Genomic DNA, 56,636 nt, shown 5'->3' with positions numbered 1-56,636 from the left:
GGCCGCACCGGCTCCGAGCCGGGGTCGGCGGGACCGGACGGGATCTCGGGGACATACGGGGTGACCGGCTTGGTCACCAACGCGGTCTCGACCGGGACGCCGGGCTCGGTGGAGGCGGGCTCGGTCGCCTCCGTCGCGGGGAGGCGCTCGCTGTAGGTGTAGCAGCCGGCGACCTCGACCAGGGAGCTCCGCGTCTGGTGGGTGCCGTTGCCCCGGGCGACGAGCTCGCCGTGGTCGGCGACCGGAGCGCCGCGCCACGACAGCCCGTCGCACGACGTGCCGTCGCTCGGCGCCAGCGGTCCGTGCAGCCACCACCGCACGGTGACCCGGTCGTCGGGGCCGAGCCCGCGCAGCCGGACCGTGTCGAGGAGCCGCTCCCCCACCAGCGCGTGCTGGTCGGAGATCACCGTGCTCACCTCGGGAGTACGACGGATCGCCAGCGCCGTCTCGGGGGCGAGACCCGGCGGGCTGTAGGCCTCGTCGGTCAGCGCGGTGGCGGGGATCCGCTGGCTGAACGTGTAGCAACCGGCGCGCCGCAGGGTCGTGCTCGGAGTGCGGTAGCTGCCGTCGCCGGGCGCCTCGAAGCTGCCGCGGGCGGCCAGCGGGGCGTTGCCCCAGCCCAGCCCGTCGCACGATCCGTCGCTCGGCGGTCGCGGACCGTGGAGCGCCCACAGGACGGTGACCGGGCTGTCCTCGATGCCGCTGACGACGACCGTGTCGTGGATCGCGTCACCGACGAAGGCGCGCTGGCGCGAGGCCGTGGTGCGCACCTCGGGTGTGAACGCGATGACCTGCGTGGTCTCCTCGACCAGGCCGCAGCGGGTCGTCACCGGCACGGTGTGGTCGTCTCCCGGGAACGACTCGACCCAGGTGTAGTAGCCGACCTGCTCCACCGGCAGCGGCGGGGTCTCGAAGGTGCCGTTGCCGTCAACGGCGAACGTGACCTGGCCGGCGCGCGTCTCGGGCGTGCAGTCGTCGGCGTCCGGCTGGGCGTCGAAGGGGCCGTAGAGCTCGGCGGCGACGGTCGCGCGGTACCCCTCGGGCAGCCCGGCCACCACGACCGTGTCGAAGATGGAGGCGCCGGGCGTCACGACCGCCTCGGAAGTCTGGGTGACGACCGACGGACGCGCCTTGCGGATCCTGGCGCTGGCCTGGACGACCGCCGTCGTGCGGCTCTCCTGCGCGATCCAGCCGCGCTGCCGGCCGGCGTTGCGCGCGGCCTGCCCGCCGTGCGGATGCCAGGACCTGGCGCGGTAGAGCAGGCCGTCGGAGGACGGGCCGGTGGCGTAGGCGCGGATCCGGTAGCGGCCGACGTCCTGCGGCTTGACCCGCAGCCTGGTCCGCTGCCGGGTGGAGGTCACGGGCCGCGGGCACCGGATCGGGCCGGTGCACACGAACCGCACCTCCACCCCGGGCACCCGCCGCCCCACCGCGGACCTGACCTCGACCCGGTAGGTGCGGGTGCGGCCCAGCCGCATGGGGCCGTGGTTGCGGCTGTCCATGACGAGCCGGTAGGGCCCGTAGTAGCGCGAGGCCCGCTGCCACATCCCCTGGGCCAGGGCCATGATCCGGCCACCGAGCCCACCGATCGGCGGTCGCACCTGCTCGCCCACCTCGAGACCGGGCGGGTAGACGACGGTGCCGCCACGGCGTACGCCGTCGCTCATCACCTCGCGGATGAGCAGCGCGATCGCGGCGTCGCGCTCGTCGCTGCCGGTCGACCCGTGCCCCGCCCACGTCGAGATGACGTAGTTGAGGGCCGCGACCTCCGGGTCGTGCACCCGCTCGCCGAGCTGGTTGACGATCCGCTCGGTCGGGACCGTCAACGCCCGACGCGGCAGCCGGGAGTCGTAGAGGAAGTCGATGCAGAAGAAGACGCGGCCGCTGGGCGCGCGGAAGGTGCCGAGCCAGGTCAGCCCCGTCCCGTGCCGGGTGCGGTAGCGAAGGCACGCGCCGTTGACGAGGTTGGGGTCGATCCGCCGGCAGGTGTCCTTGGCGACCCGGGTGGCCGCTTCGGCCGATGGCGCGGCACCGGGGGTCGCGACAGCGAGGACGAGGCCGGCGGCCAGGAGCGCGAGGACGGTGAGAAACGAAAGGGGCTTCCGAGAGGGCGACATGACCACCACCGTTGCCAGCAGTCGCCGACGTGAAAAGTCAGATTTCCGCGCCTGTGGATGGCCGCCTGAACCGGGTGTCGCTCAGCGTCGAGTCAGGTCCGAAGCCCGTCACGTTCGGCGATGATCTCTCCGCGCGCCTCACTCACGAGCAGCTCGGGCCGACCCAGGGGGATCGGGCCGGGAACCGGCCCGTGGTCCGGTAGATCCAGCATCCGACGGAAACGATGTGCGCGATCGGAGACCGACGCCACCCCGAACGTGGCCAGGAGCTCGGCTGAGGTGAGCCCGTAGGGGCTGATCGTGTCGTTGGCGCGAGCGACCATCCAGCTGACCGCCGCCGCCGACGTACGGGCCGAGGCACGACCGCGGAAGTAGCCGGGGTCGGCCAGGGCAAGGAGGCGGATCAATCGTCGGTTGGCGGTGCGGTGCTCGACATCGAGCAGGGCGTCTGCGTTGTCGTCGCAGAGCGCCACCATCTCCAGAATCTTGGGCAGAATCTCGTCCGGTACCCCGGACGGGTCGAAGGGCTCGTCGGGAAGGGGTTCGTCGTCAAGATGATCGAGCGTCTCGATGCCTCCAACGGCATCGACCAGCTCCTCGAACATCAGATCCTCGATCTGGTCGTCTGTGAGCAGCATCCGCGCCAACGCCTCGGCACCCTGGGGCCGGTCGGTCCGGATGAGCGCCTGGTACTCCGGCTCCCAGCGGTCGACCGACGCCAAGGTTGCCGTCCGGTTGTCGGCACGGATGCCCCGCTTCGCATGGGCGTAGCGGATGAACGAGCGCAGCAGTGCTGGCATCAGGGTCAGCTCTTCGACAGGCGCCACAACCTTGCGGGGGAACCAGTCGACCAGCAGGACCTCGACGTTCACCGGCGACCAGCGCAGGGGGTCGCAGGTGCCGTAGCCGGTGCCGAACCACAGGAGGCTCTCGAGCAGCTGGAGGTGCGGCTCGCTCCCGACGTACCGCTGGCCGTACGACGAGCCGAGGAAGTCGTCGATGAGCGCTGCTTGGTCCCCGTCGGACATCGGCTCCCACTCCGGGAGCTCGGCGCCGTCGGGCAGCTGCCGCACCATCCAGTCGATCAGTGCGCGCTGCCCGGGCCAGGTCTCCGTCTCGATCGGCGGGTAGGTCATCGCGCCGATCTCGACAGCCCTCACGATCTTGGCCCTGGCCAGTGCCGGGTCTATGCCGGCGATGTCGATGTCGGGCTCGATCTCCGCGAACCGGGGCCGGAGCTCCACGAACGGCAGGTCAACGGTGAACGCGTCCTTCACCACCATGCCGATGTTGTGGTCGATGTAGATCACCGCGGCCACGGCGCTCCCGTCAGGGAGCCGTACGTCGACGATGACGTTGCGGCCGTCGTCCAGCTCCTCCGACGTCTCGTGGACGCCGATCAGCTCAGTGCGTCCGAGGTCGCGGAGCCACTGCGGCATCGGTTGCTGACGCGCCCGGAGGGTGCGCCTGATCCGCGCGGTCATCAGCTCGTCGGTCGTGAGCTCGGCGATCACGTGCAGGGCCGCCGTCGTGGCCGCCAGGTCGACGTCCTCGAAGGTCCCCACCAGGTGGTCCAGGGACACCTTCGGCTCCTCGCCACGGAGACTCGGCCGCGGCATGGCCGTGGCCATCAGCCCGGACACCAGGGCGAGCAGTTCGAGGGGGTGGTCGGCGTAGAGGGCGCGCTTGAGCAGTTGCATCAGCGGCTGGAGCTCGGCGTCCGGCTCGGTTCGCGGCACTTGCCGATGTTCGATGGTGGGTCGGCGAGGCACGCGAGGATGGTCGGGACGCTTGCGTTTCTTTGCCACGGCTCCACGGTAGGGCTTGTTGCCCGAGCATAGGCGTGGCGCCGCTGATCGGTCCGTGAGAAGGTGCCGAACATGAGCGAAGGCAGGTGCGGAGAGCAGATCAGCCCCGACGGCAACTGGCGCTGGGACGGGCACACCTGGGTGCCCAACGACGACGCTCCCGGTGGCGTCGACAACCCGCTGGAGATCACCGAGGGCGAGGCCTTCGAGGTGGTCGCCCAGCTCGACTGCAGCTCCGACACCGCTGCTGTGGGGCAGGTCGTGACGCTGAGCTGCTACAGCGGCGACGAGGTGCCGGCGGCGTACGACAAGATCACGATCGCCGACAGCTACTAGCGCGGTTGGCGCCGCCGGTCACGCGGCCCGCAGCCGTCGCGGCAGGCGCACCGTGAACGTGGTCCCCTGCCCACTCCCCGACTGGACGTCGATCTCCCCGTGGTGGTGGCGCACGATCGACGAGACGATGTGGAGCCCGAGCCCGGTGCCCTGGACGGCGCGGTTGCGCGCTGTCGAGCCCCGGAAGAACATCGTGAACAGCTCGTGCTGCTCGTCCTCAGGGATCCCGATGCCGTTGTCGATCACCTCGAGGTAGACGTCTGACGGGCTGGTCGACACCCGGCACGTCACGCGGCCGTGCTCCTTGCTGAACTTGATGGCGTTGCCCACCAGGTTGAGTACGACGCGCTCGAGATGGCCGGCGTCGCCGGTCACGAGTGCCGGGTGGTCGGGCAGCTCGAAGACGAAGTCGAGCTGGTGCCCGGCTCCCAGCACCCGGATGACCTCCTGGGTGCCGGCGACGACCACGCTCAGGTCGACCGCGACGGGCTCCAGCTGCTCGACCGCGGAGCTGAAGGAGGAGACCACGAGAAGGTCGTCGGTCAGCACGGCGAGGCGGGTGGCGTTGCGAGCGATGGCATCCACGAACCTGGTCTGCTGGGTGGTGAGGCCGCCCTCGGACCGCAGCATCTCGGCGTAGCCGGCGATGCTGCTGAGAGGGGTCCGCAGCTCATGGCTCACGGTCGCGACGAACTCGCTCTTCGCGAGGGTGAGCTCGCGGAGCCGTACTGCGCTCTCCGACTCGTGGTCCAGCGCCGAGCCCAGTACGGCGTGCGCCCGCTGCTCGGTGCGGCTGCGCTGGAGCCCCCGTAGCAGCGCGTCGGCCAGGCGCGGGCCGTCGTGCTCGCCGGTCACCAGGTAGTCCTGCGCACCCTCGGCCAGCGCCCACAGCGCCAGGGTCCCGTCGCCGCGGCCGGTCAGGACCATCAGTGCCGTGTGGGGCGAGGTGACGCGCACCGCGCGGACGACGGCGCAGCCGTCGGCCTCGGGGAGGTTGAGGTTGACGAGGACCACGTCGTAGTCCGCCAGCGCGAGGCGATCGAGGGCGTGCGCAAGGCTGGTGGCGGCCTCGATGTCCCCGTTGGGGAACTCCCCCTCGAGCAGGGCCCGCACCAGCACGCAGTCGGTCGTCGCGTCCTCGATCAGCAGGACCCGCAGGTCGGTGCGGCGGTCCAACACCGTCAGCGCGGTGGTCCTGGAGGAAGGGGATCGGGTGGATCGGGATCGAGCGCTCATCGCGGCTCTGTCTAGGGTTGTCCGCCACCGAGAGGGACGAGGGCAGTCGGGAGATGCCCGGTCGACGAGGGTCAGAGCCCTCGACTGGTCACCTTGTTCCGCTACCGCGCCTTCACCGTACCGCGGGTTGCACACTCTCGCGCACCCACGCTATGCAGGTGCGAGGTCCTTGCTCCACAGCGTGTGGCCGGCCAGGTCGCGCAGGCTGACGGTCAGCAGCCCGTCGGCGTCGATCGCGGCGTGGCCGAAGAACTGGTTGCCGTGCCGCGGCGACTCGTTGGGCGTGGCCGCGTGCTTGCTGAACACGACCTCGGGCCCGAATGTCGCGTCGAGCTGGTTGGGGCCGAAGCTTCCGGCTGCGATCGGCCCGGCGACGAACTCCCAGAACGGGTCGAAGTCGGTGAAGCCGGCGCGCGTCGGGTCGTAGTGGTGGGCGGCACAGTAGTGGACGTCGGCGGTGATCCACACGACGTTGCGTACGCCGTGGCGCTTGAACGCCGACAGCACCTGGGCGATCTCGAGCTCCTTGCCCAGCGGTGCGCCCGGGTCGCGGTTGGCCAGGCTCTCCTGGTTGACCGGCCCGTCGGGCACGACCAGCCCGAGCGGCATGTCGGCCGAGATCACCTTCCACGTCGCCGTTGACCGCCGTACCTCCCGGATCAGCCAGTCGACCTGCTCCTCCCCGAGGATGTGCGTCTTGTCCTGCTCGAGGCCGGGGGTGTTGGGGTCCTTGAAGGTGCGCATGTCGAGGCAGAAGACGTCGAGCTGCGGCCCGCGCTCGATCTTGCGGTAGATCCGCGCGGGGGCGAAGCCGCGGTCGTGGCCGCGGTCCTGGCGGTGTGACCGCGGGTCCGCGATCGGCATGTACTCCTGCCAGGCCTGGCGCGCCCGGGCGGCCAGTACGTCGACCCGGCGCTCCTGCGTGTAGCGCGCGTCGTCCAGCACCTCGCCGGCCCACCAGTTGTTGGTGGTCTCGTGGTCGTCCCACTGCGCGATCAGCGGCACCTCGGCGTACATCGCCCGGACGTTGGCGTCGAGCATCGTGTAGCGGTGCCGGCCGCGGAACTCCGTGAGGGTTTCGGCGACCTTGCTGACCTCGGGTGTGACGATGTTGCGCCAGACCTGCCCGTCGGGCTCGGTGACCTGCTCGGCCAGCGGGCCGTCGGCGTAGATCGTGTCGCCGGCGTGGACGAAGAAGTCCGGGCGGGTCTCGTGCATCGCGCGGTAGCCCACCAGGCCGCCGAGGTCGGGGTTGATGCCCCAGCCCTGGCCGCAGGTGTCGCCGGTCCAGACGAAGCTGGTCGGCTGGGCATGCACGGCGGCCGTGCGGAACGTCGCGACCTGCGACTCCCCGCGGTGCCCGTCCTCGTGCTCGAAGGCCAGCTCCACGGCGTACTCACGTCCGGGCGCCAGCCCGTCCAGCGCGATCTTCGCGGTCAGATCGCTCTGCTCGCTCGCCCACGGCCCGCGGACGCGGCGGTGACGGCGCCCGCTGACCACGTCGGCGACCAGGCGTCCCGGACCCGACGACCTCGCCCAGAGCACTGCGGAGCGCGTGGTCACGTCGCCGCTCTGGACCCCGGAGGGCAGCGTCAGGCGACGGCGCACCAGGGAGGCACCCGCGGGGGCGGCGGCTCCGGTCAGGGTGAGGGCGCCGGCGGTGAGCGCGCCGGAGCGGAGGAGGGTACGGCGGCCGAGGGACTTCCCGAGATCAGTCATGCCGGCCACGCTGGCCCACCCAGGTGGCGACCTGGTGATCTGGAGCCGAACAGCCCTCGACGACGTCCTACCCACATGCGCCTCCCCCTCCTGGTCGCCTCCGCGGCCCTCGTCCTCGCCGGCTGCGGCGACGATGGGCACATCGACCGGTCCGACGACCAACCCTCGTCCGGCATCTCCGGGCAGGTGCTCCTCGGACCCCAGTGCCCGGTCGAGTCCGTCGGCGAACCCTGCGACGACCTGCCGGCCGCCAACGTCCTGGTCAAGGTCGCGAAGCAGATCCCCGGCGAGGCGTACGGCGCCGGCGAACCCGTCGCCACCACCCACACCGATGCGGACGGCGCCTTCGAGCTCGCCCTGCCTCCCGGTGACTACGTCGTCACCGCCGACGCCGGCATGTCGTGCGAGTTCATGGACGCCCGGGTCGTCGCCGGAGCCCACACCACCGTGGACGTCCCCTGCGACACCGGCATCCGCTGACCGATGACTATGTCCCCGGCGGCTGGTCTGATGGAGGTCCCCCTACTCGAGGAGCCCTGATGGCCACCCTGCTGAACCCCTACCTGCACTTCGACGGCACCGCCCGCGACGCGATCACGTTCTACCAGTCGGTCTTCGGCGGCGAGCTCGCGCTCAACACCTTCGGTGAGATGGGCATGCAGGGCGAGCAGGCCGAGCAGGTGATGCACGCCCAGCTCGAGGCACCCGACCTCGTCCTCATGGCTTCCGACACGCCGCCCGGCGAGACCCTGACGCCTGGCAGCACCGTCACGCTCAGCCTCAGCGGCGACGACGACGCCAAGCTCCGCGGCTGGTTCGAGACGCTCGCCGACGGCGGCCAGATCAACGTGCCGCTCGAGAAGCAGATGTGGGGCGACGTCTTCGGGCAGCTCGCCGACAAGTACGGCGTGACCTGGATGGTCAACATCAACCAGCCTGGCTGAGCCGCCTGCGCCTCAGGCGGTCGAGCGGCCCGGGGGCCTCGGTTCGGCGATGATGACGCTCACTCCCTTGCTCTGGAGCCGCTCGAGATGCTCTGGAGGCGTCTCGTAGTCGACGATCACGGTGTCGAAGTCGGTGAGCGAGGTGTGGGCGTGCAAGGCACGCTTCTCGAACTTCGAGTGGTCCAGCATCAGCACCCGCTGTCCGGCGGACTCGAACATCGCCTTCTTGATCAGCGCGGCGTCGTGGTGCTGGTGGAAGCAGATGTCGTCGATGACGGCAGGGGTCGACATGAACAGGATATCGGCCCTCAGCATCCGCAGGTTCTCCAGCGTGAGGCTGCCCATGTAGGCGTCGCACCACTGGTAGTGCTGTCCGCCCAGAGAGATCAGAGCGATGCCGGGGCGGCCGACGAGCTGGGTGATCACCCGCTCGAAGTTGGTGATCACCGTGAGTGGCTGGCGTTGCGGCAGCAGCTTCGCCAGATGAAGTCCGGTCGTGGAGTCGTCCAGGATGATCGCCTGGCCGGGCTCCACGAGGGCGAAGGCCGCCGAGGCGATGGCGGCCTTCGCGGCTCTGTGCTCGCGGGCCCGGTACTCGGGGCCGGACTCCACGAGGCTCGAGGCCAGGGCCGTGACCATGCCTCTGGACTTACGGAGGACACCGCGCGACTCGAGCATGTCCAGATCGCGGTGCATCGTCATGGCGCTCACTCCGAACGCCTCGGCAAGCTCCTCGATCCTCATCGACCCGGCGGTGAGGACACGTTCGGTGATGGCGTCGTGACGCTCGGCCGGTCGCAGGCGGTGCAGCGGGTTTTCACTCACAATCGTGCGCCCGTCCTGCGTGCGGTGGCGAGAGGACCTGTCCATGATGCGTTCATCTTCTCCCCTATCCATGGCCTGGCCGCAGCGCGACACCAGTTCGTACCCAACCAGTTGGAGCCGGCCCCGAGGCCGGCCCCACGCGGTCACTCCTCGTTGGCGATGTCGCCGCTCGCGAGGTTCTTCTCGATGAGGTCGGCCAGCGTGGCCAGGAACGCGTCCTTCTCGGTGACGACGTTCTTCTGGTACTGCTCCACGTTGTCCGGGGAGATGGGCGGCATGACGTAGGTGTAGGTCTTCTCGACGTCGTCGCCGGCGATGAACTTCTGGGCGACGGCGAGACCGGCGGCAAGCTCCACACGACCGTGCTGCAGGGACGAGCCGATGAAGTCACCGTTCGCGACTGCCGCAAGGCCGTCCTCGATGCCGTCGATCCCCACCACGGGAAGGGAGATCCCGGCCTCGCTCATGGCCTGGACGGCGCCGAGGCCCATGTCGTCGTTCTCGGCGACGACACCGTCCAGCTCGTCACCGAAGCTGGAGATCCAGTTCTTCACCTTGTTGACCGCCTCGTCGCGCTTCCAGTTGGCGGTGTCCTTGGCCAGCACCTTGATGTCGGGGTAGTCGGCGAGCACCGACTCGATGCCCTCGGTGCGGTCCAGCTCAGGGCTGGAGCCGAGCGGGCCCTGCAGGATGACGATATTTCCCTTGCCACCGAGGGCCTCTGCCATCATCTCCATCTCCTGGGCGCCGGCGGCTACGTCGTCAGGCAGGACCGAGCTGGTGATCAGGTCCTCGTTGGTCAGCGTGGTGTTCACCGCGAAGACGGGGATGTCGGCGTCCTTTGCCGCCTGGAGCTGCGGCGAGAGGGAGTCCGCCTGGACGGGGACGATGATGATCGCGTCGACGTCCTGGTTGATCAGCTGCTCGACCTGGCTGGCCTGGGTGGCGACGTCGTTGCCCGCCGAGTTCCAGAGGAGCTCGATGTCGTTCGCGTCGGCGTACGCCTCCATGCCCTCCTGACCCTGGGTGATGAACGACGACATGTCGTAGACCGTCACGCCCACCCGGATCCCCGAGCCACCCTCCCCATCGTTGTTTGCGTTCTCGTCTCCGGCGCCGCACGCAGCGGCACTCAGCAGCAGGGCCACGCCTCCTAGCGCGATTGCCCCGCGGCGCAGCGAACTTCCCATCATGACTATCTCCTGGTTGTGTTGTCGGGCTCTGGGTTGAGCGTGGGCTAGGTGCTGCTTCGCCGTGTGGCCCACATGTCCACGGCGACGGCACTGACGATCAGGACCCCACTGATGACGGCTTGCCAGTAAGCGGGGACGAGGAGGATGTCCAGGCCGTTGTTGAGCGTCTGGATGAGGAGCAGCCCGAGGAACGTGCCCCAGATGGTGCCGCGGCCGCCGAGAAGGCTGGCGCCTCCGATGACCACGGCGGCAATGGCGTCGAGCTCGTAGCCGGAGCCCAGGTTGGGGGGCCCCGAGATGACTCGCGAGGACAAGATGATGCCGGAGGCGCCCGCCAGCCCGCCGCTCAAGAGGTAGACGGCGGTCAGGGTCCGGCGGGTGTTCACGCCGGCGACCTCGGCCGCGGTCCGGTTGCCGCCGACAGCGTAGATCCGAAGGCCGAAGGCGGTCCGCTTCATGACCGCGGCCAGGATGAGGAACCCGACCAGCATCACGATCACAGGCGCCTGGACGCCGAGGATCTCGGTGTTGGCCATCTTGCCGTAGTTCGACGGGAGGCCGTTGATCGGTGCTCCGCCCCCGATGACGTAGGCGGCTCCTGAGGCGGCGGTGAGCATGCCGAGAGTCGCGACGAACGGTGCGACGTTCAGGTAGCTGACGATCAGGCCGTTGACCAGCCCCGCCAGCAGCCCGACCCCGACACCGGCCGTGACGGCCAGCCAGAGCTTGTCCGGGTTCTCGACGATCACCTTCGCACCGGTCATCGCGCTCACCGCGATCACGCTGCCGACCGAGAGGTCGATCCCGCCGGTGAGGATGACCAGAGTCTGACCGAACGCCACGAGAGCGAACGGTGCGGCGGCGATCAGGATCGTCCGCATGTTCGGAACCGTCGCGAAGCGGGCGCTCTCGTAGCTGAAGTAGGCCATCACCAGCAGCAGCACGATCACCATCGCGTTGCGGATGAGCAGCTCCTCGATCCGCGACCGGTCCCAGCGGGGTCTGGCAGCCGAGTTCGGCGGCGTCGTGAGTTCTGACATGGTCGAGGCTTCCTTTGTGCTCACTGGGATTCCTTGGTCCGTGCGGATTGGGGGACGCCGCCGAGGTCGGTCTGACCACTGGCCAGCCGGAAGATCCGCTCCGGAGCGTCCTCGCGGTCGAGCTCCTCGCGACTGAGCTCAGCGACGGCTGCACCCGCCCGGACCACGAGGACCCGATGGGTGAGTCCGATCAGCTCCGGCATGTCGGAGCTGACCAGGATGACCGCGAGCCCCGAGCTGGCGAGGTCACGGATGATGTCGTAGATCTCGCCGCGGGCACCGACATCGACCCCACGGGTGGGCTCGTCTAGCAGCAGCACCTTCGTGTTGTGGATCAGCCACCGGGAGAGGACGACCTTCTGCTGGTTGCCGCCCGAGAGCGTCCCCACGAGCTGGTCGATGCTGCGGCAGCGGACCGAGACCGCCTTGGTGGCTTCCTCGACCGCCTTGCGGCGGCGGGGAAGCAGCCAGCCGGCGGTGGTGAACGATCGGAGGTGCGGCAGGCTGCCGTTGTCCAGGATGGATCGGGTCAGGACCAGGCCGGCGCCCTTGCGATCCTCGGGCACGAAGGCCACACCTGCGCGGATCGCGGCGGCGGGCGCGTTGCGCGGGACCCGCTTGCCATCGAGCTCGACGTTGCCCTCGACGGAGCGGCGGATGCCGAACATCGCCTCCACGATCTCGGTGCGGCCGGCGCCGACGAGGCCGCCCAGTCCGAGGATCTCCCCACGGCGGACTGAGAGGTCGACCTGCGGGCCGTTCCTGCTGAGCCGCAGACCGCGCACCTCGTAGGCGACCTCCGGCAGGACCGGCGCGGTCCGCGGGAACAGAGTGCCGAGCTCGCGGCCGATCATCGCCTTCACGATCTCGTCCTCGGTGGCGTCGTCGATCGGGACGTCCATCACCAGCTGCCCGTCGCGGAGCACCACGATCTGGTCGGCCAGCGCCTTGATCTCCTCCATGCGGTGCGTCGTGTAGAGCATCGCGACCCCGTGGTCACGCAGCTTGCGGACGACGGCGTGGAGCCGGGCCACCTCGCGCTCAGGGATGGAGGAGCTGGGCTCATCGAGGAAGAGCACCTTCGCGCCCCAGGTGGTCGCCTTCGCGATCTCCACGATCTGGGTGAGCGCGACCGACATGCGGCCCATCCGCAGGTGGGGGTCGATGTCAACGTCGAAGACCGCAAGCATCTTGCGCGCCTCCGCCACCATCTCCCGACGGTCCAAGGTTCCCAGGCGGGTGCGCAGCTCGCGGCCGACGAACAGGTTCTCGTAGACGGTGAGGTCGGGGTACGGCGCGAGCTCCTGGGGAATGATCGTCACGCCCAGCTTGCGCAGCTGCATCGGATCCGGCTGGCTGAGCAGCTCGCCGGCGACGTACACCTGTCCGCTGTCGGCGCGCAGCTGACCGGTCGCGATCTTCATCGCGGTGGACTTGCCGGCGCCGTTCTCACCGACGAGTGCGACCACCCGCCCGGCACGCAGCTCGAAGCTCAGGCCACGCAGGACCGGAACGCCACCAAATCCCTTGACGAGGTCACGCACCTCGAGGGCCGGAACAGTAGTCATGCACTTTCGCCTCTCGCATGAGAGCGGTGTCAGTTCGGCATCGCCGTGCCACCGAACGTAGCGGGCGAAATGTTAGATGTAAACCCCTTGACGTGGAATACCCCATGTGAAACGTTGGAGATCACAGTCCAGATGTGACTTTCCAATACTTCTGGATGATTTGGAACATCGGAAGAGGAGAAAGTCACCATGCCTCACAGTCCTTCGAACGTTGATCTCAACTTCGGTCTGGAGGGCCAGACAGCCCTCGTGACCGGCGGCGCCTCAGGGATCGGCGCCGCCATCGCCGCCGCGTTCGTGGCCAAGGGAGCCACGGTCGCTGTGGTCGACCTGAACGCCGAGGCCGCCCAGCGCCACGCTGAGAAGATCGGCGGTGGCAGCCAGGGGTTCGTCTGCAACGTGTCCGACCCGGCCGCGGTGGAGGCCACCGCCGCAGCGGTCGTCGAGGCGTTCGGCCGCATCGACATCCTGGTGAACAGCGCCGGTGTTGTCATGCTCGCCCCCGCGGAGGACCTCGAGGTGTCGGCCTGGCAAACCACGATCGACGTCAACCTCACCGGCACCTTCCTCATGGCGCAGGCCGTGGGTCGGCACATGCTTGCGGCCGGTCACGGCAAGATCATCAACCTGGCCTCGCAGGCCGGGTCGGTGGCGATCGCTGAGCACGTCGCCTACTGCGCCTCCAAGTTCGGCGTCCTCGGTCTCACCAAGGTGCTCGCCTCGGAGTGGGCCGGCCGCGGGGTGACCGTCAACGCGATCTCGCCGACCGTCGTACTCACCGAGCTCGGCCACAAGGCCTGGGACGGGCCGAAGGGCGACGCACTCAAGGAGCTCATCCCCACCGGCCGCTTCGCCGAGCCCGAGGAGATCGCCGCCTCCGCGGTGTTCCTCGCCTCGGCCGCTGCCGACATGATCAACGGCGCCGACCTCCTGGTCGACGGCGGCTACACCATCCGCTGACCTGCATCTCTGCGCCGTCAGCTCTGCACCGACTCGCACTCCTGGAGACACCATGACCCGCCTGTACGACGACCCGGCCCGCTTCACCGAGGACATGCTCAGCGGCTTCCTCGATGCCTATGCCGACTACGTGGTCGGGGTGCCGGGCGGAGTGGTCAGGGCGGCGGTGCCGCGCGCCGGCAAGGTGGGCGTCGTCGTCGGCGGCGGCTCCGGGCACTACCCCGCGTTCTGCGGAGTGGTAGGTCAGGGGTTCTCCGACGGCGCGGTGGTCGGCAACGTCTTCACCTCCCCCTCAGCGGCCGATGCGGCCTCGGTGGCACGAGCCGTCGACGCAGGAGCCGGGGTGCTGCTGACGACCGGCAACTACGCAGGCGACGTCATGAACTTCAACCTGGCCGTGGACCAGCTTCGTGCCGAAGGGATCGATGCCCGGTACTTCGCTGTGACCGATGACGTGGCCAGCGCACCCGCCGCGGAGATCACCAAGCGGCGCGGCATCGCCGGCGACTTCACCGTCTTCAAGACCGCCTCGGCGGCCGCGGAGGCGGGTTACGACCTCGACGGCGTGGAGCGGGTCGCGGGGCTCTCCAACGACCGCACTCGCACCCTCGGCGTGGCCTTCGACGGCTGCACGCTGCCAGGCGAGCACGAACCTCTCTTCACCGTGCCCGCAGGCAAGATGGGACTGGGCCTGGGGATTCACGGCGAGCCGGGTGTTTCCGAGGACGCCATGCCCACCGCCTCCGAGCTGGCTGCAACCCTCGTCGACACCCTGCTCGCCGAGATCCCGGTCGGTGCCGGGTCCCGGGTCACTGCGATCCTGAACGGGCTCGGTCGCACGAAGTACGAGGAGCTCTTCCTGCTCTGGGGTCTGGTCGCTCAGCGGCTGCGCGACGCCGGGTTGGAGATCGTCCAGCCCGAGGTGGGCGAGCTGGTGACCAGCCTCGACATGGCCGGTTGTTCACTCACCCTGATGTGGCTCGATGAGGAGCTGGAGCGGCTGTGGTCGGCACCTGCCGACACCCCGGCGTACCGCAAGGGTTCGTCGGCCACGCCCACGGCGGCGGCCCAGCCGCGCCGGGGTGAGGGCGCGACGGACACGCCGGCGCACCACAGCGCCGTCGCCACCCTCGACGCCGCGGCGCTCGCCTGCGGCGCTCGCGTCGCCGGGGCCTTGGACGCGATGGCCGCGAGGATGGCGGAGATGGAGTCCGAGCTCGGGCACCTCGACGCCATCGCCGGTGACGGCGACCACGGCCGGGGCATGGTCCGGGGCACTGCCTCGGCGCGCGAGGCAGCAATCACCGCGCGCGACGAGGGTGCCGGCCCCGGGTCCGTGCTGACGGCCGCCGGAGAGAGCTGGGCCGCCAAAGCCGGCGGCACCTCCGGCGTCCTCTGGGGAGCGGGACTGGTCGCGCTCGGCCGACGCATCGGCGACGACAGTGCTCCCGGCGCAGAGAGCGTGGTCGCCGGCCTCCGCGACGGATACCAGGCCCTGACCGAGCTCGGGAAGGCCCAGCCCGGCGACAAGACCATGCTCGACTCCCTACTGCCGTTCATCGACGCCCTGGATGTCGCGGTCAAGGAGGGCACCCACCTCTGGCAGGCGTGGGACCAGGCCGCCGACCGTGCCGACGAGGCCGCCTTGGCGACCGCCGCCCTGCGCCCCAAGGTGGGCCGCGCCCGCCCGCTTGCCGAGCGCAGTGTCGGCACCCCCGACCCGGGTGCGATCTCGATGGCGGCGTGCCTGCGCGCCGTCGGCCGGGCCTTGGACGATCGCTAGCCCGTGCCCACCCCTCGAACCCACCATCACCAGGAGCTACCCATGTCTGATCACTTGAGGATCGTCGTGGGATCCGACGACGCCGGGTTCCAGTACAAGGAGATCCTGAAAGCCGACCTCGAGGCGGACGGCCGGGTGGTCGAGGTGATCGATGTCGGCGTCCGCCAAGGAGAGCGCACGGCCTACCCGCACGTCGCCGTGACCGCCGCCAAACTCATCGCCGACGGCAAGGCCGACCGGGCCCTGCTCCTCTGTGGCACGGGGCTCGGGGTCGCCATCAGCGCGAACAAGGTGCCCGGCATCCGCGCGGTCACCGCCCACGACAGCTACTCGGTCGAGCGTGCCGTGATGAGCAACGACGCCCAGGTGCTGTGCCTGGGTCAACGCGTGGTCGGGATCGAGCTGGCCCGCCGCTTGGCCCGGGAATGGCTGGGTTACCACTTCGACCCGACCTCGAACTCCGCCCGCAAGGTAGACGCGATCCGGGGGTACGAACACGTGGTCGTCGGCGCGGACTCAGCAGCGCAGCTCCTGACCGCGGACGACATCGCGAAGACCGCCTGCGACTGAGACTCTTCGAGCACGCATCGTCCGGGTAGCTAGCCTGCCTGAGCCCCGGTCGAACCGCACGCCGTGCCCGCCTAGGCTGGCGCGATGAAGGTGACGGTGGCCGGCGGCTCGGGGGCGTTGGGACGTCGCCTGTGTCAGGACCTCGCAGCGCACGGCCACGAGGTCGTCGTACTGACGCGCCGGAAGCGTCCCGGCCCGTTCCGCCAGGTGGAGTGGGACGGCTGGTCCGTCGGGCCCTGGGCCGCCGAGCTCGAGGGCAGCGCGGTGGTCAACCTCGCCGGAGAGCTGGTCGACCGACGGCCGACGCCTGCCAACGTGGAGCTGTTGACCAGGTCCCGGGTGGAGCCCACCCGGGCTCTCGTCGAGGCGAGCGCGACTCTGTCGGCGCCCGTGCCCGTGTGGATCCAGGCGAGCACGCTGGCGATCTACGGCGACGCCGGGGAGCGCGTGCTCGACGAGTCGGCGCCGGGGGCGGACGGCCCACCCCAGATGGCGGGAGTGGCGCGCGCGTGGGAGGCGGCGGTCGAGGGAGCGCACAGCGACCGCGTCGTCGTACTCCGCACCGGCATCGTCCTGGACAACGACACCCCCGCTCTCGACCGACTGGTCGGGCTGGTGCGCTGGGGGCTGGGTGGACGGGTCGGTCCTGGCACGCAGTGGATCAGCTGGATCCACATCGACGACTGGTTGGCCATCGTTCGCCGCGCGCTCGAGCCGGGTACCTCGGAGCTGAGCGGCGTGGTCCACGCCACCGCGCCCCACCCGGTCCGCAACGCCGAGCTGATGGCGGGGCTGCGCACGCACCTGCGGCGACCACCTTCGCCACCCACGCCTGCCGCACTCGTCCGCCTCGGCGCCGTGCTGCTGCGCACCGACCCAGCGCTGGCGCTCACGGGTCGCCGGGCGGTCCCGGCGCTGCTGGAGTCGCAGGGGTTCGAGTTCAGCTATCCCCACCTCGACGACGCGCTCGCTGAGCTGTTGGGTGGCGTGAGACACGGCTGACCGCTGCGTCAGCGGACGGTCCTCCGGGTAACGGCGGGGAGTGACCTCCGACGCGCATGACCCCTACGTCCGCGTCCGCGGAGCCAGCGAGCACAACCTGCGCCACGTCGACGTCGACATCCCGCGCGACGCGATGGTGGCGTTCACCGGCGTCTCCGGGTCGGGCAAGTCGTCGCTGGCCTTCGGCACGCTGTACGCCGAGGCGCAGCGACGCTACTTCGAGTCGGTCGCGCCCTACGCCCGCCGTCTCCTCCAGCAGGTCGGCGCACCGCACGTGCAGGAGATCACCGGCCTGCCGCCCGCCGTCGCCCTCCAGCAGCGCCGAGGGGCGCCGAGCTCGCGGTCCACCGTCGGCACCATCACCACGCTGTCCAACCTGCTGCGCATCCTCTACTCGCGCGCCGGTACCTACCCGGCCGGCGCTGCCCATCTCGCGGCGGAGGCGTTCTCGCCCAACACCGTGGCCGGCGCGTGTCCGCGCTGCCACGGCCTCGGCGTCACCCACGACGTCGCCGAGGACCTGCTGGTGCCCGACACCTCGCTGAGCATCCGCGACGGCGCGATCGCGGCGTGGCCGGGCGCCTGGCAGGGCGCCAACCTGCGCAGCATCGTCACCGGTCTCGGCATCGACGTCGACACGCCGTGGCGCAAGCTGCGCAAGAAGGACCGCGACTGGCTGCTGTTCACCGAGGAGCAGCCGTCGGTCCTGATCAAGCCCGAGCGCGACCGGATCGACCACGGCTACTACGGCAAGTTCTGGAGCGCCCGCAGCCACGTCATGCACGTGCTGTCGGACTCCAAGAGCGAGCGGATGCGCGAGCGGGCGCTGCGGTTCGTCCGTGACTCCCCCTGCCCCGACTGCCACGGCAGCGGGCTGCGGCCGGAGGCGCTCGCGGTCACCTTCGCCGGGCACTCGATCGCCGAGGTCAACGCGATGGCGTTCACCGAGCTGGCCGAGCTGCTGCGGCCGGTGACCGAGCTCCCGGAGGACGAGCACGAGGTCGCGGTGCGGATCTCCACCGACCTCGTCGCACGGATCGACGTACTGCTGGACCTGGGGTTGGGCTACCTCGGTCTCGGCCGCGTCTCCACGACCCTCTCCCCCGGTGAGGCGCAGCGGCTGCGGATCGCGACCCAGCTGCGCTCCGGCCTCTTCGGCGTCGTCTACGTGCTCGACGAGCCCTCCGCCGGCCTGCACCCGGCCGACGCGGCGCCACTGCTCGACGTACTCGACCGGCTCAAGGCGTCGGGCAACTCCCTCTTCGTAGTCGAGCACGACCTCGACGTCGTACGACGCGCCGACTGGGTCGTTGACCTCGGTCCCGGCGCGGGCGAGGGCGGCGGCCGCGTCCTCTACTCAGGCCCGGTCGCGGGACTCGAGGAGGTCGCGGAGTCGGTCACCGGCAACTACCTGTTCGGCCGCGCAGAGCCGGTCGTGCACGAGCCGCGCGAGCCGCAGGGCTGGCTCCAGCTGCGCGACGTCACGCGGCACAACCTCGACGACGTCTCCGTCGACTTCCCGCTGTGCGTGATGACCGCGGTCACCGGGGTGTCCGGCTCGGGCAAGTCGACGCTGCTGACGCTCCTGTCCGAGCAGGAGGCCTCCGACACCGCGTTCGACCGGCTGGTCCTGGTCGACCAGCGGCCCATCGGGCGAACGCCGCGATCCAACCTGGCGACGTACACCGGGCTCTTCGACGCCGTGCGCAAGCTCTACGCGGAGACGGACGAGGCGAGGAGGCGCGGGTACGGCGCCGGCCGGTTCTCCTTCAACGTCGCGGAAGGGCGATGCGAGACCTGCCAAGGCGAGGGGTTCGTGTCCGTCGAGCTGCTGTTCCTGCCCGGCACCTACGCGCCGTGCCCGACGTGTCACGGGGCGCGCTACAACGCGGAGACGCTGGAGGTCGCCTACCGCGGCAAGAACGTCGCCGAGGTGTTGGGGCTCTCGGTCGATGACGCCGCTGAGTTCCTGGCCGACGTCCCCGCCGCCTCGCGCAGCCTGGAGACCCTGCGCGACGTCGGCCTCGGCTACCTGCGCCTCGGCCAGCCCGCCACCGAGCTCAGCGGCGGTGAGGCCCAGCGGATCAAGCTCGCCACCGAGCTCCAGCGCGCCCGCCGCGGCCACGCGCTCTACCTCCTCGACGAGCCCACCTCCGGCCTCCACCCGGCCGACACTGCCCTCCTGCTGCGCCAGCTCCACCGCCTCGTCGACGCCGGCAACACCGTCGTACTCGTCGAGCACGACCTCGACTCCATCGCCACCGCCGACTGGGTCATCGACCTCGGCCCCGGTGGCGGCGGCTCCGGCGGCCAGGTGGTCGCCACCGGTACGCCGGCGGAGGTCTCCCGGCACCCTGACAGCGCCACCGCGCCGTACCTGGCCGCCCGCCTCGGTGCCAAGATGGCCACATGACCAGTGAGAAGCCCCTGATCGTTGTCGGCAACGACGGCTCGGACGCGTCCGAGCCCGCCCTGCGCTGGGCGTTGGACCAAGCCCGCGCCGTGGGTGGCCGCGTCCTGCTGGTCCGGGGCTGGTCCATGACCAGCGCCCCCAAGCCCGAGTCCATGACCTTCGGCCACATCCCACCGATCGAGGACTTCGAGGCCGCCGTCCTCAAGGACCTCCAGGCCGACGTCGCCCCGATCCTCGCGGACTACGCCGACGTCGAGGTCGAGTACGACACCAACCACTGCCCGCCCGCCAACGCCCTCCTCGAGGCAGCCGAGAACGCCGACCTCGTAGTCGTCGGCGCCCGCGGCCGCGGCGGCTTCCGCGGCCTCGCCCTCGGCTCCGTCAGCGACCAGGTCTCCCGCCACTCCCCCGTCCCCGTCGTCATCGTGCGCAACGGCAAGTCGGCTGACACGGAGCGCTCCGCCGAGAAGAAGTGACGGCCCAGGACGTCAAACGTTCCGAGCAGGAGACTGCTCGGACGTATGACGTCTCGTGCAGCCACGCCGGGAGCTAGTACCCGAAGATGTGCACCTCTCGGACGTTCGTGTGGTTCCCCTCGACGAAAAACGTCTCGATCCGCTTCACAACTGCGTTGTACTCCTTCTTGGGCGTCATGGCGTCGTTGTGCTTGAGCGCCTGGGGAACCATGAGGAAGAGGTAGTCCGCCGAGCGACACAGGTGGCACTTCCAGAAGTCCAACAGGTCCATGTTGTTCGTGGTGGTCTTCCCTCGCTCGACTTCGAGCAGGATGCCGCTACTTCCGATGGGGCGGTAGTAGTCGGGCCCCAGGTTGTTCTTGTACTCCAGAAAGAGCCCCTTGGCCTCACTCCTGAAACCGAGGCCCTCTGCATAGGGGAGGAACGATGCCTGCACCTCAGAACTGGACATGCCCGGGAGATTCGCGAGCCGCATCAGTTCCCGAGCTGGCGCTGTATTGAGGTGCTCATACAGTTTTTCGCTGATCTCGCGGACGGCTCGACTCTCGGCGGTGGGACTGCCTCGTCGAGAACGACCAACGCTGCTTCGTTCCCTCCCCCGAGGTGATGCAGAGCCTGGCCCCCGCCGCCGCCACGTAGGAGCGCCAAAGCACCAGACAGTGCATAACACCATGCGACTGGCGCACCCGAACCCCGCCGCTACGCCTACACCGCGTCAAGGTGCCGACAGGGACTAGTGGAGGGTGTTGTGGTGTCCGATGCTGTGATGAGGGTCGAGGTCCAGACCGGCTTGGGGACTGACGTGGATGGTCGCGGCGGTCAGCCGGGGAACCTCGTGCAGCAGCCGGTGCTGGGCGTCGTGGGCGATGTCGTGGGCGGCACGGAGGTCAAGGTCAGCAGCGACGATGACCCCGGCTTCGGCGCTGATGCGGTGACCAATCCAGCGCAGCCGCAGGTACTCCACGTCGAGAACCCCATCGGTGTCGCGGACGGTGGTGGTGGCTTGTTCGGTGAGGGCTGGGTCGACGGCGTCCATGAGGCGGCGGTAAATGTCGCGGGCTGCGCCTCGCAGGACGAACAGGATGGCGACGGTGATGAGAAGTCCGACGATGGGGTCTGCGAGGGGGAACCCGAGCATGACGCCGATAGCGCCGAACACGACGGCGAGTGAGGTGAACCCGTCGGTGCGGGCGTGGAGGCCGTCAGCGACGAGTGCGGCTGACCCGATGCGGCGTCCAATGCGGATGCGGTAGGCGGCGACGAGTTCGTTGCCTGCGAATCCGATGAGTCCGGCGGCGATGACGACCCACGGGTAGGTGAGGGTGCTGGGGTCGATGAGTCGTCGGATGGACTCGTATCCGGCGAGGACCGCTGAGGCGGCAATCATGAAGACGATGAAGATTCCGGCGAGGTCCTCGGCGCGTCCGTAACCGTAGGTGTAGGTGGTGGTGGGGCGGCGGCGACCGAGCACGAACGCAATCCACAACGGCACGGCGGTGAGGGCGTCGGAGAAGTTGTGGATGGTGTCAGCCAAGAGGGCAACAGACCCGGTGACGACGACGACGACTGCCTGGGCGAGTGCGGTGACGAGGAGGGCGACGAGGCTGATTTTCACGGCCCGGATTCCGTCGGCGCTCGCTTCGAGGGCAGAGTCGATCGAGTCGGCGGCGTCATGGCTGTGCGGGCGAAACAGGTCGGTCAGGACACCTCGCAGACCGGTGGAATGTTCATGGTCGTGCCCGTGGTCGTCCTCGTGCTTGTGGTCGTCGCCGTGATCGTGTGTGGGGTCGCTCATAGGTCTGCTCCTAGGCTGTTGAACCACTCACGGCTGAATTGACGCAGTGCCCCGACGTGGACGTTCTCGCATGACATTTGCTGCTCCAGCGTGACGGCAACGAGTTGACCGTCGGGTACGTCGCCGTTCGCCACGAGCACCTGCGCCGGGTCCTTGGCGTCAACAAAGTCGCGAAGTGCGGTGAGGTCTGCGTCGGGTAGTTCGTTGCCGTACAGGACGACGACGTAGCCGTCACCGAGAGAGTGTCCAAAGTCCGCGAGCGGTGCTTCCTCATCCGGTTCGTAGAAAGCCTTCTGGGCGTGACCACCACCGCCAGGCAGCACCTTGGCGCGTTCACCGACGGCGCACGGCGCGTCGTCAGGGAGCGCCACCGTAGCGGCATCGTTCTCGGCGGACCGAAACTCCGCCAACCCCACGAACGGTGCAGCCATCGCACCCACCGCGAACAGAGCAACGAAGGCGACCTTGGTCAGGGCTGGCTCGTGGTCCCTCTTGAACATCAACGAGATGGCGGCGGCGAGGCCGAGCATGCCCATGATGGCGGTCAGTTGACCGATTTCGATGCCGATGTTGAAGGCAATGAGTCGCGACACCATGCCTTCATCTGCAACACCCAATGATTGGAACCGGGTGGAGAGCCCAAACCCGTGGATGAGTCCGAACCCGAACACGATGGCAGTGAAGATGTCCCAGCGTTGCGGTCGCCCGAACATGCCGTAGAAGCCGACGAACGCCACCGACAACACGATTACGACATCGACCACGGCAGGGTTGACCTGCCACCCCGCCAACGTCGCCGTGATGAGGGTCAGGCTGTGCCCGGCAACGAACGCGCTGATCACTTTTGCGGCACGTCGCACGTTGCCCGCGAGTAGGACAATCCCGGCTACGAACAGCAGGTGGTCCCAACCCAGCAGCATGTGCTTGATGCCGATGCCGACGAACCCGTAGACGCTGGCGGTGGCAGCGTCTCCACCGATGCCATGGGCTGCCGCCGGACCGGCTGACAGCACGTTGAAGACCAGCGCGAGCGCTACCAGCGTTCCCAGTCGCGTCAGGAGGGAGCGAGACAAGAGGAACTGGGTTAGGTGGGGCTGCACTGGGTTGTCCTTAGCGGGCGTCGTTGTAGGTAAAGGGTCCTATCGGCAGTGTAGGACACATGACAGAATTGTCATATTATTGGGGTAGGCTGACAGATGTGGGACACCAACCAAACGGTCATCAGTTGCCGTCGAGCCTCGACGCCGAAACCGCTAAGTCCGTCGCCGCGACACTCCGAGCACTCGCGAACCCCAACCGGCTGCGCATTCTGGCGACCCTGCAAGCCGGACCTATCACCGTCGGCGACCTGACCGTCGCGCTCAACATCGAACAGTCGGCGGTCTCCCACCAACTCAGACTCCTTCGTGACCAAGGGTTCGTTTCAGCCGAACGCCACGGACGCCACATCGAATACCGGCTCTACGACAACCACGTCGGCGAACTCATCGAACAAGCCCTCTCCCACGCCGACCACGTACGTCTCGACATCGCCGACCGCAAACCCTTGAGCGCGCACGCCACGTAACCCGTGCCCCAAGCAAACGACGAAGCCCCCGAGGATTCCTCAGGGGCTTCGTCGTCGTGAACTCTCAGTCAGTCGCTACCGATTCAGCACTTGTCGCAGCGCATGTCGCAGCACTTGTCGTTAGCTCAGCATCAAACTGTCGTCCGACACAGTCAGTGTGACTCTGCTCCGCACTTGTCGTCGCTCTTGTCGCCGCACTTGTCGTCCGGTCACTCAGAAGAGTGTCGTCCGACATCAGCGCCGAGACGGCTGGTCGATCAGCTGCAGCCGCTGGTGCTGCCGCAGCCTTCGCAGACGTAGCAGGAGCCGGCGGGGCGCATCTTGGTGCCGCAGGTCATGCAGAGCGGGGAGTCGACGGCGGTGCCGGTGAGCTTCTCCATGAGCTCGGCGGAGGTCTGGGCCTCCTGGGTGTGGATGACGGCGGGGACCTCGCGCTGCTCGCTGCCGCGGGTGTCCTTGGTCTCGACGACCTCGGCGTCCGTGATGTCGTGCACATCGGAGGTTTCGAGGCTCGTCGCTTGCGCTCCTCGCACCTCAACCACCGTGGGGTGGTCGTCGTCGATGAGCTCGGCGGCGGAGCCGGTCTCCTCGACCAGCTCGTAGGAGCCGGTCTCGAGGTGGCGCTGGCGCTCGTCGGCGGAGTAGATGCCGAGGGCGGAGCGCTCCTCGAAGGTGAGGTAGTCGAGGGCCAGGCGGCGCCAGACGTAGTCCATCAGGGACTGCGCCATGCGGACGTCGGGGTCGTCGGTGAGGCCGGCGGGCTCGAAGCGCAGGTTGGTGAACTTCGCGACGTAGGTCTCGAGCGGGACTCCGTATTGCAGACCGATGGAGACCGCGATCGAGAAGGCGTCCATGACACCGGCGAGCGTGGAGCCCTGCTTGCCGAGCTTGAGGAAGACCTCGCCGAGCTGGCCGTTGTCGTGGGCACCCGAGGTCATGTAGCCCTCGGCGCCACCGACGGTGAACGACGTGGTGCGCGAGGCGCGCGACTTGGGCAGGCGCTTGCGGACCGGGGCGTAGACGATCTTCTCGACCGTCTTGGTCTCGACCTCGGCAGCAGTGGTGGGGGCGTTGGAGTCCTTGCCCTTGTTGTCGCCCTTGCCGTCGGAGAGCGGCTGACCGACCTTGCAGTTGTCGCGGTAGACGGCCGTGGCCTTGAGGCCGAGCTTCCAGGACTGGAGGTAGATGTCCTCGATCTCCTCGACCGTGGCGGTCTCGGGGAGGTTGACGGTCTTGGAGATGGCGCCGGAGAGGAAGGGCTGGCAGGCCGCCATCATCCGCACGTGGCCCATCGGCTTGAGCGAGCGGGCACCCATCGCGGTGTCGAAGACGTCGTAGTGCTCCAGCTTGAGGCCGGGGGCGTCGATGACGTGGCCGTGCTCGCCGATGTAGGCGACGATCGCCTCGACCTGCTCGGGCTGGTAGCCCATCTTGCGCAGCGCGCGCGGGATGGTCTGGTTGACGATCTGCATGGATCCGCCGCCGACGAGCTTCTTGAACTTCACCAGGGAGAAGTCGGGCTCGATGCCGGTGGTGTCGCAGTCCATCATGAAGCCGATGGTGCCGGTGGGCGCGAGGACCGAGGCCTGCGCGTTGCGGAAGCCGTTGGCGGCGCCGACCTCCTGCACGTCGGACCACACCTGGGTGGCCAGCTTGTGCACCTGGTTGTCGGCGATGCCGAAGGTGCGCACGGTGTCGTTGGCGGCCTGGTGCTTGCGCATGACCCGCTTGTGGGCCTCGGCGTTGCGGGCGTAGCCGGCGTAGGGGCCGACGATCGCGGCGAGCTCGGCCGAGCGCTTGTAGGACTGGCCGGTCATCAGCGAGGTGATGGTCGCGGCCATGGCGCGGCCGCCGTCGGAGTCGTAGCCCAGGCCCATCGCCATCAGCAGGGCGCCGAGGTTGGCGTAGCCGATGCCGAGCTGGCGGTAGTCGCGGGTGGTGTCGCCGATCGCCTCGGTCGGGAAGTCGGCGAAGCAGATGGAGATGTCCATCGCGGTGATGATGAACTCGACGGCCTTGGCGAACAGCGGGGCGTCGAAGGTGTCGTCGTCCTTGAGGAACTTCAGCAGGTTGAGCGACGCCAGGTTGCACGAGGAGTTGTCGAGCGACATGTATTCGGAGCAGGGGTTGGACGCGGTGATCCGGCCCGTCTCAGGGTTGGTGTGCCAGTCGTTGATCGTGTCGTCGTACTGGAGGCCCGGGTCGGCGCAGGCCCAGGCGGCCTCGCTGATCTTGCGGAACAGGTCGCGGGCGTCGACGCGCTCGATGACCTCGCCGTTCTTGCGGCCGCGCAGCGCGAAGTCGGTGCCGTCCTCGACGGCGCGCATGAACTCGTCGCTGACGCGGACCGAGTTGTTGGCGTTCTGGTATTGCACGGACGTGATGTCGGCGCCACCGAGGTCCATGTCGAACCCGGCGTCACGGAGGGCGCGGATCTTGTCCTCCTCCTTGGCCTTGGTCATCACGAACTCTTCGATGTCGGGGTGGTCGACGTCGAGGACGACCATCTTGGCCGCGCGGCGCGTGGCGCCACCGGACTTGATGGTGCCCGCGGAGGCGTCGGCGCCACGCATGAAGGAGACCGGGCCGGAGGCGGTGCCGCCGGAGGAGAGGAGCTCCTTGGAGGAGCGGATGCGCGAGAGGTTGAGGCCGGCGCCGGAGCCGCCCTTGAAGATGAAGCCCTCCTCCTTGTACCAGTTGAGGATGGAGTCCATCGAGTCGTCGACCGAGAGGATGAAGCAGGCCGAGACCTGCTGGGGCGACGGGGTGCCGACGTTGAACCAGACCGGCGAGTTGAAGGAGAAGTACTGGTTGACGAGCAGCCAGGTCAGCTCGTGCTCGAAGATCTCGGCGTCACCGGGGGTGGCGAAGTAGCCGTGGTCGAGGCCGGCCTTGGTGTAGGTCTTCACGATCCGGTCGATGAGCTGCTTGAGGCTCCACTCGCGTACGTCGGAGCCGACGGCGCCGCGGAAGTACTTCGTCGTCACGATCGTGGAGGCGTTGACCGACCAGGAGTCGGGGTATTCGACACCGCGCTGCTCGAAGACGGTGGCGCCGGTCTTCCAGTTGGTCTGGACGACGTCGCGACGCTCCCAGGTCAGCTGGTCGTAGGGGTGCACGCCAGCGGTGCTGAAGACGCGCTCGAGGGTCAGACCCTGGCCGGCCCCCTTGTCGACCTTCGTGCTGGGGGTGCCGCTCACCGTCTCGGTCATGGTGCTCCTCGTGCTTCCTGGGTTGGATCCCTGGGGGGTGGTGTCAATGAAAGCTGTTGGCACCGACGGTCCTGATCGACCGGGATGCCCGAAGTTGTCGGGGGAAAGAGTTGGTACGCCCGGCAGGCCGCTTCCCCACGACCTGCCGGGCGGTTCTTGGTCAGCCGCTGGGGGCTGAGGTGAGCTCGGCCGGCGAGTCAGGGACCTGACGCTCGGCGCGAAGGATCGCGATCTCGTCCTCGAAGTCGTCAGCCGACTCGAAGGCGCGGTAGACGCTGGCGAAGCGGAGGTAGGCGACCTCGTCGAGCTCGCGCAGCGGCCCGAGGATGGCCAGGCCGACCTCGTTGGCGGGGATCTCGGCGGCGCCGGACAGACGCAGCGCGTCCTCGACGTCCTGCCCGAGGTGGGCCAGCTGGTCTTCGGTGACCGGGCGGCCCTTGCAGGCCTTCCGGACGCCCGAGATCGCCTTGTCGCGGGCGAACGGCTCGGTGGCGCCGGAGCGCTTGAGGACGGTCAGCTGCATCTGCTCCACCGTGGTGAAGCGCTTGCCGCAGCCACCGGTGTCGGCCGGGCAGGTGCGCCGGCGGCGGATCGAGCCGCCGTCGTCGGCCACGCGGGAGTCGAGGACCCGGGTGTCGGTGTTGCGGCAGTACGGGCAGTGCACGTCGGGTCCTCCTCACGGTGGCTCGGGTGGGGCGTGGGCGCGGCTCAGTGCCCCTCGACGGGGTCGCTGAGCCTGTGGATATCTCGGGTCCTACTGTGCATAACACCTGGCAGCCTGTGGGCCATCCCCATCCGGCCTGTGCACTAGATGTGGATAACTACATCGTTGTAACTACTAGATGTTGTGGCAACCGTACGCCCCGGTCGGGGGTGGCGCAAGTGGATCGGCGAGATTCGCGCGATCTGGATCACACTTGCGACGTTTGCGCAGGTCAGAGTGGGTGAACTGGTCCGGATCACCGGTGTGTCGCGACCCCGGAGAGGGCCGCCAGGTCGCGCCACCAGGCCAGTCGGTGCGGTCGGCCGTCGTAGTCCTTGCGCTGGTTGGCGCCACTGGTGCCCGGGAGCACGAAAACCTGGCTCGGACCGACGTACCAGTCGTGCGGACCAAGCCCGGGACGGCGTCGCCCCAGCGCCCGCGCGGCCTCGTGCGCGACGGTCTTGGACGTGAACGCGAGCCACTCCGGCGCCCAGCGCTCGACCTTCGCGACGAGCTCGTCGATCTCGACCCAGCGCGGGTCCCAGTGGCCCACCAGGTCGGTGAGCCCGAGGCCCAGGTGGGCCACCTCGACGTCCTCGTCGGGCCGCAGCCGGCGCGGTGAGAAGCCGCTCTGGTGCAGCGACTCCCAGAAGCTGTTGCCCGGCGAGGCGTAGTAGTGCTCGCGGTGCTTGGTGCTCTCGGCACCCGCCAGGCCGCAGAACACGACGACCGGCTCGGGGGCGACGATGTCGGGCAGAACCTCCATGCGACCACAGTGCCCGGATCGAGGTGGCATCAGACACAATGGCCCCGATATGTCATCGGGGAAGCGGGCAGGATCGCGCAAGGGCAGCAAGCCCAAGCGCGGATTCCAGCCTGCACTGCTCCTGCTCGCGCTGGGCGTGACCGCGGCTGTCGTCGCCTGGGGCTACCTCGTGTACGCCGCCATCGACTTCGGCTCCGAGGCGCGCGGCGGGGAGCCCGACGCGTGGCTGTTCCTCGGCCTCGCCTCGGTCGGCGCGGTGGCGTGCCTGTTCCTCGGGCTGATCCTGATCGCGCGGCTGCTGCGGCGCCTGGGGATCACCCGGGCCCCGGAGCCGCGAGCAGCCACGGAGCCGGTCGAGGCCACCACTCCTCCGCCACACACCGGCGGGCACCGCGCCGCTCGCTGAGAACGCCGCAAGGGGCGAGGCCGATGGCCTCGCCCCCTGTCTTCCCCGGCTCGTCAACCGGGGTCGAGGCGGTTGACGAAGTCTGTGTGTGGCTCAGTCGGTGGGGACCACGAGCTCCTGGCCGGCGACGAGCATGCCGGACTCGAGGGCGTTGAGCCGCTCGATCTCGTCCATCATCGAGCGGACGTCGCCGTCGCCGGCGAGGTCAGCGGCGATGTCCCAGAGGGTGTCGCCGGAGCCGACCATCACCACGCGGGTGGGCTCAGGGGTGCCGGCGTCACGGGAGGCGACCGAGCCGGAGGCCAGGACGAAGCCGACCGCGAGGACCAGGCCGAGAGCGGCGAGCAGCACGACGAGCCGACCGCGGCGGGTCAGCCGGACGGCGCCATCGGTGAAGGTGGCGGTGGGGTGGATCGTCATGGTGCTCATTGGGACCTCCTGGGGAAGTGGCGGTCAGCCTGGGTCTCGCTGCTCCGTCGAACGAATGTCTAACCAGCGCCACCGACAGTGACTGTGCGGCGGCAGTGGTTCGATCAGACGTTCGATCGAACATGTGTACGAGAGTAGATCAGGTGTTCGAACGAAATCAAGGGCGACACGAACATTTGTTCGAACGATTCCCAGGCCCTTCCCGAAGGCTCAGGGCTTGCGCAGCGCCCGCTTCCCCTGGGCGGCGAAGAGCGCCATCGCGCCGGCTGCCTGGGACGGCACCAGCGCTCCGGCGCGCATGGCACCGCCACGCCAGCCGGGCAGCGTGCGGACGACGCGACGGCTGCCGAGGAGGTCGACGGCAGCCTGTGCGACCTGCTCGACGGTGAGCAGCCGCCCACCGGAATTGACCAGGCGCGCAGCCTTCCCGGACGGATCCATGTCGGCGACCATCTGCGTCGCCACGCCGTCAGGACACAGCGCGTGGATCCGGACCCGGCGCGGGGTCTCGAGGTTGACCGACGTCGCCAGCGACACGACCGCGGCCTTGGTGGCGGCGTAGACCGACAGGCCGGGCACCGGCCCGAGGCCCGACAGCGACGCGGTGATCACCACGTCTCCCCCGGCGTCGCCGAACGCGTCGACCGCCGCACGGGTGCCCCAGATCGCACCGAGCAGGTTGATCTCCACCAGGGCCCGGGACTGCTCCTCGGACAGGTCCACAAGGTCACCGTCGAAGCCGACCCCCGCGTTGTTGAAGTACGCCGTGAGGGCGCCGTGGCGCGCCGCGGCGGCCACCGCGGCGCGGTGGGACGCCGGCTCGCGCACGTCCTGGGCGAGACCCTCGGCGGCCCCGATCTCGGCGGCGGTGCGGGCGGCGGCCTCGCCGTCGACGTCGGTGACCACGACCTGATGACCACGCGCGACCATCAGCTCCGCGATCCCGCGCCCGATCCCGCGGGCACCTCCGGTGACGACACAGCTGGTGCTCTTGCTCGTGGAGTTCATGCCGCACATCCTGGCAGCACCCCGACACGCCCGTTCGAACAGGTGTTTGAAAACCCGGGCGGATGGTGGGACCCTCACGTCATGGCCAAGAAGACTGCCGGCAAGACTGTCACCGAGCTCCCCGACGGACCCCCCGACGCCACCGGGCTCACCCCCCGTCAGCTGCGCGTCCTGGCGACCATCAAGGACAGCATCGAGATGCGCGGCTACCCGCCCAGCATGCGCGAGATCGGCGAGGCGGTCGGCCTGACCAGCTCGTCCAGCGTCGCCCACCAGCTCAAGACGCTCGAGGAGAAGGGCTTCCTCAAGCGCGACCCCAACCGGCCCCGGGCGCTGGAGGTCTTCCTGCCCGAGGTGATGGCGGCGCGCCGCTCGATGAGCAGCGCCGACGAGACGTCGTACGACGAGACCGGCTCCGGCGACGCGATGCCCGCGGCCACCTACGTGCCCGTCGTGGGCCGGATCGCCGCCGGTGGTCCGATCCTCGCCGAGGAGCGGGTCACCGACGTGTTCCCGCTGCCCAAGCAGCTCGTGGGCGACGGCCAGCTGTTCCTGCTCGAGGTCTCGGGCGAGTCGATGGTCGACGCGGCGATCTGCCACGGCGACTACGTCGTGATCCGTCAGCAGCCCACCGCCAACAACGGCGAGATCGTGGCCGCGATGATCGACGGCGAGGCCACGGTCAAGACCTTCCAGAAGAAGGACGGCCAGGTCTGGCTGCTGCCGCACAACGACCTGTTCGAGCCGATCGACGGCACCCACGCGACCATCCTCGGCAAGGTCACCGCGGTCCTGCGCCGGATGTGAGCCACCGCTAGACCAGTCGCTGAGCGAGTGGCGAGCAGGCAAGCGGCGCCAATAGCGTCACCAGATGCTGGCTCGCCTCCTCACCGTCCTGCTCTCCCTTGCCGTACTGGCGCCGACCTCAGCCCAGGCGCGACCGGCCGAGCCCGACAAGGCCCGGGCCGCCTCGTCCCCGCAGGCCCGCGCCGCCCTCGACCGGGCACAGGGCGTCCTCGCCGGGCGACTGCGCGGCGACGCCACGATGGCGCTGCGCGACCTGGCGATGAGCAAGTCGAGCCTGTCCGGCGCCGACCGGGCCGCGGCCGACCTGATCCTCGGGCGTCCCAGCGACCCGGGCGACGAGGACTCCTACGGCGGCAACGCGGTCACCACGACCTGCTCCGCGACCGTGTGCGTCCACTACACGACCACCGGCGCCGAGGCGAGCACCCCGCAGGTCGCGGCCGCGGCCCTGGCGGAGGCCTCCTCGGTCAACGACATCTATGTCGCGGCCGGCTACCGGGCGCCGAAGCCCGACGGGACCGACGGCGGCAACGCACTGCCGGACGTCTACCTCGCCCAGATCGGCGACAAGAGCCTCTACGGCTACTGCACCAGCGAGGACGACGTCCCCGACGGCGGCCCCTACGACGTCACTGCCTACTGCGTGGTCGACAACGACTACGCCCCCGAGGAGTTCGGGGTGCGCAACACGCCGCTGGAGAACCTCCAGGTGACGGTCGCGCACGAGTACTTCCACGCCGTCCAGTTCGCCTACGACTTCTACGAGGACCGCTGGCTCTACGAGGCGACCGCCGCGTGGGTCGAGGACATCCTGTACGACGACGTCGACGACAACCTCGGCTACCTCACCTACAGCCCGCTGACCATCCCGCGCGCCTCGATGGACCAGACCAACGGGGCCACGGGCTTCCACTACGGGATCTGGACGTTCTTCCGCTTCCTCAGCGAGCGCTACCCCACGACCCAGGCGGGGATGCCCACCATCGTGCGCGACATCATCCGCAGCCTCGACGGTGCTGCCGGGGGGCGCGACGACTACTCCTGGCAGGCCGTCGACCGGGTGCTCCGGGCGCGCGGCAGCAGCGGCGCCGCGGCCTTCGCGCTCTTCGCCGACGGCAACCGCCGACCGGCCAAGACCTACTCCGAGGGTGCCGCCAACGCCTACCCGCAGGCCCCCCTCGGCACCTTCAAGTTCAAGTCCGGCTGGAACGTCACGACGATCGACCACCTCGCGTCCGCGACCGCGCGCTTCGTCCCCCGTGCCAGCGGCACGAAGCTGAGGATCGCGGTCGACCTCGCGGACAAGGTGACGTCCCCGGCGGCCATCGTGTCGGTCTACCTGAAGTCGGGCGCGGTCAGTACGTCGGCGATCTCGCTCAACGGCGCCGGAAACGGTGCCAGGACGTTCCCCTTCGCGCGCACCAAGGTGAAGGCCGTCGAGGTCACCCTGGTCAACGGCAGCGGGCGGTTCCGCAACTGCTTCTCGTTCCAGACGCCGTTCTCCTGCGGAGGAGCTGTCCCGGTGGACGACAACCGCGTGGCCAAGGTATCCGCGGGGATCGTGGGCTGACACCGGATGGTCACCCGGCGGCTGTACTGTCGCTGGCGTGTCAGCCTCCCCCTCTCGCCGTACTCCCCTTCTCGTCGTCGTCATGGCGGTGCTGACCGCTCTGCTCGCGGCCCCGGCAGCCCAGGGCGACGTGTCGCCCCCACCGGTCGCCGGCTCCGACCGGGCCGGTGCCGACAAGGTGGCGGCGGGCTCGAGCGCCCGGGCCTCACACGCCCTGGCGCGGGTGCGCGACGTCTTCAAGGGCGGCCGCGGTGACCTGACGATGGCCCTGCGCGACCTGGCGATGCTCAAGTCCGAACTGACCGGAGCCGAGCGCGCCGCCGCCGAGCGCCGGCTCGGCCGCCCGGGCGGCAAGGACCAGCAGCTCTGCTCCGCGGTGGTCTGCGTCCACTACGCCACGCCCGAGAGCACGCCGGCCTACGCCCAGACCGTCCTCGACACCGTCAGCGCGGTGCACCAGTTCTACGTCGGCGCGGGCTACCGCGCCCCGAAGCCCGACGGCAACAAGGGTGGCAGCGCCCTCACCGACATCTACCTCTCCGACATCGGCAGCGACGGCCTCTACGGCTACTGCAGCACCGACGAGGACGTCCCCTTCGAGGCACCGTGGGACCGCTGGGCCTTCTGCGTGCTGGACAACGACTACTCCTCCAGCGAGTTCCCGACCAACACGCCGATCGAGAACCTCCAGGTGACCGCCGCCCACGAGTACTTCCACGCGGTCCAGTTCAGCTACGACTTCGCCGAGGACGGCTGGCTGCTGGAGGGCACCGCGGCCTGGGTCGAGGACGAGGTCTTCGACGACGTCAACGACAACGTGCAATACCTCAAGGCCGAGAGCCCCCTGAAGCAGTCGCGCATCTCCATGGACAAGTTCGGCGGGCTGCGCCACTACGGTGCGTGGGTGTTCTTCCGCTATCTCACCGAGCGGTTCCCCGCCCAGGACGGCGGGATGCCCACGCTGGTGCGCGACATCGTCCGCAAGACCTCAGGAGTCGCGGGCGCCCCCGACTTCTACTCCTGGCAGGCGATCAGCAAGGTGCTGAAGGGTCGCGGCACCACCGCGAGCCAGGCGTTCGCCGCGTTCGCGGCGGCCAACCGCCGCCCGGGCCAGACCTACGACGAGGGCACCTCCCAGCGCTACCCCGTCCCGCCCGTGATCGACGACATGACCGTCGCGCGGCCGGTCCAGGCCGCGATCAAGCTCGACCACCTCGCGTCCGCGACCTACCGTTTCGTGCCCGCCAAGGCGCTGGCCTCGAAGGCGTGGAAGCTGCGCCTCAACGTCGACATGCAGGCCACGTCCCGCGGCTCCGCCGCACTGGTGACGTCGTACCTCACCTCGGGCAAGGTCACGGTGCAGTGGGTCAGGCTCAACAAGCGGGGCAACGGCACCCGGGCCGTGCCCTTCTCGGTGCGGGGCGTCAAGCAGGTCGAGATCACCCTGGTCAACGCCAGCGGCCGCTTCGACTGCTGGAAGGGCACGCCGTTCTCCTGCAGCGGCAAGCCCAAGGACAACAACCTGAACCAGATGGTCTCGGTGCGGCCCTTCCGCGGGTGACCTGGGGGATGACCTGCGGGTGAACGATCGGTGCTGTTGCCGCGCGAACCATGACTTCGGGGCCATGATTCCGTTGTGCCTGACGTGACCCGACTCGACAAGTCCGTACGCCGTCGTACCGTCCTCGCCACCGGCGCCGCTGGCGCCGGCGTGGCGACTGTCGCGGCCGGAGTCTCGGCGCCGGCCGAAGCGGCCGGGCGCCGACACTTCCAGCACGGCGTCGCCTCCGGCGACCCCACGGCGCACCGGGTGGTCATCTGGACCCGGGTGACGCCGACCGCCGCCAGCACCCCGGGCAGTGGCAAGGGCCCGCGGGTCGAGGTCGTCTGGGAGGTCGCCAAGGACCGCAAGTTCCGCAAGGTCGTCCGCCGCGGGACCTTCACCACCGGCCCTGACCGCGACCACACGGTCAAGGTCGACGTCGGCAAGCTCGCGCCGGCCACGTGGTACTTCTACCGCTTCCGCTACCGCGGCACCGTCAGCAGGGTCGGGCGGATGCGGACCGCGCCGGGCATGCTGTCGCTGCCGGGCCACCTGCGCTTCGGCGTCGTCTCGTGCGCCAACCTGCAGGCGGGCTGGTTCACCGCCTACCGCGCGCTGGCCAAGCGCAACGACCTCCACGCCGTGCTCCACCTCGGCGACTACCTCTACGAGTACGGCCCCGGCCAGTACGGCTACGGCTTCGACGACGTCGACATCCGCAAGCACCAGCCTGCACACGAGATGGTGTCGCTGGCCGACTACCGGCAGCGCCACGCGCAGTACAAGCGCGACGCCGACCTCCAGGACCTGCACGCGAAGTACCCCTTCATCGTCACCTGGGACGACCACGAGGTCACCAACGACCAGTGGCGCGCGGGCGCGGAGAACCACAACGATGACGAAGGCAACTACAAGCGGCGTCGCGCTCGCGCGCACCGGGCGTACGACGAGTGGATGCCGGCGCGCATGGACGGCACCGCCGCGCTGGGTGACGGCGACCGGCTCTACCGGCGGCTGCGCTTCGGTCGGCTCGCGGAGATCAGCATGCTCGACCTGCGCAGCTACCGCGACCAGCAGGTCGAGACCGCGGCTCCCACGCCCGTGCCGGCCGCCGAGGCCGAGGTCAGTGACCCCGACCGCACGCTGGTGGGGCGCCAGCAGATGCTCTGGCTCAAGCGCTCGCTGAGCCGCAAGCGGGTGCAGTGGAAGATCATCGGCAACCCCGTGATGATCGCGCCGGTGACGTTCGCCCAGGTGCCGCAGGAGATCGTCGGCCCGATCAACGACGTGACCGGGCTGATCCCGATGGACGGTCTGCCCTACAACGTCGACCAGTGGGACGGCTACACCGACGACCGGCGCGAAGTGCTGTCCTACATCCGCAACCACCAGATCAAGGACGCGCTGTTCGTCACCGGCGACATCCACTCCGGCTGGGCCTGCGAGCTGCCCTACGACCCGGCGACCTACCCGGCGCAGGGCGACTCGGCGGGAGTGGAGTTCGTCTGCAGCTCGGTGACGTCCAACAACCTCAAGGACATCACCAACACTCCCCCGCGCACGACCAGCCGGGCGGTCGAGCAGGTCATCATGGAGAACAACCGGCACATCAAGTACCTCAACTTCGACGACCACGGCTTCTCGGTGCTCGACATCACCGCCAAGCGGGCCCAGATGGACTGGTTCATCATCGGAGACCGCGCCGACAAGACGACGACGGTGAACCACACCGCGTCGTGGCGCACGCTGTCCGGCTCCGGCAAGGTCCAGGCCGTCGATCGGCCGGTCGGCTGATGTGCGGGTCGCTGCCGTGCTCCCCCTCCGGCTCCGGGCACGGTGAGTCCCCCTTCGCCGCCGGGCTGGCCGAGATCCGCGCGGGCCGCCGCACGCTGCTGAAGGTCGGTGGCGCCGGGCTGGCGTTCTCCACCGCGGTGGGCGGCGCTGCCGAAGCATCGGCGGCGGTGCCTGCGGGCAACCGCAAGCGGGCCTACGTGCTGGTCGTCGACGGGTGCTCGCCGGGCGAGATCGACGGCGGTCAGACACCCAACCTGAAGGCCCTGCGCGACGGCGGCTTCCACTTCCCGCGGGCCTCCTCGATGCCGGTCATGGAGACGATCCCCAACCACGTGATGATGATGACCGGGATGCGCCCCGACCGGACCGGCGTACCGTCCAACTCGATCTACGACCGCGGCCTCGGCGAGGTCCGCACCATGGACCGCGCGCGCGACATCAAGGTCGACACGGTGATCCAGCGGCTCAACCGCAACGGCTACAAGACCGGGACGGTGCTCAGCAAGGAGTACCTCTACGGCGTCTTCGGTGCCCGCGCGACCCACCGCTGGGAGCCGGCGCCGATCGTCCCGATCTCGGGGCACGCGCCCGACGAGTTCACGATGCAGGCCGCCACGTCGATGCTCCAGGAGTTCGACCCGCACCTGATGTTCGTCAACCTCGGCGACATCGACCGCTATGGGCACACCGACTTCACCGGGTCGTCGGTGCAGTTCTCACGGCGGGCCGCGCTGCAGAAGACCGACGGGCTCGTGGGTGACTTCATCGAGCTGCTGAAGTCGACCGGCCGCTGGCGGCACTCGATCGTGATCGTGCTCGCCGACCACTCGATGGACTGGTCGCGCTCCGACCGCGTCATCTCGCTCCAGTCCTCGATGGACGCCGACCCCTTGCTGGCCGGCAAGGTGCAGATCGCGGCCAACGGCGGTGCCGACCTCCTCTACTGGACCGGCTCCGCGGGCACCAAGGAGCGCGCCATCAAGCGGATGCGCTCGATCGCGCTCGCCACCCCGGGCGTGCTGTCCGCGCCACGGCGTACCGACGACTGGCTGCGGCTCGGCCCCAACGCCGGCGACGTCGTGGTGTTCTGCCAGGCCGGCTGGCGCTTCAGCGACCCCGACCCGGTCGCCGACAACCCGATCCCGGGCAACCACGGCCACCCCGCCACCCGCCCGATCCCGTTCTTCATCAGCGGCGGCCACCCCCGCGTCCCCCGCCGCAAGGCCTCCTCCGCGCACGCCCGCACCGTCGACGTCGCCCCGACCCTGGCGTCGTTCTTCGGCGTCGGCAAGCCCAAGAAGGGTTGGGACGGGTTCGCTCGGCTGTAGCTAGGCCGCCGCCGCAGGATCCAGGAAGTCCCAGGCGAAGACGCGCCACTCACCCTTGAACACACCGAGCACGAGGACGGTCTCGCGCTGCTGGTACGGCGTGGTCTCGACGACCCGGCCCAAGGCGTCGAGGGTGCGGATCTCGGGCTGCCACAGCATCATCCGTAGCTGCCAGTAGGCGGCGGGATCCTGAGGGACCTCAAGCTCTCGGGCGAGCAGGAGATAGCCGCTCCAGTCGTCGAACTCGTAGAGCTGCCGCTCGGCCCGAGCCTCCTGCGCAAGCTCGACGACCTCGTCGCACACCTCGCAGCGTTGGCCCCAGCGATCGGTCCCACGCTCGAGCACGGCGGCAGGGAACGTCGTACGGAGGGCGTAGTCGATCTGGTCGATCAGGTAGCTGGCGTACTTCACGGCCGCGGCCTTGGTCGGCGGGGCGTCGAGGGACAGAGGGGTGGGCTCCTCGATCGCCAGGGCAGACGATGGGGGCCAGGTCGCGTCGAGGGCGGCCGTCCGGGACGAGGCGCCGCTGCTGCCCGAGCATGCGGAGGCCATCAGAGCGACCACGACCAACCATCCGAGACGACGCACGCGAAACCCCTAACCCTGCGCGAGCCTCGAGAGCGCCTTGCGGACGACGGCGGGGTCGCTCGTGGTCCACATCGGCGGGAGGCTGGCCTTGAGGAAGCTGCCGTAACGGGCGGTGGCCAGGCGCGGGTCGAGTACGGCGACCACGCCGCGGTCGCTCGTCGTACGGATGAGGCGGCCGGCGCCCTGGGCGAGCAGCAGCGCGGCGTGGGTGGCGGCGACCTGCATGAAGCCGTTGCCGCCGGCCTTGTCGGCGGCCTTCTGGCGCGCGCTCATCAGCGGGTCGTCGGGGCGCGGGAAGGGGATCCGGTCAATGAGCACCAGCTGGCAGGTCTCGCCGGGGACGTCGAGGCCCTGCCACAGCGAGAGGGTGCCGAAGAGGCAGGTGTGAGGGTCGCTGACGAACTGCTTGGCGAGCTCGGGCAGCTGGGCGTCGCCCTGGGCGAGGGTGGTCAGGTGGGGCAGCCGCTCGCGGACGTGCTCGGCGGCGGCCTCGGCGGCGCGGCGGCTCGAGAACAGCCCGAGCGTGCGGCCCTCGGCGGCGTCGACGAGCTCGCAGATCTCGTCGAGCTGCGCTTTGACCAGGCCGTCGCGCCCGGGCGGGGGCAGGTGGCGGGCGACGTAGAGGATGGCCTGCTGGCCGTAGTCGAACGGTGACCCGACGTCGATGCCGACCCACGGCAGCGCGGCGACCTCGCCCGAGGCGGTGGCGCCGTCGAGCACCCGCTCGCCCGGCTTGAGCCCCACGCTGGTCGCCAGCGCGGAGAAGTCGCCGCCCAGCATCAGGGTCGCCGAGGTCATCACGACGGTCTTGTCGGTGAGCAGCTTGTCGCGCATCTGGCCCCACACCTGGAGCGGCGCGACGCACAGGCGCGGCGGGATGCGGTCGGTGCCCTCGCTGAGCCAGAGCACGTCGGCGTCGGAGCCCGCGGCCATCCGCTCGGCGTTGACGAAGACGTCCTGGACCGAGCCCCTGGCCTGGGTGCGGCCGGCGTCGGCGTCGCCGTCGCCGTCGCTCCGCGGGTAGGCCGACAGGCAGGCGCGGGCGGCGTCGCGGACCAGCACGAGCGCGTCGGAGAGGTCCTCGGGCACGGTCTCGAAGCGGCCGGGCTTGGCACCGCTCATCGCGTCGCGCAGGGCACCGGCAGCGTCGGCGAGGTCGTCGGCCTGCGGGCCCTCGACGTGACGCTGGGATCGACGGGCGGCCCGCTCGACGTCGGCCGCCCACAGCTCGTCGGTCGCGGCCTGGGTGACCCGCGCCGTCAGCTCGTGGGCCTCGTCGATCACCACGACGTCGTAGTCGGGGATCATCGGCACGCCCTCGATCGCATCGATCGCGAGCAGCGAGTGGTTGGTGATCACCAGGTGGGAGCGGTGCGCCTTCTCCTTGGCCAGCTCGGCGAAGCACTCCTGGCCGAACGGGCACTTGGCCGCGCCCAGGCAGTCGCGGTGGCTGACGCTGACCTGGCGCCAGTCCTTGTCGGTGTGGCGCGGCGCGCTGTCGCGCTCGCCGCTGCCGCCGCCCCCGGCCTCCTCCTCGGCCCAGGCCCGCAGCTCGAGGATCTTCTTGCCCATCGACCCCTCGGGCAGCTCGACCAGCGCCCCCTGGTCGTCGGGCACGCCCTCGCGGCAGCGGTGGAGGCAGGCGTAGTTGGAGCGCCCCTTCAGGACGGCGTAGGACGTGTCGACCCCGGGCACGTCCTTGACCGCCTCGATCAGCCGGGGCAGGTCGCGCTCGACCAGCTGGTGCTGGAGCGCGAGGGTCGCGGTGGCCACGACGACGCGCTCGTCGTGCAGCAGGCTCGGGACGAGGTAGGCCAGCGACTTGCCGGTGCCGGTGCCGGCCTGCACCAGCAGGTGCTGCTTGTCGGTCATCGCCTTGGCCACGGCGTCGGCCATCGTCACCTGGCCGCTGCGCTCGCTGCCGCCGAGTGCGGAGACCGCCGTCGCAAGCACCTCCTGCAGCGGGAGGGCAGCAGTCTTCGGCACCCGAGAACCCTAGCCGTGGCCGCCGACGGTCCGCGGCCGCCGTCCCGAGGGCCGAGGAGCTGCTAGGCCAGCGCCAGGCTGCGGGCCTCGATGTAGTCGGGCGAGAGCACGTGACCGATGGCGAGGGCGGCGGCGCCGAGGACTCCGGCGCGCTCGCCGGCCTGCGAGGTGATGATCCGCAGGTGCTCGGTGGCGAGCGGCAGCGAGCGCTGGTAGACGACCTCGCGGATGCCGGCGAGCAGGCTCTCCCCCGCGTCGGCGAGCGAGCCGCCGATGACGATGACCGACGGGTTGATGACGTTGACGAGTACGGCGAGCACCTCGCCGAGGTCGCGTCCGGCCTGGCGCAGCGCCTGGACGGCGTGCGGGTCGCCGGCGCGCACCAGCGCGACGACGCCCGCGTCGACGTCGACCCCCGCCGCACGCAGGCTCTCGGCGATGGCCGGCCCGGCCGCGACCGCCTCGAGGCAGCCCTGGTTGCCGCAGCGACACGTGACGTCCTCGGCGCGCGCGACGCGGACGTGCCCGAGGTCGCCCGCCGTACCCTGCGCGCCGCGCTGGAGCTCGCCACCGGAGATCAGCCCGGCACCGATGCCGGTACTGACCTTGATGAAGACCAGGTCGTCGACGTCGGGCAGGTGGGCGTGCTGCTCGCCCAGCGCCATGATGTTGACGTCGTTGTCGATGAGGACGGGTACGGCGAACGCGCGCTGTACCCGGGCCGGTACGTCGTACCGGTGCCAGCCCGGCATGATCGGCGGGTTGATCGCGCGGCCGGTGTCGTGCTCGACGGGCCCGGGCAGGCCGATCCCGATCGCGGCCAGCTCGGCGACGGTGCGGTTCTGCTCGACGAGCAGCTCGCCGAGCACCTGCTCGACCCAGCCGAGCACGTGCTCGGGCCCGGTCGCGACGTCGAGGTCAGCCCGGCGCTCGACCAGGATGGCGCCGGAGAGGTCGGCCAGCGCGGCCGTGGCGTGCGTGGCGCCGATGTCGACGCCGGCCACCACCCAGGCCTGGGGGTTGAGCGCGAGCAGCGACGGCGGGCGGCCGCCGGTGCTGACGCCGCCGCCATAGGGCGCCACCAGGCCCATCCGCATCAGCACGTCGATCCGCGATGCGATCGTCGATCGGGCCAGCCCGGAGGCGTCGGCGAGCTGGGCGCGGGTCCGCGGACGGCCGTCGCGCAGGAGCTCGAAGACGTCGCTGGTCCGCACAGCGAAAGTGTTCCATGTGAAGTTCTGCACGTCCAACAAAGAACTTCTGCCAACCTCTCGACAGAAGTGCGTGACGAGTGCCACAGTGACGACTGTGCCTGTTGCATCCGCCCTCCTCACGGCTCGTGGTCTCACCAAGAGCTTCGTGGGCCACACCGTCCTCGAGGACGTCGACCTCGAGCTCCGGGCCGGCCAGGTGCTCGGCCTGGTGGGCGAGAACGGCGCGGGCAAGTCGACCCTGATGAAGATCCTGGCCGGCGTCCACTCGGCCGACTCCGGCACCGTGGAGCTCGACGGCCGGCCGGTCTCCTTCAGCCACCCGGTCCAGGCCCAGCAGGCCGGCATCTCGACGGTGTTCCAGGAGTTCAACCTGCTGCCCGAGCGGTCGGTCGCCGAGAACATCTACCTCGGCCGTGAGCCCCGCCGCCGGGGCCTCGTCGACGTCGCCCGGATGCACCGCGACACCGAGGAGCTCCTCACGGGCCTGGGGGTCACCGGCCTGCGACCCGGCCAGCGGGTGCGCTCGCTGTCGGTCGCCGAGCAGCAGATCGTCGAGATCGCGAAGGCGGTCAGCTACGACGCGCGGATCATCTCCATGGACGAGCCCACCGCCGCGCTCGCCGAGCACGAGGTCGAGCTCCTCTACTCCATCATCGCCACACTCACCGCCCGCGGCGTCGCGATCCTCTACGTCTCCCACCGGCTCAAGGAGATCTTCCAGCTCTGCGACACGATCACCGTGCTCAAGGACGGCCGCCAGGTCACCACCCAGCCCGCCGAGTCGCTCGACGACAACGAGCTGGTCCGGCTGATGGTCGGCCGCTCGATCTCGTCGTTCTTCCCCGACCCGGTCGAGGGCACCGTCGTCGGCGAGCCCGCACTCGAGCTGCGCGGTGCCGGCAACGGGTACGTCGACGGCGTCGACCTCACCCTGCGCGCCGGCGAGGTGGTCGGCATCGCCGGACTCCAGGGCTCGGGCCGCACCGAGCTCTTCGAGGCCATCTTCGGGGTCCGCCCGTTCACCCGCGGCACCATGACGATCAAGGGCAAGGAGGTCCGGCCGCGGTCACCGCGCGCCGCGATCCGCGCCGGGCTGGCGATGATCACCGAGGACCGCAAGGCCACCGGCCTCGCGCTCAACCAGACGATCCTCGACAACACCCTCGGTGTCGTCCGCGCCGTCTTCCCCCGTCGTACGTCGCGCGCCCGGCGCGACGTCCCGGGCCTGCTGTCGTCCCTCGCGGTCTCGGCCCGCGCGACGGACCAGGAGGTGCAGTTCCTCAGCGGCGGCAACCAGCAGAAGGTCGTCCTCGCGCGCTGGCTGACCACGCACCCACGCGTCGTACTCATGGACGAGCCGACCCGGGGCATCGACGTCGGCGCCAAGCACGCCATCTACGAGCTGATGCGCGCGCTGGCCGCCGACGGCGTGGCCGTGCTCATGGTCTCCAGCGAGCTCCCGGAGGTGATCGGGATGTCCGACCGGATCTTGGTGATGCGCGACGGGCGCCTCGCCGGCGAGCTGCCAGCGGGCTCCACCGAGGAGGCCGTCCTCCAGGTCGCCACCGGTGTGACGGAGGTGGTCCGATGAGGACCCGCCTGGAGAGCCTCACCTCGACCGGCATCGTCGTCATCGTCCTGGCGCTCAGCCTGGTGATCGGTGCGATCCTGACCGCGGTCGAGGGCCGCAACTTCCTCAGCACCGGCAACATCTCCGCGATCCTCACCGGCTGCTCGATCCTCGGCTTCATCGCGATCGGGCAGACGCTGGTGATCCTGGTCGGCAGCCTGGACCTGTCGGTGCCGTTCGTCGTCAGCCTGACCAGCGTGGTCGCGGCCGGCCAGATGAACGGCGACCCCGCCCAGGTCGCCCCCGCGGTGCTGCTCGCCCTGGCCATCGCCGCGGCGATCGGCCTGGTCAACGGCCTGGTCGTCAGCTTCCTCAAGGTGCACGGCTTCATCGCCACCCTCGGCATGGGGCTGATCATCAGCGGCTACCTCGCCACCAACTACCAGGGCAGCCACGGCTCGGCGCCGCGTTCGTTCCGGCTGATCGGGGCCACGCAGGTGGGGCCGGTCCCGGTCTCGGCACTGATCATGCTCGGCTGCGCGTTGCTCGCGATCGTGATCCTGCGCCGCACCCGCCTGGGCCACCACCTCTACGCGGTCGGCGGCAACCCCGAGGTCGCGCGCCTCTCCGGCATCCGCACCTCGGTCCCGGTGGTCGCCGCCCACGTCCTGTGCTCGCTGCTCGCCGCGATGGCGGGGCTGCTGCTCCTCGCCCGGCTCAGCGTCGGCAGCCCGACCATCGGCAGCCAGGGCGACTACGACCTGATGTCGATCGCGGCCGTCGTCCTCGGCGGCACCCTGCTCGCCGGCGGCAAGGGCAACATCGTCGGCACGCTCGCCGGCGTCGCCATCTTCGCGGTACTCGACAACGTCATGGGCGTCATGCAGGTCAACCCGTTCCTCAAGGACGTCATCCGCGGGCTCGTCATCGTCGCCGCGGTCGCGGTCTACGCCCGGCGCGAGATCGACCAGCGCCCCGCCCGCTTCGACCGACCCACGGGACTGTCCGCCGTACTCCAGGAGAAGCCGTGAGCACCCAACTCGCCGCCCACCAGCGCGGCTTCGCCGGCCGGGTCCTGGCCGCCGTCCTGACCCCTGGCGGCGCCGTCTACGTGCTCGCCGCGGCGCTGCTCATCGCGACCATCCAGGCCAACCCCAACTTCGGCGACCCCGGCGTGATCATGCTCTTCCTCGGCCGCACGGCGCCGATCGCGATCGCCGCCATCGGCCAGTACTACGTGATCGTCTCCGGCGAGTTCGACCTGTCGATGGGCGCCGTGATCGGCACCCAGGTGGTGCTCGCCGGCAACCTGATCGGTGAGGACCCCGACCGGATCGTGCCGGTCACCCTGCTGATGCTGCTGGTCGGCGCGGCCGTCGGGTTCGCCAACGGGGTGCTGACCACGCTGCTGCGGGTGCCGAGCTTCATCGTCACCCTCGGCATGATGCTGGCGCTCGGCGGCCTGGTCTCCTACGTCACCGGCGGCGCCGCGACCGGCAACCCGGTCGACGAGTTCCGCGAGGTCGGGCGCGGGCGCTTCGAGAACGTCCCGGTCGTGGAGTTCCTGCCCTACCCGCTGCTGATCCTGATCGTCCTGGCGATCGCCGCGGTCTGGCTGATGCGGCGCCCCTTCGGCCGCAACCTGCTCGCCGTCGGGGACAACCCCGAGTCGGCCGAGCGCTCCGGCTCGTCGCTGTGGTGGCTCAAGACCCGCGCGTTCATGCTCTCCTCGCTGGCGGCCTCGGTGTCCGGCATCCTGCTGGTCGGGTACGCCGGCGTACACCCCTCGGTCGGCGACGGCTACGAGTTCACCGCGATCACCGCGGTCGTGCTCGGCGGCGTCCTGCTCGGCGGCGGCCGCGGCTGGGTGCTCTCCGCCGCCGTCGGCGCCATCGCCCTCGAGCTGCTCTTCACGCTGCTCACGGTGCAGGAGGTCGAGTCCACGTGGCGCGACACCGTGCAGGGCGTGATCATCATCGTCGCCGTCGCCGTCGCCGCCCGTGGTTGGCAGGCCGGGCGGCGCCCCCGCAGGTCCGACACCCGGACCCCCTCGACTCGGATCCCCACGCCCATCTCTACCAACCAGCCCAGCCAGGGCACGAACACAGGAGACAACTGATGCGTAAGACTCCACTGCTGAGGGGTGCCGCGGTGACCGCCGCAGCACTGCTCGTGCTCGCGGCGTGCAGCACCGACGACTCGGTCGACGACCCGGCACCCGACGCCGGGTCCGACCCGACGACCTCGGAGTCGACGGCCGAGGAGCCGCCGGCCGACACCGAGTGGTTCGTCCAGGCCGACTACGACGAGCAGGACGCGCAGCGTTCGGCGACGTTCGAGGGCGACCCGGCCACCCCGTGGCTGCAGTACATCGACGGCGCGATGACCGACACGTCGAAGTACGCCACCCAGGAGTCGCAGAAGGTCTGCTTCGCCAACGCCTCGATCAGCAACCCGTGGCGTCAGACCGGCTTCATCACCATGAACCAGCAGCTCCAGGCGCTGCAGGACTCCAAGGTCATCTCGGACATGGAGGTCCGGGACGCCCAGGACGACGACAACACGCAGATCGCCGACATCGACTACTTCATCGCCGAGGGCAACTGCGACGTGTTCATCATCTCGCCCAACTCCACGGCGGCCATGACCCCGGCCGTCGAGCGAGCGTGTGAGACGGGCAAGCCGGTCATCGTGTTCGACCGTGGCGTCAACACCGACTGCTACACGACGTTCATCCACCCGATCGGTGGCTACGCGTGGGGCATCGACACCGCCAACTTCCTCAGCGAGAACCTCGAGGAAGGTGACAAGGTCATCGCCCTGCGCATCCTGCCGGGCGTCGACGTCCTCGAGACCCGCTGGGCCGCGGCCGACAAGATCTTCGCCGAGAACGGCATCGAGGCGGTCGACTACTTCACCGGCGCCGACCCGACCAAGATCAAGCAGATCATCTCCGACGAGCTCGTCAAGGGCGACGTCGCGGGCATCTGGATGGACGCCGGTGACGGCGCCGTCGCCGCCATCGAGGCGTTCGAGGACGCCGGCGTCGACTACCCGGTCATGACCGGCGAGGACGAGATGAGCTTCCTGCGCAAGTGGGAGGAGACCGGCCTGACCGGTCTCGCCCCCGTCTACTCGAACTTCCAGTGGCGCACCCCGCTGCTGGCGGTCGAGATGATCGCCGCCGGCGAGCCGATCCCGGCCGAGTGGGTGCTGCCGCAGACCCCGATCACCGAGGACGAGCGCGCGGACTACCTCGCGGCCAACGAGGGCATGCCTGACGGTCACTACGCCAAGTTCGGCGGCGAGGACCTGCCCGGCTTCCCCGAGGCCTGGCAGGACCGCTAGTCCTCTCGGCTCCACCACGTGCGGCCGGCCGGCGGTCTCCTCACCGCCGGCCGGCACGCGCACCCCTCCCTCTCTAGCCCGAAGGCCCTGACCATGCGCGCGATCGGCATCAACACCTGGGTGTGGACGTCACCGCTGACCGACGCGGTGCTCCCCGACCTGCTCGGCAGGATCGCCGAGCTGGGCTTCGACGCCGTCGAGCTGCCGCTCGAGAACGTCGGCGACCTCGACCCGCAGCGCACCGCCGCGTGCCTCGCCGAGGTCGGCCTCACGCCGTACGTCGTGGGCGCGATGGCGCCCGGCCGGGACCTGGTCGCCACCGACCCGGACTCCGTCGCCCGCACCCAGGACTACCTGCGTGGCGCCGTCGACCTCGCGGAGGCGGTCGGCGCGAGCAGCGTCTGCGGACCGTTCTACGCGGCGACCGGACGGGTCTGGCGGCTCAGCGCCGACGAGCGCGAGACGGCGTACGCCGAGTGGCGTGAGCACCTCGCGCCAGTGGCCGACTACGCGGCCGGCGTCGGCGTGCGGATCGGGATCGAGCCGCTCAACCGCTACGAGACGTCCCTGGTCAACACCGTCGACCAGGCGCTCACCGGCCTCGGGCCGCTGCTCGAGCAGGGCGTGGGCCTGGCGCTCGACACCTACCACCTCAACATCGAGGAGCGCTCCAGCGCCGACGCCGTACGCGCGGCCGGGCGGCACCTCGTGCACGTGCAGGTCTGCGGCAGCGACCGCGGCGCCCCCGGCGGCGACCAGACCGACTGGCCGGCACTGGTCGCGGCGCTGGACCAGGTCGGCTACGCCGGCCCGCTGAACATCGAGAGCTTCACCCCCGACAACGCGTCGATCGCCGTCGCGGCCTCGATCTGGCGGCCGCTCGCGGCCTCGCCGGACGACCTCGCTCGCGACGGCCTCGCGTTCCTGCGCTCCCTGGACGGAGACATCCATGTCTGAGAACCCACGTCCCTTGGGGGTCGCCGTCATCGGCTACTCCTTCATGGGCAAGGCCCACTCCAACGCCTGGCGCAACGTCGGGGCGTTCTACCCCGACACCCCGCCGGTCGTCCAGCAGGTGCTGGTCGGCCGCGACCCGGCCGCGGTCAAGGCCGCCGCCGACCGCTACGGCTGGGCCGAGTCGGCCACCGACTGGGCCGACGTCGTGGGTCGCGACGACATCGACATCGTGGACATCTGCGCCCCCGGCCACCTGCACGCCGACATCGCGCTGGCCGCGCTCGCCGCCGGCAAGCACGTGCTCGTCGAGAAGCCGTTGGCCAACAGCGTCGCGGAGTCCGAGGCGATGGTGGCCGCGGCCGCGACGGCGACCGGGCGCTCGATGATCGGGTTCAACTACCGCCGGGTGCCCGCGCTCGCGCTGGCCCGGCAGGTCATCGCCGAGGGCCGGATCGGGACCGTTCGGCAGGTGCGGGCGGCGTACCTCCAGGACTGGCTGTCCAACGCAACCGCTCCCATGACCTGGCGGCTGCGCCGTGAGCAGGCCGGCTCGGGCGCGCTCGGCGACCTCGGCTCGCACGTCGTCGACCAGCTGCACCATCTGCTCGGTGAGCAAGTGGTCTGCGCGCGCGGGCACCTCCAGACGTTCGTCACCGAGCGGGTCGGCGACGCCGGCCGCGAACCCGTCACCGTCGACGACGCCGCGTGGGCCACGCTCGAGACCGCCTCGGGGGTCGTCGCCAGCGTCGAGGTCAGCCGGATGGCCACCGGCCGCAAGAACCGCATGAGCCTGGAGATCTACGGCTCGGAGGGCGCGCTGACCTTCGACCTCGAGCGGCTCAACGAGCTCGGCATCGACGACGGCACCGGCCTGCGGCGGGTCCTCGTCACCGAGGAGAGCCACCCCTACCTCGCCGCCTGGTGGCCGCCGGGCCACACGCTCGGCTGGGACCACACGTTCACCTCACAGGCCGCCGACCTGCTGACCGCGATCTCCAACGACGTGGCGCCGTCGCCGTCCTTCGCGGACGGCCTCGCCGTACAGCGGGTGCTGGCCGCGATCGAGGCCAGCGACGCGCGCGCCGGCACGTGCGTCGACGTGTGAGGATCGACCCCGACTCCAAGGAGACCCCATGGGCAAGCGCTTCACCCTCTTCACTGGACAGTGGGCCGACCTCACGCTCGACGAGGTCGCGGGGCTGGCGGCCGGCTGGGGCTACGACGGCCTCGAGATCGCGGTCTCCGGCGAGCACCTGGACGCCTGGCGCTGGGACGACGACGACTACATCGCCGAGCGGCTCGCGCTGCTCGAGCGCCACGGCCTGAAGGTGTGGGCGATCTCCAACCACCTCACCGGGCAGGCGGTCTGCGACGACCCGATCGACGAGCGGCACCAGGCGATCGTGCGGCCGCAGGTGTGGGGCGACGGCGACCCCGAGGGCGTGCGGGAGCGCGCCGCCGAGGAGATGAAGCTGACCGCGCGGCTGGCCAAGAGGCTCGGCGTCTCGACCGTGGTCGGGTTCACCGGGTCGTCGATCTGGCCGTACGTCGCGATGTTCCCGCCGGTGCCGGCGGCGCGGATCGAGGCCGGCTACCAGGACTTCGCCGACCGCTGGAACCCGATCCTCGACGTGTTCGACGAGTGCGGCGTGCGCTACGCCCACGAGGTGCATCCCTCCGAGATCGCCTACGACTACTGGTCGACGGTGCGCACCCTGGAGGCGATCGGGCACCGCGAGGCGTTCGGGCTCAACTGGGACCCCAGCCACATGATGTGGCAGGACCTCGACCCGGTCGCGTTCATCACCGACTTCGCCGACCGGATCTACCACGTGGACTGCAAGGACACCCGGATGCGCCTGGGCGGCGGACGCAACGGCGTACTGTCCTCGCACCTGCCGTGGGGTGACCCCCGCCGGGGCTGGGACTTCGTCTCCACCGGCCGGGGCGACGTCCCCTGGGAGGACTGCTTCCGGGCGCTCGCCGCGATCGGGTACGACGGTCCGATCTCGGTCGAGTGGGAGGACGCCGGCATGGACCGCCTCCACGGCGCCCCCGAGGCGCTGGAGTTCCTCCGCCGCTTCGACTACGACCCGCCGGCCCAGGCCTTCGACGCGGCGTTCAGCAGGTAGGCGGCAACGAGGTCGCCGAACTCGACGTGACCGTCGGCGGTGAGGTGGAGGCCGTCGGGGAGGTAGGGCAGGTCGGCGTCCGCCATCGAGAGGTACGCCGCGTCGTGCGACGCGGCGAGCGCGGCGAGCAGCGCGTCGACCCTCGGGACCTCGGCCGCACGTGAGGGGGCCGGGGGCGGCCCGACCACGAGGAGAGGCACGTCCCCCACGGCGCGCACCAGCGCGCGGAAGCCCTCGCGGATCTCGGCGTCGGTGCGGTCGAAGTCGTTGAGCCCGCCTTCGACCACGACCAGGTCGGCACCGACGACCGCCGCGGCGGCGCGGTCGGCGAACGACACCTTCCCGCAGCCGCCGGCTCGGGGGCTGAAGCCGGAGCCGGAGAAGCCGGCCACGTGCACCCGGCCGGGCAGGCGCGACGGCCACGAGGCGTCGGGCTGCTCGAGACCGAGACCCACCGAGTAGGAGTCGCCGATCACGACGACGCGCCGGCCGACGCCGGTGTCGCGCTCGGCGCGCGCGGCCGCCGTACGGGCGAAGCGGTCGCAGCGGTCGTCCCCGGCACCCTCGGCGTTGGACAGCCAGAAGGTGACCAGGGCGGCGGCGAGGAAGAGGCACAGCGCGCTCGCCAGCAGACGCACGCGCTTCGATCTCCCCCGATGGTTCACCCACAAAGTCTGCGGGCCGATCCGCCGTGTCGCAGGCGAATGCCGGAAGTGTGACCGATCGGTCAGTCGACGGGCACGACGGCGTAGGCGGCGAGCTCGCCGGCCAGGTCGTCGTTGGCGCGGCCGCGCACGATCGTGCCGTCCCCGGTGTGCTCGAGCGAGGCGATCTCGCCCTGCTGGTGGATCCGGTTGAGCAGGTCGCCTCGCTCGTAGGGCAGCAGCGCGTGGAACTCGACGTGCGGTCGCGGCAGCTCGTCCTCGACGATCGCGAGCGCCTCGGCGATGCCCTCGCCGGTCTTGGCGCTGACCACGACCGAGTGGGGCTCGCGCTGGCGCAGGCGGGCGATCACGAGCGGGTCGGCGGCGTCGGCCTTGTTGATCACGACGAGCTCGGGGACCTGGCTGGCGCCGATCTCGGCGAGCACCTCGCGCACCGCGGCGAGCTGACCCTCGGGGTCGGGGTGGGAGCCGTCGACCACGTGGAGGATCAGGTCGGAGTCGGCGACCTCCTCGAGCGTGCTGCGGAACGCCTCGATCAGCTGGTGGGGCAGGTGCCGCACGAAGCCGACGGTGTCGCTCATCGTGTAGATGCGCCCGTCGGTCGTGGTCGTACGCCGCGTAGTCGGGTCGAGCGTCGCGAACAGCGAGTCCTCGACCAGGACGCCGGCTCCGGTGAGGCGGTTGAGCAGCGAGGACTTGCCGGCGTTGGTGTAGCCGGCGATCGCGACCGACGGGACCTGGTGACGCTGGCGGTCCTGGCGCTTGGTGTCACGGGTGCCCTTCATCGCCTTCAGCTCACGGCGGAGCTTGGCGATCTTGTCGTTGATGCGGCGCCGGTCGGTCTCGATCTTGGTCTCACCGGGGCCACGGCCACCGATGCCGCCGCCGTCGGCACCGACGCGGCCACCGGCCTGGCGCGAGAGGCTGCCACCCCAGCCGCGCAGGCGCTGCTTCATGTAGCTCAGCTGCGCCAGCTCGACCTGGGCCTGGCCCTCGGCGGACTTGGCGTGCTGGGCGAAGATGTCGAGGATCAGCGCGGTCCGGTCGACGACCTTGACCTTGACCTTGTCCTCCAGGTTGCGCAGCTGGCTCGGCGCGAGCTCGCCGTCGCAGATGACGGTGTCGGCGCCGGTGGCCTGCACGATCTCGGCCAGCCCCTCGACCTTGCCGCGCCCGATGTACGTCGCGGGGTCGGGCGCCTGCCGACGCTGGTAGATCGCCTCGAGCACCTCGGAGCCCGCGGTCTCGGCGAGCAGCGCGAGCTCGGCCATGGAGTTCTCGGCGTCCTCGACGGAGCCGTCGGTCCAAACGCCCACGAGGACGACCCGCTCGAGCCGGAGCTGGCGGTACTCGACCTCGGAGATGTCCTCGAGCTCGGTGCGCAGGCTGGCGACCCGGCGGAGCTGGTGGCGCTCCGCGAGCTCCATGGCCCCGGCGGTCGGCTCCTCGGGGTCGGGCTCACCGGTCCAGGAGTCGTCGGGGCCCGAGTCGGGGTCGAGAGCGATCTCCGAGTCGTCGTCCCAGTCGGAGGTGGCCTCGAGCTCGTCGTCGAGGGAGAAGTTGTCTGCGTTTGCGTGTGTCATACCCCTCCAGAGTAGGTCGGAGGGCGAAAGCACGCGAACCCCTTTCTGCGCCCTCACGGGTGAAAGATCAGGCGAAGGGGTCTGGCGTCGCCCCGGGCAGGCCCGCCAGCAGCTCTCGGGCCTGGGCGGCGACCTTGTGCTCGACGAGCACCTCGTAGCGGGTCGCGACCACCTGGGTGACGGAGGAGAAGTCGCGCTGGCCGCGGGTGAACGCGTAGCCGAGCAGGCTCCAGGTCACGCCGAACAGGGCGCCGATGACCAGGGTCGAGAGGATCACGCCGAGGGCGTCCTCCTCGGTGAAGAGGCTGAAGATCAGGCCGACGAAGAGACCGAGCCAGAGCCCGGACAGCAGCCCGGCCAGCGCCACGCGGCCGGTCGTGAGGCGACCGGTGATCCGCTCGATCCGCTTCAGGTCGGTGCCGACGATCATGCACTGCTCGACGGGGAACTTCTGGTCCGCGAGGTAGTCGACGGTCTTCTGGGCGGCCTCGTAGTCGTCGTAGACCGCGAGCGACTGGGGGAACGCCAGCTTCAGCGGGGAGGACGGGGTGCGCGGTGACGTCATGCTCATGCCGTCCACGGTACGTCGGCTCAGGTCGGCCGATCAGGTGGGCGGCGGTTCTGCGGCGAACTCCCCCGGCGTCAGCCCGGTGACCCGGCGCCAGTCGCGGCCGAAGTGGGCCTGGTCGGCGTAGCCGAGGTCGGCGGCCACCCGCGCCAGGTCGACCGAGCCCGCCTCGCGCAGCCGCTCGGAGGCCTCGTGCAGACGTCGGCGCTGGATCAGCCACTTGGGGCTGAGCCCGATCCGCCGGGCAGCGAGCCGTTGCAGCGACCGCTCGGAGATCGCGAACTTGTCGCAGATCTGGCCGACGCGACGCACCTGCGGGTCGCCCTCGACGTACTCCACGACGGCGTTGACGAACAGACCCTCCTGGTCGACCGGCACCAGGTACTCGAGCTCGGTCTCGAGCGCGAGGATCGCCAGCGCCTGCCGGTCCGGGTCCGACGGGGCCGGCGCCATGGCGGCGCGCACCTTCGCGACCAGGGTCGGGCCGTCGATCGTCTTCAGCGCCGCGAGGTCCGTGGCGGTGTCGGGGAGGACCGGCCCGTCGAGCAGCAGCGCCCCGGCGGCCGGCTGGAGCATCACCCCGGCGGCCCACCCCTCGCCGGCCAGCTCCTGGGTGGAGAGGCCGGTGGTCGGGCCGACCAGCCTCGCGTAGTCGGGGGCGACCACGATCAGGCAGACGGGGTACTGCAGCACCCGTTGCACCGTCGACTGCCCCGGCGGCAGGGACCAGACCGGCAGCCAGTGACGGCGTACGACGTCGGCGAGGCCGGGCGCGGCCGCGAAGCGGTGCACCGGCGGGCTGAAGCCCTGGGCGTCGCGCAGGTGGGCACGCTCGGTCGGGTCGGTCATGTGTCGGATTCTTACAAGACCCCACCGACGGTCACCGGCCAGAGTGGGCGGCATGACCCAGATCGACGAGTTCCTCTCCGACGCCGACACCTTCACCGACCTCGTGGCCACCCCCGCAGCCGACTGGGCTGCCGCCAGTCCCTGCGAGGGCTGGACCGCCGCCGACGTCGTCGACCACGTGGTCGACACGCAGCGCGACTTCCTCGCCCAACGGGGCGCCGACCTGGGCGAGCGCCCAGCAGGCCCTCCCGACGCGCGGTGGGCCGCACACCTGAGCGCGGTCCGCGACGCGCTGTCCGACGACGCCTTCGCGGCGAGCGAGTACGACGGCTTCTTCGGTCGTACGACGGTCGCCGACACGATGGCGCGCTTCTACGGCTTCGACCTGCTGGTCCACGGCTGGGACCTCGCACGTGCCCTCGGCCGCGAGCCGGCGTGGACCGAGGGCGACATGGACCGGATCGACTCGGCACTCGACGGCTTCGGCGACAACCTCTACCACGAGGGCGTGTGCGCCCCGGCCCTCGACGTGTCCGACGACGCCCCGCGCCAGACCCGGCTGCTCGCGCGGATGGGCCGCGCCGCGTAACACTGGCCCTCGTGACGCCCGACGACCTGCCCGCCATCGCCGGGCGGATGCTGGGGATCACGGGCGCCCCGGGCGCGGGCAAGTCCACGCTGGCCGCGCTGCTCGGCGCCCGCCGCCGCGCGACCGTCGTACCCATGGACGGCTTCCACCTCGCCGACGTCGAGCTCGTCCGGCGCGGGCTGCGCGACCGCAAGGGTGCGCCGGAGACCTTCGACGCCGAGGGGTACGCCGCCCTGCTCGCGCGGGTGCGCGGGCGCGAGCCGCTGGTGATGGCGCCGAGCTTCGAGCGCGGGCTCGAGCAGCCGCTCGCCGGGGCCCTGCCGATCCGCGGCGACGCGGCGCTGGTGGTGACCGAGGGCAACTACCTGCTGCTCGAGGACGGCGCCTGGCCGCGGGTGCGCGAGCAGCTCGACACGGTCTGGCACGTCGTCACCGACGAGGCCCTGCGGCTCGAGCGGCTGGTCGCGCGCCACGTGGCGTTCGGCAAGAGCCCGGCCGAGGCCCGCGCGTGGGTCGAGCGGGTCGACCAGCCCAACGCCGTACTCATCGAGGCGGCAGCCTCCCGAGCCGACCTCGTCCTCGACCTCACCGACCTCGTTGACCCGCCCGAAAGTTTCGGGCGGGTCAACGTGTGAGCGGCTACTTGGGGGGCATGCGGATGCCGCCGTCGACGCGGACGACCTCGCCGTTCATGTAGGCGTTGGTGAGGCACTCGACGACCATGCTGGCCAGCTCGGCGGGGGTGCCGAGGCGCTTGGGGAACAGCACGTTCTTGCCGAGGTTCTCCTTGAAGGCGTCGGAGTCGGGGCCCTCGCCGTAGATCGGGGTGTCGATCAGGCCGGGCGCCACGGTGTTGAGGCGGATGCCGGCGGCCGACAGGTCGCGCGCGACCGGCAGGGTCATGCCGACCACGCCGCCCTTGGACGCGGAGTAGGACGCCTGGCCGATCTGGCCGTCGAAGGCCGCGACGCTGGCGAGGTTGACGATCGAGCCGCGGCAGCCGTCCTCGTCGGGCTCGTTCTGGCTCATCGCGGTGGCGGCCTGGCGGACCATGTCGAAGGTGCCGATCAGGTTGATCTGCACGACCTTCGTGAACGCCTCGAGCGAGTGGGCCGACTCGAGCTGGCCGTCGCGGCCGATGGTGCGCTGCGCCCAGCCAATGCCGGCGGAGTTGACGACGGCGCGCAGCGGCGCGATGTCACTGGCGGCCTTGACCGCGGCGGCGATCTGCTCGGTGTTGGTCACGTCGACCTGGGCGAAGACGCCCTTGATCTCCTCGGCCAGGGCCTCGCCCTTGTCGGCCTGGAGGTCGGCGACCACGACGGTGGCGCCCTTGGCGGCGAGCGCACGCGCGGCGGCCGCGCCGATGCCCGACGCGCCGCCGGTGACGATGGCAGAAGATCCGGTGAGTTCCATGCAGCGGACTTTAGTGGTCGCCCCCGTTCGGGTGGGTCAGAGGTCGGTGGTGCCGCGGGCCACGATCTGCGCGGGGCCGGTCATCAGCACCCGGTCGTCGGCGGTCCAGATGATCGAGAGGCTGCCGCCCGGCTGGTCGACGCGGTACGCCGTGTCGCGCGGCGCCCCGTCGGCGACGGCCGCGGCGACCATCACCGCGCAGGCGCCGGTGCCGCAGGCGCGGGTCTCGCCCGAGCCGCGCTCGTGCACCCGCATGGCGACGTGCTGCGGGCCGCGCCGTACGACGAACTCGACGTTGACGCCCCCGGGGTAGACGCCGGGGTCGTGCGTGGGGGCGTCGAGCAGCGGGCCGGCCTCGGCGAGGTCGTCGACGAACGCGACCGCGTGCGGGTTGCCGACGTCGACGTGGGTGGCGGTCCAGGTGTGGCCGGGGACGGCGACCTCGGAGTCGCCGAGGACCTGGGGGGTGCCCATGTCGACGGTGATCCGGTCGCCGTCGAAGGTCAGGACCTTGATCCCGTCGCGGGTGTCGACCTCGAGCGGCTGGGTCGGGTCGGCGAGCCCTTCCTGCACCAGGTGGAGACCGAAGACACGGATGCCGTTGCCGCACATCTCCGACAGCGAGCCGTCGGAGTTGCGGTAGTCCATGAACCAGCCGCCGTCGCGGCGCAGCACCCGGAGCACGCCGTCGCCGCCGATACCGGCGCGCCGGTCGCACAGGGCGCGCACCCGCGCGGGGTCCAGGTCGCCGTGGACCGTGCCGTCGTGGTCGGGCAGCAGCACGAAGTCGTTCTCGGTGCCGTGCCCCTTCAGGAAGGGGTAGCTCATGCGTAGAGCCCCCGCTCGTAGCCCGGGCCGTAGTAGACGTCGAGCTCCTCGACGGTCATGCCGTTCGGCTCGACGTCGTGCGCGAGGACGGCACGGCGTGGCACGCGGCCGGTGGGGTCCCAGGTCTCGGGCTTCCAGAGCTGCGAGCGCAGGAACGCCTTGGAGCAGTGGAAGAAGATCTCCTCGATGTCGACGACCACCGCCAGCAGGGGCCGGTGTCCCTTGACCACCTGGTCGTCGAAGAACGGCGCGTCGCAGACCAGCCGGGCGCGGCCGTTGATCCGCAGGGTGTCGCCGCGGCCCGGGATCACGAAGCACAGGCCCACGTGGGGGTTGTCGATGATGTTCCTGTAGCCGTCGGCCCGGCGGTTGCCGGGGCGCTCGGCCAGCGCGATCGTGGCGTCGTCGATGACGTGGACCAGGCTGCCGGCCGGGTCGCCCTTGGGCGAGGCGTCCAGGATGCCGGTGGCCGACGAAGTGGCCATCACGCAGAACGGCGACGCCGCCAGCCAGTCGCGGTCGACGTCGAGCAGGGCCGTCCGCCCCTTGTTGGCTGCCCGCTCGTTGGGCTCCCCCAGCAAGCCGACGAGCTCGTCGGCCGTGGTGATCTCGGTCCAGGCGGCAGTCGTCACGCCCCCAATCTACTGGTCGATCTACTCGCGCAGGCCCGGGTGGCTGCGCGCGAGGATCGGCAGCAGGACGCTGCGCGGCGCCACCTGGGACAGCGCCGCACCCACGCGGTTGGCGAGCCCGGGGATCACGACGAGCCGCCCCTTGGCCATCCCGTCCACGCCGGCCTTCGCCACCTCGGTCGCCGGCACCCACATCACCGCGGGGAGCGCGTTCTCGGCGTCCTCCTTGGAGAAGCCGGCAGCCGCGCCGAAGCCGGTGTCGACGGGCCCGGGGCAGAGCGCGGTGGCGGTGACACCGCTGCCACGCAGCTCACCGGCCAGGGACTGCGAGTAGGACAGTACGAACGCCTTGCCGGCGCCGTACCCCGCCTGGCCCGGCAACGGCTGGAAGGCCGCGGTGGAGGCGACGTTGAGGACGGCTCCGCGGCCACGTCCGACCATGCCCGGAAGGAAGCGAGTGCACAGGTCGACGACGCTGACGACGTCGACCTCGACCATCCGCATCTCCTCCTCGGGGTCGGCCTTGGCGACCGGGCCCAGCGTCGAGAAGCCGGCGTTGTTGACCAGGATGTCGGGGACCAGGCCCAGGGCGGTGACCCGGTCGACCAACTCGGCGCGTGCCGCACGATCGGTCAGGTCGGCCGCGATCACGTCGGCCCGGCCGCCGGCCGCGGTGATCTCCGCGGCGAGCTCGTCGAGCTTGGCGACCGTGCGCGCGACCAGCGTGACCTGGTGGCCGCGCCGGGCCAGGTCCCTTGCGATCTCGGCGCCGATCCCGGAGGAGGCGCCGGTG

At 70.3% G+C, this 56,636-nt stretch carries 52 protein-coding genes (2 of these 52 cut by a window edge); 25 read left to right on the top strand and 27 right to left on the bottom strand.

All coding sequences use genetic code 11. The features are described 5' to 3' along the window. Window positions 1–2,117 carry the 5' portion of a class F sortase gene (locus BLR90_RS06835; RefSeq protein ID WP_143016132.1) on the bottom strand. It extends 520 nt beyond the left edge of the window, so 2,117 of the gene's 2,637 nt are visible here — the first part of the coding sequence; the start codon lies at window positions 2,115–2,117; its stop codon lies off the left edge, out of view. Between the two features lie 92 nt (window positions 2,118–2,209). After that, complete coding sequence (locus tag BLR90_RS06830) at window positions 2,210–3,856, bottom strand: hypothetical protein (RefSeq protein ID WP_091023842.1); 1,647 nt, start codon at window positions 3,854–3,856, stop codon at window positions 2,210–2,212. A 141-nt stretch (window positions 3,857–3,997) separates the two neighbouring features. Here BLR90_RS06830 and BLR90_RS06825 point away from each other — a divergent pair, with 141 nt between their 5' ends. After that, a complete protein-coding gene (locus BLR90_RS06825; protein ID WP_091023841.1) occupies window positions 3,998–4,261 on the top strand; it encodes a hypothetical protein in 264 nt (87 codons plus the stop codon). An 18-nt stretch (window positions 4,262–4,279) separates the two neighbouring features. On the opposite strand, the gene BLR90_RS06820 is transcribed toward BLR90_RS06825, so the two are convergent. Both BLR90_RS06820 and BLR90_RS06815 read right to left on the bottom strand, forming a co-directional pair. Beyond that, on the bottom strand, window positions 4,280–5,437 hold the full coding sequence (locus BLR90_RS06820) for a sensor histidine kinase (RefSeq protein ID WP_170254281.1): 1,158 nt from the start codon (window positions 5,435–5,437) through the stop codon (window positions 4,280–4,282). Between the two features lie 210 nt (window positions 5,438–5,647). Next, window positions 5,648–7,216, bottom strand: coding sequence for an alkaline phosphatase D family protein (locus tag BLR90_RS06815; RefSeq protein WP_091023838.1), 1,569 nt, complete (start codon window positions 7,214–7,216; stop codon window positions 5,648–5,650). A 75-nt stretch (window positions 7,217–7,291) separates the two neighbouring features. Here BLR90_RS06815 and BLR90_RS06810 point away from each other — a divergent pair, with 75 nt between their 5' ends. Continuing rightward, on the top strand, window positions 7,292–7,696 hold the full coding sequence (locus BLR90_RS06810) for a carboxypeptidase-like regulatory domain-containing protein (RefSeq protein WP_091023836.1): 405 nt from the start codon (window positions 7,292–7,294) through the stop codon (window positions 7,694–7,696). Between the two features lie 59 nt (window positions 7,697–7,755). Then, the gene (locus BLR90_RS06805; RefSeq protein WP_091023834.1) at window positions 7,756–8,160 is read left to right on the top strand and encodes a VOC family protein; all 405 of its coding nucleotides are present in this window, start codon (window positions 7,756–7,758) and stop codon (window positions 8,158–8,160) included. Window positions 8,161–8,172: 12 nt separating this feature from the next. Here the strand turns inward: BLR90_RS06805 and BLR90_RS06800 are convergent, their stop codons facing one another. From BLR90_RS06800 to BLR90_RS06785, 4 genes are read right to left on the bottom strand one after another with little or no spacing between them, the layout of a single operon-like run. Further along, window positions 8,173–9,132 carry a DeoR/GlpR family DNA-binding transcription regulator gene (locus BLR90_RS06800; RefSeq protein WP_218029384.1) on the bottom strand — a complete coding sequence of 320 codons (960 nt, stop codon included), beginning with the start codon at window positions 9,130–9,132 and terminating at the stop codon, window positions 8,173–8,175. Then, window positions 9,129–10,178 carry a substrate-binding domain-containing protein gene (locus BLR90_RS06795; protein WP_281245376.1) on the bottom strand — a complete coding sequence of 350 codons (1,050 nt, stop codon included), beginning with the start codon at window positions 10,176–10,178 and terminating at the stop codon, window positions 9,129–9,131. Before BLR90_RS06795 ends, BLR90_RS06800 begins: the two co-directional genes overlap by 4 nt. A 44-nt stretch (window positions 10,179–10,222) precedes the next feature. Further along, complete coding sequence (locus BLR90_RS06790) at window positions 10,223–11,218, bottom strand: ABC transporter permease (protein WP_170254280.1); 996 nt, start codon at window positions 11,216–11,218, stop codon at window positions 10,223–10,225. 20 nt (window positions 11,219–11,238) lie between these two features. Further along, the gene (locus BLR90_RS06785; RefSeq protein WP_091023832.1) at window positions 11,239–12,786 is read right to left on the bottom strand and encodes a sugar ABC transporter ATP-binding protein; all 1,548 of its coding nucleotides are present in this window, start codon (window positions 12,784–12,786) and stop codon (window positions 11,239–11,241) included. A 189-nt stretch (window positions 12,787–12,975) separates the two neighbouring features. Between BLR90_RS06785 and BLR90_RS06780 the strand changes: the two genes are divergently transcribed. The 6 genes from BLR90_RS06780 (at window position 12,976) to BLR90_RS06755 (ending at window position 19,990) form a co-directional block, all read left to right on the top strand. Further along, window positions 12,976–13,746 carry a GolD/DthD family dehydrogenase gene (locus BLR90_RS06780; RefSeq protein WP_091023830.1) on the top strand — a complete coding sequence of 257 codons (771 nt, stop codon included), beginning with the start codon at window positions 12,976–12,978 and terminating at the stop codon, window positions 13,744–13,746. Between the two features lie 52 nt (window positions 13,747–13,798). Then, on the top strand, window positions 13,799–15,529 hold the full coding sequence (locus BLR90_RS06775; protein WP_091023827.1) for a dihydroxyacetone kinase family protein: 1,731 nt from the start codon (window positions 13,799–13,801) through the stop codon (window positions 15,527–15,529). A gap of 42 nt (window positions 15,530–15,571) precedes the next feature. After that, complete coding sequence (locus BLR90_RS06770) at window positions 15,572–16,099, top strand: ribose-5-phosphate isomerase (RefSeq protein ID WP_091023825.1); 528 nt, start codon at window positions 15,572–15,574, stop codon at window positions 16,097–16,099. Window positions 16,100–16,183: 84 nt separating this feature from the next. Then, window positions 16,184–17,101, top strand: a complete 918-nt coding sequence (locus BLR90_RS06765) for a TIGR01777 family oxidoreductase (protein ID WP_091023799.1) — start codon at window positions 16,184–16,186, stop codon at window positions 17,099–17,101. Between the two features lie 40 nt (window positions 17,102–17,141). After that, window positions 17,142–19,514, top strand: coding sequence for an ATP-binding cassette domain-containing protein (locus BLR90_RS06760; RefSeq protein WP_091023797.1), 2,373 nt, complete (start codon window positions 17,142–17,144; stop codon window positions 19,512–19,514). Further along, a complete protein-coding gene (locus tag BLR90_RS06755) occupies window positions 19,511–19,990 on the top strand; it encodes a universal stress protein (protein WP_091023795.1) in 480 nt (159 codons plus the stop codon). The genes BLR90_RS06760 and BLR90_RS06755 overlap by 4 nt, the downstream gene beginning before the upstream one ends. 73 nt (window positions 19,991–20,063) lie before the next feature. Here BLR90_RS06755 and BLR90_RS06750 read toward each other — a convergent pair whose 3' ends face one another. The 3 genes from BLR90_RS06750 to BLR90_RS06740 all read right to left on the bottom strand — a co-directional run bounded on the left by BLR90_RS06750 (window position 20,064) and on the right by BLR90_RS06740 (window position 22,885). Then, window positions 20,064–20,441, bottom strand: coding sequence for a hypothetical protein (locus BLR90_RS06750; protein ID WP_143016131.1), 378 nt, complete (start codon window positions 20,439–20,441; stop codon window positions 20,064–20,066). Window positions 20,442–20,723: 282 nt separating this feature from the next. Beyond that, complete coding sequence (locus tag BLR90_RS06745; RefSeq protein WP_091023790.1) at window positions 20,724–21,785, bottom strand: cation diffusion facilitator family transporter; 1,062 nt, start codon at window positions 21,783–21,785, stop codon at window positions 20,724–20,726. Then, window positions 21,782–22,885 carry a HupE/UreJ family protein gene (locus tag BLR90_RS06740; protein WP_091023788.1) on the bottom strand — a complete coding sequence of 368 codons (1,104 nt, stop codon included), beginning with the start codon at window positions 22,883–22,885 and terminating at the stop codon, window positions 21,782–21,784. Before BLR90_RS06740 ends, BLR90_RS06745 begins: the two co-directional genes overlap by 4 nt. Window positions 22,886–23,010: 125 nt before the next feature. Here BLR90_RS06740 and BLR90_RS06735 point away from each other — a divergent pair, with 125 nt between their 5' ends. Continuing rightward, the gene (locus BLR90_RS06735) at window positions 23,011–23,352 is read left to right on the top strand and encodes an ArsR/SmtB family transcription factor (RefSeq protein ID WP_245715193.1); all 342 of its coding nucleotides are present in this window, start codon (window positions 23,011–23,013) and stop codon (window positions 23,350–23,352) included. 257 nt (window positions 23,353–23,609) lie between these two features. Here BLR90_RS06735 and BLR90_RS06730 read toward each other — a convergent pair whose 3' ends face one another. The 3 genes from BLR90_RS06730 to BLR90_RS06720 all read right to left on the bottom strand — a co-directional run bounded on the left by BLR90_RS06730 (window position 23,610) and on the right by BLR90_RS06720 (window position 28,033). Beyond that, window positions 23,610–26,564, bottom strand: coding sequence for a vitamin B12-dependent ribonucleotide reductase (locus BLR90_RS06730; protein ID WP_091023784.1), 2,955 nt, complete (start codon window positions 26,562–26,564; stop codon window positions 23,610–23,612). Window positions 26,565–26,724: 160 nt separating this feature from the next. Continuing rightward, window positions 26,725–27,228, bottom strand: a complete 504-nt coding sequence (nrdR, locus tag BLR90_RS06725; RefSeq protein WP_091023782.1) for a transcriptional regulator NrdR — start codon at window positions 27,226–27,228, stop codon at window positions 26,725–26,727. A 295-nt stretch (window positions 27,229–27,523) separates the two neighbouring features. Continuing rightward, window positions 27,524–28,033 carry a mismatch-specific DNA-glycosylase gene (locus tag BLR90_RS06720; RefSeq protein ID WP_170254279.1) on the bottom strand — a complete coding sequence of 170 codons (510 nt, stop codon included), beginning with the start codon at window positions 28,031–28,033 and terminating at the stop codon, window positions 27,524–27,526. 49 nt (window positions 28,034–28,082) lie between these two features. Between BLR90_RS06720 and BLR90_RS06715 the strand changes: the two genes are divergently transcribed. Then, window positions 28,083–28,439 carry a hypothetical protein gene (locus BLR90_RS06715; protein WP_091023777.1) on the top strand — a complete coding sequence of 119 codons (357 nt, stop codon included), beginning with the start codon at window positions 28,083–28,085 and terminating at the stop codon, window positions 28,437–28,439. Between the two features lie 93 nt (window positions 28,440–28,532). Here the strand turns inward: BLR90_RS06715 and BLR90_RS06710 are convergent, their stop codons facing one another. Beyond that, window positions 28,533–28,868: a LysM peptidoglycan-binding domain-containing protein gene (locus BLR90_RS06710; protein ID WP_091023775.1), complete on the bottom strand. Its 336-nt coding sequence runs from the start codon at window positions 28,866–28,868 to the stop codon at window positions 28,533–28,535. Between the two features lie 210 nt (window positions 28,869–29,078). Continuing rightward, window positions 29,079–29,876, bottom strand: coding sequence for an SDR family NAD(P)-dependent oxidoreductase (locus BLR90_RS06705; protein WP_170254278.1), 798 nt, complete (start codon window positions 29,874–29,876; stop codon window positions 29,079–29,081). Between the two features lie 81 nt (window positions 29,877–29,957). Between BLR90_RS06705 and lexA the strand changes: the two genes are divergently transcribed. From lexA to BLR90_RS06680, 5 genes are all read left to right on the top strand, one after another. After that, the gene (gene lexA / locus BLR90_RS06700; protein ID WP_091023771.1) at window positions 29,958–30,683 is read left to right on the top strand and encodes a transcriptional repressor LexA; all 726 of its coding nucleotides are present in this window, start codon (window positions 29,958–29,960) and stop codon (window positions 30,681–30,683) included. Window positions 30,684–30,747: 64 nt separating this feature from the next. Then, a complete protein-coding gene (locus tag BLR90_RS06695) occupies window positions 30,748–32,253 on the top strand; it encodes an MXAN_6640 family putative metalloprotease (RefSeq protein WP_091023769.1) in 1,506 nt (501 codons plus the stop codon). 37 nt (window positions 32,254–32,290) lie between these two features. Then, complete coding sequence (locus BLR90_RS06690) at window positions 32,291–33,814, top strand: MXAN_6640 family putative metalloprotease (protein ID WP_143016130.1); 1,524 nt, start codon at window positions 32,291–32,293, stop codon at window positions 33,812–33,814. Between the two features lie 75 nt (window positions 33,815–33,889). Next, entirely contained in the window at window positions 33,890–35,590 is a 1,701-nt protein-coding gene (locus BLR90_RS06685; protein WP_245715192.1) for an alkaline phosphatase D family protein, read from the top strand. Next, the gene (locus tag BLR90_RS06680; RefSeq protein WP_170254277.1) at window positions 35,590–36,918 is read left to right on the top strand and encodes an alkaline phosphatase family protein; all 1,329 of its coding nucleotides are present in this window, start codon (window positions 35,590–35,592) and stop codon (window positions 36,916–36,918) included. Before BLR90_RS06685 ends, BLR90_RS06680 begins: the two co-directional genes overlap by 1 nt. Here BLR90_RS06680 and BLR90_RS06675 read toward each other — a convergent pair whose 3' ends face one another. From BLR90_RS06675 to BLR90_RS06665, 3 genes are all read right to left on the bottom strand, one after another. Further along, on the bottom strand, window positions 36,919–37,506 hold the full coding sequence (locus tag BLR90_RS06675; protein ID WP_143016129.1) for a hypothetical protein: 588 nt from the start codon (window positions 37,504–37,506) through the stop codon (window positions 36,919–36,921). Between the two features lie 9 nt (window positions 37,507–37,515). Beyond that, window positions 37,516–39,492: an ATP-dependent DNA helicase gene (locus BLR90_RS06670; RefSeq protein WP_091023763.1), complete on the bottom strand. Its 1,977-nt coding sequence runs from the start codon at window positions 39,490–39,492 to the stop codon at window positions 37,516–37,518. A gap of 62 nt (window positions 39,493–39,554) precedes the next feature. Next, a complete protein-coding gene (locus BLR90_RS06665; RefSeq protein WP_218029383.1) occupies window positions 39,555–40,706 on the bottom strand; it encodes an ROK family protein in 1,152 nt (383 codons plus the stop codon). Window positions 40,707–40,800: 94 nt separating this feature from the next. Between BLR90_RS06665 and BLR90_RS06660 the strand changes: the two genes are divergently transcribed. The 7 genes from BLR90_RS06660 to BLR90_RS06630 all read left to right on the top strand — a co-directional run bounded on the left by BLR90_RS06660 (window position 40,801) and on the right by BLR90_RS06630 (window position 48,713). Further along, a complete protein-coding gene (locus BLR90_RS06660) occupies window positions 40,801–42,297 on the top strand; it encodes a sugar ABC transporter ATP-binding protein (protein ID WP_218029382.1) in 1,497 nt (498 codons plus the stop codon). Beyond that, on the top strand, window positions 42,294–43,307 hold the full coding sequence (locus BLR90_RS06655; protein ID WP_091023757.1) for an ABC transporter permease: 1,014 nt from the start codon (window positions 42,294–42,296) through the stop codon (window positions 43,305–43,307). The genes BLR90_RS06660 and BLR90_RS06655 overlap by 4 nt, the downstream gene beginning before the upstream one ends. Continuing rightward, the gene (locus BLR90_RS06650) at window positions 43,304–44,395 is read left to right on the top strand and encodes an ABC transporter permease (protein ID WP_091023755.1); all 1,092 of its coding nucleotides are present in this window, start codon (window positions 43,304–43,306) and stop codon (window positions 44,393–44,395) included. The genes BLR90_RS06655 and BLR90_RS06650 overlap by 4 nt, the downstream gene beginning before the upstream one ends. Further along, entirely contained in the window at window positions 44,395–45,624 is a 1,230-nt protein-coding gene (locus tag BLR90_RS06645) for a substrate-binding domain-containing protein (RefSeq protein ID WP_091023753.1), read from the top strand. Before BLR90_RS06650 ends, BLR90_RS06645 begins: the two co-directional genes overlap by 1 nt. 93 nt (window positions 45,625–45,717) lie before the next feature. Then, complete coding sequence (locus tag BLR90_RS06640; protein WP_091024510.1) at window positions 45,718–46,581, top strand: sugar phosphate isomerase/epimerase family protein; 864 nt, start codon at window positions 45,718–45,720, stop codon at window positions 46,579–46,581. Beyond that, entirely contained in the window at window positions 46,574–47,686 is a 1,113-nt protein-coding gene (locus BLR90_RS06635) for a Gfo/Idh/MocA family protein (RefSeq protein WP_091023752.1), read from the top strand. The genes BLR90_RS06640 and BLR90_RS06635 overlap by 8 nt, the downstream gene beginning before the upstream one ends. Window positions 47,687–47,714: 28 nt before the next feature. Beyond that, on the top strand, window positions 47,715–48,713 hold the full coding sequence (locus BLR90_RS06630) for a sugar phosphate isomerase/epimerase family protein (protein ID WP_091023751.1): 999 nt from the start codon (window positions 47,715–47,717) through the stop codon (window positions 48,711–48,713). On the opposite strand, the gene BLR90_RS06625 is transcribed toward BLR90_RS06630, so the two are convergent. The 4 genes from BLR90_RS06625 to BLR90_RS06610 all read right to left on the bottom strand — a co-directional run bounded on the left by BLR90_RS06625 (window position 48,668) and on the right by BLR90_RS06610 (window position 52,378). Then, on the bottom strand, window positions 48,668–49,351 hold the full coding sequence (locus tag BLR90_RS06625) for an SGNH/GDSL hydrolase family protein (RefSeq protein ID WP_170254276.1): 684 nt from the start codon (window positions 49,349–49,351) through the stop codon (window positions 48,668–48,670). The two genes, BLR90_RS06630 and BLR90_RS06625, sit on opposite strands and share 46 nt — an antisense overlap. 89 nt (window positions 49,352–49,440) lie before the next feature. Continuing rightward, the gene (gene hflX / locus BLR90_RS06620) at window positions 49,441–50,961 is read right to left on the bottom strand and encodes a GTPase HflX (RefSeq protein WP_091023748.1); all 1,521 of its coding nucleotides are present in this window, start codon (window positions 50,959–50,961) and stop codon (window positions 49,441–49,443) included. Between the two features lie 67 nt (window positions 50,962–51,028). After that, window positions 51,029–51,532, bottom strand: a complete 504-nt coding sequence (locus BLR90_RS06615) for a YflT domain-containing protein (RefSeq protein WP_091023746.1) — start codon at window positions 51,530–51,532, stop codon at window positions 51,029–51,031. 33 nt (window positions 51,533–51,565) lie between these two features. Beyond that, window positions 51,566–52,378, bottom strand: coding sequence for an AraC family transcriptional regulator (locus BLR90_RS06610; protein ID WP_091023744.1), 813 nt, complete (start codon window positions 52,376–52,378; stop codon window positions 51,566–51,568). Window positions 52,379–52,430: 52 nt separating this feature from the next. Here BLR90_RS06610 and BLR90_RS06605 point away from each other — a divergent pair, with 52 nt between their 5' ends. After that, the gene (locus BLR90_RS06605; RefSeq protein WP_091024509.1) at window positions 52,431–52,967 is read left to right on the top strand and encodes a TIGR03086 family metal-binding protein; all 537 of its coding nucleotides are present in this window, start codon (window positions 52,431–52,433) and stop codon (window positions 52,965–52,967) included. Between the two features lie 11 nt (window positions 52,968–52,978). Next, window positions 52,979–53,602: a nucleoside/nucleotide kinase family protein gene (locus BLR90_RS06600; protein WP_245715191.1), complete on the top strand. Its 624-nt coding sequence runs from the start codon at window positions 52,979–52,981 to the stop codon at window positions 53,600–53,602. A gap of 4 nt (window positions 53,603–53,606) precedes the next feature. Here BLR90_RS06600 and BLR90_RS06595 read toward each other — a convergent pair whose 3' ends face one another. The 4 genes in view from BLR90_RS06595 to BLR90_RS06580 are tightly spaced (at most 36 nt apart) and all read right to left on the bottom strand, a layout consistent with a single transcriptional unit that may run on beyond the window. Then, complete coding sequence (locus BLR90_RS06595) at window positions 53,607–54,383, bottom strand: SDR family oxidoreductase (RefSeq protein ID WP_091023742.1); 777 nt, start codon at window positions 54,381–54,383, stop codon at window positions 53,607–53,609. A gap of 36 nt (window positions 54,384–54,419) precedes the next feature. Next, complete coding sequence (gene dapF / locus BLR90_RS06590; RefSeq protein ID WP_091023740.1) at window positions 54,420–55,211, bottom strand: diaminopimelate epimerase; 792 nt, start codon at window positions 55,209–55,211, stop codon at window positions 54,420–54,422. Next, window positions 55,208–55,843, bottom strand: coding sequence for an MSMEG_1061 family FMN-dependent PPOX-type flavoprotein (locus tag BLR90_RS06585; RefSeq protein WP_091023739.1), 636 nt, complete (start codon window positions 55,841–55,843; stop codon window positions 55,208–55,210). Before BLR90_RS06585 ends, dapF begins: the two co-directional genes overlap by 4 nt. Before the next feature lie 21 nt (window positions 55,844–55,864). Next, window positions 55,865–56,636, bottom strand: the 3' portion of a protein-coding gene (locus BLR90_RS06580) for an SDR family NAD(P)-dependent oxidoreductase (RefSeq protein WP_091023737.1). Its footprint extends 41 nt past the window's final position; 772 of the gene's 813 nt are visible here — the last part of the coding sequence; the start codon falls outside the window, past its right edge; its stop codon occupies window positions 55,865–55,867.

It is taken from the genome of Nocardioides szechwanensis (assembly GCF_900103935.1).
Taxonomy (GTDB): Bacteria; Actinomycetota; Actinomycetes; order Propionibacteriales; family Nocardioidaceae; genus Nocardioides; species Nocardioides szechwanensis.
Note: the sequence above shows the minus strand (reverse complement) of the source record. Positions and strands in the feature narration are given on the sequence as shown.

Excerpts from the sequence above, each read along its gene's own strand:
- hflX (WP_091023748.1), bottom strand. The coding sequence starts at position 50,961 with ATGACACACGCAAACGCAGACAACTTCTCCCTCGACGACGAGCTCGAG.
- BLR90_RS06630 (WP_091023751.1), top strand. The coding sequence starts at position 47,715 with ATGGGCAAGCGCTTCACCCTCTTCACTGGACAGTGGGCCGACCTCACG.
- BLR90_RS06710 (WP_091023775.1), bottom strand. The coding sequence starts at position 28,868 with ATGAGCACCATGACGATCCACCCCACCGCCACCTTCACCGATGGCGCC.
- BLR90_RS06765 (WP_091023799.1), top strand. The coding sequence starts at position 16,184 with ATGAAGGTGACGGTGGCCGGCGGCTCGGGGGCGTTGGGACGTCGCCTG.
- BLR90_RS06655 (WP_091023757.1), top strand. The coding sequence starts at position 42,294 with ATGAGGACCCGCCTGGAGAGCCTCACCTCGACCGGCATCGTCGTCATC.
- BLR90_RS06755 (WP_091023795.1), top strand. The coding sequence starts at position 19,511 with ATGACCAGTGAGAAGCCCCTGATCGTTGTCGGCAACGACGGCTCGGAC.
- BLR90_RS06790 (WP_170254280.1), bottom strand. The coding sequence starts at position 11,218 with ATGTCAGAACTCACGACGCCGCCGAACTCGGCTGCCAGACCCCGCTGG.
- BLR90_RS06640 (WP_091024510.1), top strand. The coding sequence starts at position 45,718 with ATGCGCGCGATCGGCATCAACACCTGGGTGTGGACGTCACCGCTGACC.
- BLR90_RS06720 (WP_170254279.1), bottom strand. The coding sequence starts at position 28,033 with ATGGAGGTTCTGCCCGACATCGTCGCCCCCGAGCCGGTCGTCGTGTTC.
- BLR90_RS06605 (WP_091024509.1), top strand. The coding sequence starts at position 52,431 with ATGACCCAGATCGACGAGTTCCTCTCCGACGCCGACACCTTCACCGAC.
- BLR90_RS06715 (WP_091023777.1), top strand. The coding sequence starts at position 28,083 with ATGTCATCGGGGAAGCGGGCAGGATCGCGCAAGGGCAGCAAGCCCAAG.
- BLR90_RS06695 (WP_091023769.1), top strand. The coding sequence starts at position 30,748 with ATGCTGGCTCGCCTCCTCACCGTCCTGCTCTCCCTTGCCGTACTGGCG.
- BLR90_RS06730 (WP_091023784.1), bottom strand. The coding sequence starts at position 26,564 with ATGACCGAGACGGTGAGCGGCACCCCCAGCACGAAGGTCGACAAGGGG.
- BLR90_RS06750 (WP_143016131.1), bottom strand. The coding sequence starts at position 20,441 with ATGTCCAGTTCTGAGGTGCAGGCATCGTTCCTCCCCTATGCAGAGGGC.
- BLR90_RS06645 (WP_091023753.1), top strand. The coding sequence starts at position 44,395 with ATGCGTAAGACTCCACTGCTGAGGGGTGCCGCGGTGACCGCCGCAGCA.
- BLR90_RS06595 (WP_091023742.1), bottom strand. The coding sequence starts at position 54,383 with ATGGAACTCACCGGATCTTCTGCCATCGTCACCGGCGGCGCGTCGGGC.
- BLR90_RS06785 (WP_091023832.1), bottom strand. The coding sequence starts at position 12,786 with ATGACTACTGTTCCGGCCCTCGAGGTGCGTGACCTCGTCAAGGGATTT.
- BLR90_RS06745 (WP_091023790.1), bottom strand. The coding sequence starts at position 21,785 with ATGAGCGACCCCACACACGATCACGGCGACGACCACAAGCACGAGGAC.
- BLR90_RS06810 (WP_091023836.1), top strand. The coding sequence starts at position 7,292 with ATGCGCCTCCCCCTCCTGGTCGCCTCCGCGGCCCTCGTCCTCGCCGGC.
- dapF (WP_091023740.1), bottom strand. The coding sequence starts at position 55,211 with ATGAGCTACCCCTTCCTGAAGGGGCACGGCACCGAGAACGACTTCGTG.
- BLR90_RS06780 (WP_091023830.1), top strand. The coding sequence starts at position 12,976 with ATGCCTCACAGTCCTTCGAACGTTGATCTCAACTTCGGTCTGGAGGGC.
- BLR90_RS06635 (WP_091023752.1), top strand. The coding sequence starts at position 46,574 with ATGTCTGAGAACCCACGTCCCTTGGGGGTCGCCGTCATCGGCTACTCC.
- BLR90_RS06610 (WP_091023744.1), bottom strand. The coding sequence starts at position 52,378 with ATGACCGACCCGACCGAGCGTGCCCACCTGCGCGACGCCCAGGGCTTC.
- BLR90_RS06815 (WP_091023838.1), bottom strand. The coding sequence starts at position 7,216 with ATGACTGATCTCGGGAAGTCCCTCGGCCGCCGTACCCTCCTCCGCTCC.
- BLR90_RS06705 (WP_170254278.1), bottom strand. The coding sequence starts at position 29,876 with ATGAACTCCACGAGCAAGAGCACCAGCTGTGTCGTCACCGGAGGTGCC.
- lexA (WP_091023771.1), top strand. The coding sequence starts at position 29,958 with ATGGCCAAGAAGACTGCCGGCAAGACTGTCACCGAGCTCCCCGACGGA.
- BLR90_RS06825 (WP_091023841.1), top strand. The coding sequence starts at position 3,998 with ATGAGCGAAGGCAGGTGCGGAGAGCAGATCAGCCCCGACGGCAACTGG.
- BLR90_RS06615 (WP_091023746.1), bottom strand. The coding sequence starts at position 51,532 with ATGAGCATGACGTCACCGCGCACCCCGTCCTCCCCGCTGAAGCTGGCG.
- BLR90_RS06805 (WP_091023834.1), top strand. The coding sequence starts at position 7,756 with ATGGCCACCCTGCTGAACCCCTACCTGCACTTCGACGGCACCGCCCGC.
- BLR90_RS06680 (WP_170254277.1), top strand. The coding sequence starts at position 35,590 with ATGTGCGGGTCGCTGCCGTGCTCCCCCTCCGGCTCCGGGCACGGTGAG.
- BLR90_RS06775 (WP_091023827.1), top strand. The coding sequence starts at position 13,799 with ATGACCCGCCTGTACGACGACCCGGCCCGCTTCACCGAGGACATGCTC.
- BLR90_RS06795 (WP_281245376.1), bottom strand. The coding sequence starts at position 10,178 with ATGATGGGAAGTTCGCTGCGCCGCGGGGCAATCGCGCTAGGAGGCGTG.
- BLR90_RS06770 (WP_091023825.1), top strand. The coding sequence starts at position 15,572 with ATGTCTGATCACTTGAGGATCGTCGTGGGATCCGACGACGCCGGGTTC.